This window comes from Kribbella sindirgiensis, from assembly GCF_004331435.1.
In the GTDB taxonomy this organism is placed as follows: Bacteria; Actinomycetota; Actinomycetes; order Propionibacteriales; family Kribbellaceae; genus Kribbella; species Kribbella sindirgiensis.
The window spans coordinates 1-55,470 of the sequence record NZ_SJKA01000019.1 but is presented as its reverse complement, the minus strand read 5'-3'; the positions used below and the strand labels follow the sequence as shown (position 1 = coordinate 55,470).

Below are 55,470 nucleotides of genomic sequence, written 5' to 3'. Positions count from 1 at the left end.
CGAGCTCGTCCGCCGTACGGCGGGCCCGCGCGAGCAGTTCGCTCCGCTGCGCCTCGGCACGGCGGACGACCTCGTCAGCGTCGGCGCTCGCCGCGGCGAGCAATGCTGCCCGAACCGGCGCGAGAGCCGCAGCGGCGTCAGCTGACAACGGCCTGATCATGGCGGAAGCACCACCGTCAGTACCTGAGAGATGTCGAGCGGGCCGAGCGCCTCGGCAGCCGCAGGGGTCAGCAGGACGATGCCGACGTCCGCGGGCAGCTCGCGCCACTGACGCCGTACCTCCTCGGCTGTAGTTGCCGCGAGCAACGTGATACCGGCGAGCCCGTAGCCTGCCGTACGAATCGGCTCACCCAGGACGGCGACCTTCGTCATCGTGCCTCTCCGACCAGGATGATCGCCACGATCAGGCCGTAGATCGCGATCCCTTCCGCGAGCCCGACCACCACCATCGCCCGACCGAACAGCTCCGGCCGCTCGCTCATCGCGGCCAGCGCGGCCGCACCGGTGTAGGCGACCGCGATCCCGGCCCCGATCGCCGAACCGGCCACCGCGATCGCCGCGCCGAGCAGCGCGGACCCATTCGCCTGCACCGCCTGGCCTGCCGCCGCGTCGGGCCGCCCCGCGGCGAACCCCCAGTCGGCGGTCACGATGGAGATCAGCAGAGCGACCGCCCCGGTCAGCAGCAAAAGGTTCACCACGGTCACCAGGACCGCCGCCCACGGGTGTCGACGCAGGAACTCCCTCACGATGTCACCTCCGTGTCCTCCGCCGGCAGCCGCCACGGCCGGAACGGGCGCCCGTCCGTGTCGAACACCCGCGAGAACAGTTCGTAGTACTCGAGCCGAAGCGCCTGGATCCCCGCCACCAGCGCCTCGAGCGCGAAGGCGATGCTCGTCCCCGCGATCAGCACCAGCCCGGCGCCCAGACGTCCCGGTACCGATCCGCTGTCCCACAACGCCACGGTGCCTTGCCAGACGATGGCTCCGAGCGCCGCATGCGTGAGGCCGAAGGCGGCCAGCCGCGCGAACGAGACGACGTTCGATCCCAGCCGGACGACGACGTCGAACAGCTCGACGATCGCCTGCAGTACGCCGGCACCGCCGCCACCCGTCGCGGCGAGCAGACCGAGGAAAGTGAGCACCAGACCCGCGACCCCGAGCACGACCGCACCGACGAGCAGCCAGCCACTGCCGAAGTAGACGCCCCCGGCAACGCAGCCGAGGGCGAGGAACAGCAGCGCGCCGGCGATCCCGGTGCGCGCGTAGAGCGCGAACGCCCAGCCACCTTCACGGAAGCGGTTCACGATGCCCAGCCCATAGGCGCCTCCGAGCAAGACCGCACCCACGCCGAGGGCGGTCAGCAGCAACGGGATGACGTCGTCCACCGGTGACAGCCACACGACCGGAATGAGGCCGGTCGGCCCGAACATCTCGCCGTACAGCACACCGAACGCGATGCTGGCAACGCCGGCGCCGGCGAGGAACGGCCAAGCCGGGCGGAGCTTCGCCAGCCGGGCGAAGCGCCCGCTCCGGACGATCACGGCGCCGAGCAGGAGCAGCAGTCCGTGGCCGACGTCGCCGAACATCATCCCGAACATCGCAACGTAGGCGAGTCCGGCCACGAGGGCGGGATCGATATCGGCGTACGGAACCGTGGTGTAGGTCTGCACCAGGACCTCGAACGACCGGCCACGTCCTCGCTGCCGCAAGAGAGTCGGCGGTTGGACACCAGGGGGCGGCGGAAGCGGTACGGCGGCCCCTCCGGCAGGCGTCAGCGCTTCCGTCACCTCCGACAGCGCGGCGGCCGGCGTCCAGCCCAGCAGCGCAGTCACGGGTCCATGAGGAACAGCCTGTGCCGTCCGTCGGCGGAGCTCCAGTTCGCGATCCGACCAATCGGGCTGCCGGTCCGCGACCACCGCGAGCTCGATGTCGGGCCGCACCGGATCCAGCTCGACGACGCCCGTGGAACTCAGCCGGTCCAGAAAGTCGCGCTGGTGCGTGCATGGCCCGACGAGCGCGATCCGCTGCATCCGGACCGGGCGGACCGCGTCACGCCAAGACATCGAGCACCTCACCCGGTCCGGCGCCGTACGACGCATCGCCGAGCGCAACCCGCACCCGCCAGCCGTCAACCGCCAGGATCGCCACCGCACCCAGGATCGGGTCGACTCCCGGGGTGCCCTGGCGCAGAAGGCGGAATCCGTCCGCCTCGATCCGGGCGGCCAGCCGTGCCTCGGCCAGCCAGAGATCCGCGGGAGTGCTGACTCCGACCAGAACCCAGTGGCCCGCGACCGGCGTCGAACGTTGCAGATCCGCCAGTGATCCGGCGCGCACCCAGTCGGATCCGATCAGCGGGGCAGCTGCCCGCACGAAGCTGTCGCTCGGCCCTCTGGTTGCTACCAGCAACTGTTTTGCGGCCACCAGGACCGCGGCGCCCGACACCCATCCCGTCGCCTGCGGGGCTTCGGCCGCGACCATCCGCAGCCAGCGCAACACCAGGACGTCGTGCAGCGTCCCAGCTGTCGCTTCACCGGTGTCACCCCACGGTGACGCGGCCAGCGCACGCCGCAGCTCGTCCGCCGACATCGTCGCGACGATCCTCGGCCACGACAACGCGAGGCTGCCGAGTTCGTGGTACGTCCGCCGTTGTCCCGGCGCGGCCAAAGCCCGGGCATGCGCCTCGATGTTCGCGAGCTCGTAGCGTCCACCGAGTGCCCGAGCCAGACCACTCGCCGCTCTGGGCAGCCAGCCGGACAAGACCCGCAACTGCCACACCTCCGCGGCCGCGACCTGGTGCTCCGCCTCGGGCAGCGTCGTACCTGGTGCGGCTGCGCGGGCGTACGCCGTACCGTCGAGCAGGCGGAGTGCGTCGGGTAATCCTGGGGACGACGCGAGCCGCCGTGCCGCGCCGGCCCCGATCCGGCGACGGGCCATCGCTTTCGCCCGGACGGTCGCCGCCACCCAGCCCGCGCCCATCAGACCGTCCCCCGCACATCGGCACGGAGCTGATCCAGCACCAACGCGACCAGACGGTCCATCCGCTGCCGGCCGGCCCGCTCGAGGTGGGTCGCGTCAGCCACCGCGGTCGCCAGGGTCCGATCGACCGCCGCGTCACCGCGGGCCTGGATCGCCGCCGCCACCTCCGCCCGCTCACCGGTCGCCCGGGCACGAGCATCCGCGGCCATTCCGGCGGCGTCGGCCTGCGCGGTCGCAACGAGGGCTGTGGCCCGTTCGGTCGCTTGGGAACGGATGTCCGCACAGTCGGCGATCACCGCGTCGAGTGCCGCGAAGACGGCGACGAGTTCGGTCGGCACACCGGCACGGGTGTCCACCGGTACGCCGACGGGTCCCGCGCCACCCGGCGTTCCGACGGGGCGAAAGCGCCGCAGCCGATCCAGCATGGTGCTCATCGGACACCTCCCCCCTGAGCATCACGGTCCGGGTGGCCGCCGGAGCAGGGACCAACGTCCCGACTTCGGTGACCAACGGACCTGGTCCGGGCAGAGCGAGCGTGCGAGCTTGCAGGTGAGAGAGAGGAGTTGTCATGAAGGCAGCACCCGGAAATTGGCTGATCGTCGAGAGCACCCATCTGAACGAGCACAAGCGGCACGGGCTGATCCTGGAAGTCCACGGTCCGGGCGGCGAACCGCCGTACCTCGTCCGGTGGAGCGACACCGGCACCGAGTCGTTCTTCATCCCCGGCCCCGGCACCCACATTCTCACCGCCGAGGAACTGAACCCCCTGCACGACCACGCCGGCTGACGCCGGCCCGGGGACCAAGGTCCCGCCGGACGAGGCCGATGGGCCCTGTGCGTCGGCGGGTGCGGCGAGGTCGACTGGGTACGGCGGGGAGGATCGGTGACGTCGCACCTCCGGGATCTGGGACACGAAACCGGGGCCGAGGTTCGGCTCCCGTGTGACGTCCGGGCGCGATCCTCCTCGCCACCCTGCGCGGAGAAGACCGGCATGCGGATCAGGGGGCACCAATGGATCTGTCAGCTCCGCTAGCGGTGGCGCGCGATGATCGCCTGCGGGTCAGCGGCCGGTACCGGTTGGACCGGTTGCTCGCGATCCGTCCCCGGGTCGAGATCTGGCGGGCCGTCGACGAGCGGTTGGGACGCCCGGTGGCGGTTCATCTGGTCCGGGCGGACACCGACCGTCAGCTGGACGAACTCGCCACTGTCGTCCGCCGGCTGAGCCGGCTCCAGGACGACAGGTTGACGCGCATCCTCGATCTCGATGTCGCCGGCCCGTACGTCGTCACCGAGTGGGTACCTGGCCAAACCTTGTCCATGCTGCTGGCCGCGGGCCGGCTCAGCACAGGGCTCGCGGTCGAGCTGATCGCCGAGACCGCGGATGCACTGGCCACCGCCCACGCCGGCGGGGTCCAGCACCGCCACCTCACCGCCGATTCGATCGTCTGGAGCCAGGCAGGATTGGTCAAGGTTCTCGGCACCGGCCTGGACGCCGTTCTGCAGCATCAGAACACCGACGACGACCCGGGCAACGGTGAACTCGCGGACACTCGCGCGCTGGGACGTCTGCTGCGTCGTCTGCTTCCGTCCGGATCCCCCGATCCGCGACTGCACGCCACCATCCGGCGCGCTCTTGGCGAGCCCGATCTCGGCGCGCCGATCCTGACGCCCGCGGACCTGGTCGTGGCACTCGAGCCGTGCCGCGGGGACACTGTCTCGCTCCGGCGTCACCATGTCCGGCCGGCACTTGCCGAGGCGCCGCCACGGCCGGTGCCGCACCGGGTCTGGGAAGTGATGAACACCGACGTCGTCACCGTGACCGAAGACACTCCGGTCCGCGAACTCGCGGCGGTTCTGGCCAGAACCCCGTGCAGGGCCGTTCCCGTGGTGGATGGGCACGGCCGCGTCACCGGGCTCATCTCCGCCACCGATCTCGCCCGCTGGCAACCCGAAACCGTGAAGTAGGAGGACAGATGAGTTCACCATCCGCACCGGTCGTCGCCGGGTACGACGGTTCGCCCGCCGGCCTGGCCGCCCTCGACTGGGCCACCGCCGAGGCGGTTCGGCTGCACGCGCCCTTGCGGATCGCCGAGGTGTTCGAACTGGTCATCGCGACGCGCCCGTCGCCCGGGAAGGTCGTGCCGCTCGCAGCGGTGCGCACACTCCGGGAGAGAGGTCTGAGCGCAATCGCCGAGCGCATCCGGCTTCAGCACCCCGATCTGCACGTCGAATCGGTTCTGCTGGAGGGCGTCGCGGCGAAACAGTTGGTCGAGGAGTCCGAACCGGCTCGCCTCATGGTGCTCGGATCTCGAGGTCTCGGCGGCTGGACCGGCTTGGCGCTCGGCTCCGTGGCGCTGCAGGTGGCGACACACGCGTCCTGCCCGATCGTCGTGGTGCCGTCCGACACACGGCCCACGGAGAACCCGACCGTCGTGGTCGGCGTTGACGGGTCCGAGACATCCGCCGCGGCGATCGGCTTCGCCTTCGAGCAAGCCGAAGCGTTGAAGGCTCGGGTGCTCGCCGTGCATGCCTGGACCAGCCCCTATCTCACCTACGCCGACGGCGAGTCGATGCTGCAGTTCGACGAGAACGACATCAAGGAGTCCAGTCGGTTGCTGGTCGCCGAAGCGGTCGCCGGCGTGGCCGCGGACCATCCCGACGTACCGTGGGAGACGCGCCTGATCAGTGGCCACCGGGCTCGCGCGATCCTCCGGACGGCCGAGTCCGCCGACCTGATCGTCGTCGGTTCCCGCGGTCGCGGCGGCTTCGCCGGTCTGCTTCTCGGCTCCGTCAGCCAGCACGTCTTGCACCACGCGCACTGCCCAGTCGCGATCGTCCGCTGACACCACGACGGCGCCGAGGCTCGCCGTACCTGCGCGTGGGAGGGCTCCCAGGTACTGGTCGGCTAGTGTCCTGCGCCCGAGGTTCGTGACGTCAGTCCAGGCCCGAAGCCCTCATCACGGCGGCCCGCGGCACATTCCCCAGCACGACCAGCGCCGACGGCATCTTTGTGCACCCACCAACCGTTTTCCGGGCGCTTGCGTGGTCGAGCCGTGCACAAAGAAGCGCCGCGCCGCGCCGCGACGGGGCTTTGGGGAGGTTTACCCTCCCGAAATGGGCTGTAGAGCTCCCCGGTTCCGTCCACGGACCTCCCCAAACCGGTTTGGGGAGTTGCCTGTTCGTCTTTGTGCACGGCTCGACCAGAAACCGGCCGGAAAAATGGTTGGTGGGTGCACAAAGATGCCCTCGGCGCTGGTCGTGCTGGATGAGGTGCGGCGGGCCGGCCGTGATCAGGGCTTCGGGCCTGGACTTATGTCGCGAACTTCGGGGCGCAGGACACTAGGCGGGCAGCAGGAGGTCGCGTCGGTGGAGTCGCAGCAGGCCTGGTGACGCGAGGACCGTGCTGATCAGAACCAGTGTGATCACAGGTAGGAGCGTGATCTCGGCGGCCGGTGCCTTCGGTGTGTGGGTGAACGGGGAGATGTCCTGGAGCCACTGCGGAAGTCCCAACGTCGGGCCGAACAGCGGGCCGAGCAGGATGGCACCGATCAGGGTTGCCCAGGAGATCGCGCCGCTCCAGCGCGGCTGGAACGCCACGAGGGCGACCACGACCGCGCCGACGACGAGCAACGCCGGCACCTGAACGAGCGCCGCCAGTGTCAGGTCGCCGAACAGGCCTGGGGTGTCCAGCAAGGGCCCGGCGGTGGCCGCCGTTCCGATCGCGAAGAGCAGGAGCAGTCCGGCGGCGCCGAGGGACGCGGTGAGGATGTGACTCGTTGCCCAGCGCAACCTATCGACGGCGGAGGAGAGGATCGGTTCCAAGGTCCCACCGGTCTCCTCGGAGCGCATCCGCAGCAGGAGCTGTACGACGTAGATCGCGGCTGCGATCCCGGCCATGCCGATCACCGAGGTGAGGAAGCCGTCGACGATCTCGTCGGTACCGCCCCACCTGGCGTACCACTCACGCGCGGACCCCTGCATCCGGCCGGCCTGCTCGCTGACAGCACCGAAGATCACACCGAATGCGAGCATCGCCACCGCCCACCCGAGCGTTGCGCCGCGCTGCAGGCGCCACGTGAGCCCGATCGGGCCTCGAAGCGAACGTCCAGCCGTTGCGTTTCCACGCCGGTCCGGCAGCACTCCCCTACCGATGTCCCGATGATTCGTCAGCAGGAACGCGGTGTCCACGAGAGCGAAGAACGCGGCGGCGGCAACCGCGCACGGCCACCAGTGATTTCCGTCGAACGGGCGCACCTGCTCGCCCCAGCCGATCGGCGACAGCCACGCGGGCCAGGCGCTCACCACCCGCAGACCACTCGCATCAGCACTGCCCAGCATGTTCCCGACGCCGCTCAGCAGGAACGCCACACCGAGTACGGCCCCAGCTTGACCGATGGCGCCGCGGGTCGTCGACGACAGCTGCGCTGTGACGGCGGCGACGCCGGCGAAGACGATGCCCACCGCGCCGACCGACGCACCGGCGGTAAAGGACCCGAAAGCCGGCTGCCCGTTCGCGACGAGCGCCAGCCCGAGCATCGCCGCGAGCAGCACATTCGCGGCGACGGTCACGAGGACCGCCGCCGACAGGCTCGCGTACCGGCCGACGACGGCTGCGCCGACCAGCTCCGCGCGGCCGGTCTCCTCGGCCTGCCGGGTGTGCCGTACGACCGCGAGGATGCTCATCACCGCGGCCAGGATCGCCAAGGTGAGGTAGTCACGGAGCATCGCGTAACTTCCGGCGCTCGCCCCGGACGCGAGACCGAACAGGCGCAGGCCAGGGCTGTTCACGTTCAGCTCGGTCTCCTCGCGGAGGTCCTGCGCGCTCAAACCGCTGATCAGCCCGGCCACAATCCCCGCCAGGAGGAGGGTCAAGCCGATGATCCAGCCAGGCAGGACGAAGCGGTCGCGCCGGATCGCGAGCCGGGCGAGCGCCGCCGTACCGGTGAAGCCGTTCATCGTGCGGCCGACAACTCTTCGACCGCGGCGTCCTCCCCGTAGTGCCGCAGGAACAGCTCCTCCAGAGTGGGTGGTGAACTCTTCAGCGACCGTACGCCGAACATCGTCAGTTCAGCCAGCACCGTGTTGAGCCGCTTGTTGTCGACGCTGAAGGTCGCATGCGTCGTGTTCACGTGTACGTCGTGCACGCCGTACATGCGCTGCAACGCGGTGACCGGCCGCGCCGTTTCGACCGTCACGGTCGTGCGGGTCAGATGACGCAGCTCGTCGAACGTGCCCGTCTCGGCGGCCCGGCCCGCGCGGATGATCGTGACGCGATCGCAGAGCGCCTCGACCTCGGCCAGGATGTGACTGGACAGCAGTACCGTGTGACCGGAATCCCGCAACTCACGCATGACCTGCTGGAACACCGCCTCCATCAAGGGGTCGAGTCCTGATGTCGGCTCGTCCAGCAGGTAGAGCTCGACGTCCGACGCGAGGGCGGCGACCAGCGCCACCTTCTGGCGGTTTCCCTTGGAGTACGCGCGGCACTTCGTCGTCGGGTCGAGCTGGAACCGCTCGAGCAGCGCAGCTCGGCGTGCCGGATCGAGCCCGCCGCGCAACCGGCCCAGCAGGTCGATCACCTCGCCGCCGGTGAGATTGGGCCAGAGGTTCACCTCACCCGGAACGTAGGCCAGTCGATGGTGCAGTGGTACGGCGTCGCGCCACGGATCCAGACCGAGCGCCGTCGCCGTACCACCGTCCTTGCGCAGCAGTCCCAGCAGGATCCGGATCGTGGTCGTCTTCCCCGCCCCGTTCGGACCGAGGAATCCGTGCACTTCACCAGCACGCACCGTCAGGTCGAGCCGATCGAGGGCACGGGTCGTCCCGAAGTCCTTGACCAGCCCCGAAATCGAGATCGCGGGCTCCGTCATGAGTCCAGTGCACTCAGTCCGCCGCGCCACGATCAGGGTCGAAAGTCACGTCAGTCGAGGTCTCTAGGACCTCCCGGCGATCACTCCGGGCACACCAGGCTGGTGGTCGTCGGGCGATCAGGAGGCGTCACCATGCAATCCACAGTCGGCAGTACCGCGGCGCTGCGTCCTTTCCCCGGGTTCGGCACCTGTCCGACCCGCCACTGCGTGACCGGGTCGCTCAAGCACATCTACGATTTCCACGGCTACCCGATCTCCGAGGAGTTACTGCTCGGGCTCGGCCGCGGGCTCGGCTTCGTGTACTTCCACTTCAAGGGCACCGACCCCTTCTACGGCGGCCGGGCGAATCACGCGAGCCCGCGCGAGGAGGGCCTGGAGAAGACGGCCGGCCGACGTACCGGCGTCGTCGTCCGGTCCCGCAGCACCTCCAGCGCACGGGTCGCCGAAGCCGAACTCCGCAAGCTCCTGGAGGCAGCGGAACCGGTCCTCGTGTACCTCGACATGGGCTTCCTCCCGTACTTCGATCTCCCGCCCGGGTACCACTTCGGCGGACATGTCGTCGTCGTGGCCGGCTATGACCCGGACACCGGACAGGTGCTGATCGCCGACCGGGACGCTGAGCTGCATCCGGTCGACTGGACCGTGCTCGAGAAGGCACGCGGCTCGACCTACAAGCCGTTCCCGCCGAGGCACAGCTGGTACACCTTCGACTTCTCGACGGCCCGCGAACCGCGCGAGGCCGACGTACGCGCGGCGATCGGCGAGGTCTGCGACGGCATGCTGAAACCACCCATCGCCAACCTCGGCGTCGCGGGGATCCGCAAGGCGATCCGCGAGACGCTGCAGTGGCCAGAGACACTCGACGCCGACGCGTTACGCCGTACCTGCTTCAACACCGCGATGTTCATCGACCACCGCGGCGGCACCGGCGGAGGCATCTTCCGGTACATGTACGCGCGCTTCCTGGACGAGGCCGCGGTGATCACCGGCGAGCCCCACCTCAGCGAACTCGGGAGCGAACTGACCGCGATCGGCGACCTCTGGGAGGACGTCGCCGCGACGTTCGCGACCGCAGCGGAGGCCGAAGACCCTGCCGACCTGCTGGCGCCGGCGACCGCGCCCCTGCACGAGATCGCCGACCGCGAGCAACTCCTGTGGGAACGCCTGAACGCACTCATCACCAGTTGACCGGGAGGGGCCTATGAGCGGCCAGATCGTGGTGTCGGGTTTGACGAAGATGTTCGGTCCGGTGCGGGCTGTGCACAATCTGAGCTTCACCGTCGCGCCAGGGACGGTCACCGGATTCCTCGGACCCAACGGCGCCGGCAAGACCACCACGCTGCGCTGCCTGCTCGGCCTGGTCACACCGACCGCCGGCACCGCCACGATCGGTGGCCTGCGGTACGTCGACCTGCCGCAGCCGTCCTCGACCGTCGGCGCCGTACTGGAAGCCTCCAGCTTTCACCCCGCGCGCTCGGCCCGGAACCACCTGCGGGTGATCTGCACGGTGAACGGGTATCCGGCCTCCCGGGCCGATGCGGTCCTCGACCAGGTCGGACTGCTGACAGTCGCCGACCGGAAGGTGCGCGGCTACTCGACCGGCATGCGGCAACGGCTCGGGCTCGCCGCGGCGCTGCTCGGCGATCCCGGCGTGCTCGTCCTGGACGAACCCGCCAACGGGCTCGATCCCGAGGGCATCGCCTGGTTGCGGGCGTTCCTGCGCCGGCTGGCCGCCGACGGCCGCACGGTCCTGATCTCCAGCCATGTACTGAGTGAGGTCGAGCAGACTGTCGACGACATCGTCATCATCGACAAGGGCGCACTGGTCCGCCAGGGCAACCTCGGGGACCTGGCGAGCCAGCAGGGCAGCACGGTCGTTGTCCGTACGCCGGATCCGGACCGGCTGGTGTCGGCACTCGGCCGGTACGACCACCGGCCAGGCATCCGGCGACGTGACGGCGCGGTCATGGTCGACGGTCTGCAGCCCGCCGAGATCGGCCACCTCGCCTTCCTGGAGGGGATCGAGCTCCACGAGTTGACCACCGAGCGCAGCGATCTCGAGGACATCTTCTTCGCGCTCACCGGTGAGGGGGCGGACCGATGATGACCAGGCTGCTGAGAGCCGAGTTCACCAAGCTGTTCACCACCAAGTTGTGGTTGTGGCTGCTGCTCGGCGCGATCGGGATGACCGGACTGTTCGTCGGCCTGACCATCGGGCTGGCGGACTCCGCCGGCAACCCGAGCCCACCCTTGAACACACCGGAAGGGCAGCGCAACCTGTTCGGCGTCGCCGGCGCCACGTCCGCACTGGCGATCGTCCTCGGCATCATCGCGATGACCGGCGAGTTCCGCCACGAGACGGTCACCCCGACGTTCCTGGCCACCCCGCGCCGTGGCCTGGTGGTGACCGCGAAGGTCATCGCCTACGCGATCGTGGGCGTCGGCTTCGGGGCCGTGGGCATCCTGGCCGAGCTCGCCCTCGCGCTGCCGTGGCTCGCCGCCAAGGGTGTCGCCGTCTCCCTCACCGGCAACGGGATCCCGCGGACGCTGATCGGCGTACTCCTGGGGCTCGCCGTCAACACCGTCCTCGGCGTGGGCATCGGGGCACTGATCCGCAACCAGGTCGCCGCGATCGTGGGAACCCTGGTGTATTTCTTCGTGATCGAGAGTCTGATCTCTGCCCTGCCGACGATCCGGGACTACTACAAGTTCTTCCCGGGCGGCGCGTCCAGCGGGCTCGCCAACACCTACCAACCCAATGTGGAGTTCCTCGCCGGGTGGCAGTCCGGGCTGCTGCTGATCTCGTACGGCGTCGCGTTCGCCGCGCTGGGCACCGCGCTGACCATCCGCCGGGACGTGACCTGACCATGCCGACCGCGCAGCGGACCGACCCACGCGGGCTGTCGTCCGCCGAGGCGGCCCGGAGACTCGCGCACGACGGACCGAACGAGTTGCCGACAGCGAGGCCGGTACCAGCATGGAAGCTGCTGCTCGCGCAGTTGACGCACCTCTTCGCGGTCATGCTGTGGATCGCAGCGGCACTGGCGGTGCTGGCCGGAATGACGCCGCTGGCGGTTGCCATCGTGGTCATCGTTCTCCTGAACGGCGCCTTCGCATTCGCGCAGGAGTACCGGGCGGACCGCGCCGCCGAGCGCCTCCGTGACCTGCTCCCCACCTCCGTCCAGGTGATCCGCGACGGCGAACTGAAGAGCGTCGACGCACCCGACCTGGTCGTCGGCGACCGGGTCCTGCTGGCTGCCGGCGGCAAGGTCAGCGCCGACCTCCAACTGGCGACCGTGCATGCCCTGGCCGTCGACGAGTCCACCCTCACCGGCGAGTCCGTCCCGGTCCGGCCCGCCTCCGACGACCACGTCTACGCCGGCACGTACGTCGTACAGGGCGAAGCGGAGGCCATCGTGACAGCGGTGGCCGGAGCGACCCGGCTGGCGGGGATTCAAACGCTGACCGAGAGCGCCGATCGGCCGGACAGCCCGTTGACGGTCGAGTTGCACCGGCTGATCCGGATCATCGCGTTCATCGCGGCCGCGGTCGGGATCTCGCTCTCCGCGGTGTCCCTGATCCTGGGTCTGAACTTCACCGATGCGTTCCTGTTCGGCGTCGGCGTGATGGTTGCGCTGGTACCGGAAGGCCTGTTGCCGACGGTCACGCTGGCGCTGGCCCGCGGCGCGCAACGGATGGCGCACGGCAACGCTCTGGTGCGGCGCTTGGACGCGGTCGAGACCCTGGGCGCGACGACGTACATCTGTACCGACAAGACCGGCACCCTGACGCTGAACCAGATGGAGGTCCAGGAAGTCTGGACGCCCCGAGGGATCGTCACGATGAACGGCGCCGGCTATGACCCGGCCGGCACGGCGCACGGTGACCCACGAGCGATCGAGGCCGCGGTACAGGCCGCCGCGGCGGCGATCGCCTGCATCCGCGGCCACGCCGTACGGAAGCAGGACAAGTGGGTGGCAGAGGGCGACCCGATGGAGGTTGCGCTCGATGTGCTGGCGCGGCGGCTCGGCGTACCTCCGTTCGATCAGGCGAGCATCACGCGGCGAGTGGCCTTCAGCAGCGAGACCAGATACAGCGCGGTAGTTGCCAACGGCAACACGTTGGTGATCGGTGCGCCCGATGCCCTGCTGCCGTACTGCCGGGACGGGGTGGCCGAGGATACCGCCCGCGCCGTCGACGCGCTGGCGAGCCGCGGTCACCGGGTACTCGCGGTGGCCACCGCGCCGGGCAGCCGCGTGACGGACGGACGGCTCGACCTCGGTCCAGGCAGTCTGGAACTGCGGGCGGTCGTCGGACTGGAGGACCCGCCTCGCAAGGACGTCCAGGCCGCGCTCGAGACGTGCCGGCGCGCCGGCATCCGGATCGCGATCGTGACCGGTGATCACGCCGCGACCGCCGCCGTGATCGCGCGCGAGGTCGGTCTGCTCGGACCCGGAGGGCTCGTCGTCACCGGAGCGGATCTGCCGGCCGACGACCAGCGACTCGGACGGCTCCTCGATCGCGACGAGGGCGTCGTGGTCGCGAGGGTGACACCGGCGGACAAGCTCCGGATCGCCCGTGCGCTGCGCGCCCGTGGACACGTGGTGGCAATGACCGGCGACGGCGTCAACGACGCGCCGGCGCTCCGCGAAGCCGACGTCGGCGTCGCGATGGGCGCGTCCGGCAGCGACGTGGCTCGCGCTGCCGCGGACCTCGTCTTGCTCGACGACCACTTCGCCAGCATCGTGCGGGCGGTCGAACTGGGCCGGGCCACGTTCTCCAACGTACGGCGCTTCCTCACCTATCACCTGACCGACAACGTCGCCGAACTCGCGCCGTTCGCGGTCTGGGCGCTGTCGGGCGGATCGATCCCGCTCGCGATCGGCGTGCTGCAGGTGCTCGCACTGGACATCGGCACCGACATGCTGCCCGCCATCGCACTCGGCATCGAGTCACCGAGCGAACGCACCCTCGACGGCCCGGCCCGGCATCGCCGGCTCGTCGACCGTGGCCTGCTGGCGCGGGCGTTCGGGATCCTCGGGCCGACCGAGGCGCTGGTGTCGATGGGCGTCTTCGTGGCGATCCTGATCGGCTCGGGATGGCGCTGGGGCGCCGAGCCCGCAGCCGCTGATCTCGTGGTCGCATCCGGTACGACGTTCACCGTGATCGCCCTGATGCAGCTGGCCAACGCGTTCGCCTGCCGCAGCGGACGGCGGACGGTCTTCGAACTCCCACTGCTGGGGAACCGCGCGTTGCTCGTCGCGGTCGGCGCCGAACTCGCGCTGATCATGCTCTTCGTCGGCCAACCCACCCTCGCGAACCTCCTGGGCGGCGCGTGGCCGTCGTACCAGGGCTGGCTGCTCGCGATCGCCGCCGCCGTCGTCCTCCTGCTCGTCGACACCACAGCCAAGCTGCTGCGCCGCCGGATTCTATGACTCGCTGGTGCTCAGCACGGGGACGAGGCGGAAGGGCTGGATCACCTCGGTGCAGTACCCCGCTCGGTCGCCGCTCGCGCCGTGGTACACCTCCCACGCGTCACCCACGCGGACAGCCTGCTCCGCCTTCAGCCAGTCGTCGACCGCGCGATACGCGTCCGCGACATCGTCGTACGACCCGACATGGCGGGCGACGACAACCTGACCGCCAGGCAGACTGGACGGCTGTACGTCACCGTCTCCCTCGATCTCCACTGGGACCGGGAAACCGGCCTCCACCAGGTAGGTGCCGTCGGGGAACAGATGGTCCCGCGAGAACGGGAACCCACACGCCACGAGACCGCGCCGGTACAGGTAGCCGGCGACGCGCGGGAACGCGACATCGAACCAGTCGCGGATCTCGCCCCGGCGCAAGGTAGCCCGCAGTACGGCGGTCGGCTGCTCACGAACTGTGCGGAACTCGGTCTGCATGTCTCCTCCTGGGCCCTCACCATGACCCTCGCTCCAGGAGCCCGTCCGCGGCAGGGCCCTTGGTCCCGGAGCACCAGGCCGTTCTGCCGTTCCGGCACCTGGGAGGGGGCCGTGGGAGCCGCTTGTAGGTCGCCCGACGCTGGCGCCACCCCCAGGGCTGACTCCCCCGAGACGCGCTACAGGACGCGCGACACGCCGGGGACACGGCTGATGAGGAGCCAGGCGAGCGCGAAACAGCCCGCAACGCCGACTGTCGCGACGCCGAGCGCCTTCACCTCGGCCGGCAGCGGTAACGGTCGCAGGGCGACGGCGAGTCCGAAGAGAACGACTCCCTGCAGCATGAAAGCGCCGTACGCGCTCCGGCTGATCGCCGGCCGCGCCCAGCGAAATCGCCGGTCGAGACGACGCTGCGCAACGCCGAGCACCCACACCGCGCCGAAGACGGCGAGTGCGCTCTCCGCCGCTGCGAACGCCAGCGGTCGCCAATGCCAGCCACCACCCCACACCTCCTCGAACTCTCCTTCGAGAGTTGTGCCGTAGATCGCGGCGCCGGCGAAGGCCACGGCGGCGACCAACGTCGCCGTCCGGCTCAGCCTGCGGAGCCGATCGGGTACGGCGGACAGCCAGCCCGCGCCGGATATCGCGATCCCCAGCCCGAACAGTCCGACCGACGCCGGCCACTGGTAGAAGTTGAGATCGACGTACTTGCTGTCCCCCTCGAACGGCACAGCCAGCCGAACCAGGAAGGCCGCAACAGTCACACCGGCGACCAGCAGTAACAGGTGGCGCAGGCCGATCTCCGCACCGGACCGCCGTACGCCGCGACGCGGCCCCGCGACGCGGATCCAGGCGGCATACACGAGTGAGAACGTCAGCAGGGCGCCGATGAACCACAGCACGCCGGTATCCAGGCTCCCTTCCTCGAGCAGGCCCACCGGATTACCCAGCAGCCGGAACAAGGCGTACTCGAGCAACGGCCAGATCAGCAACGCGAACAGAACGAACGGGATCCCCAGCCTCAGCAGCCGATCCCGAACGAACCGCCGCACTCCTTTGCGGTCGAGGGACAGCGGAGTGAGCAGGCCGGCGATCAGGAACAGCAGAGGCACCACCAGGAGCGCGAACGGAGCGGCTACCGCGAACAGGACGGCAACGGTCACCGACGACAGCGTGACCTCGCGAACATCCGCATACGACCACCAGTCGAGCTCGGAATACCCGATGATCGCGTGGCCCGCGATGATCACCGCGATCAGGATGACCTTGAGGTTGTCGAGAAACAGCTCCCGCGCCGCCGCCCACTGCCCGACGCCGCCACCGGGCCGGCCGGACTCACCGCCACGATCCCTGCGGGCACCCTTCGTCATACCCCCACCGTCGGCAGCACCCACGAGAGCAGCCAGTGTCGAAGGTCCCGCCCTCGGCGTGACCATCTGCCCTGCCGAGTCTCGCCGCACAGCTGGACGCTGTAGTCAGCGGCGACCAGGCGAGGTGTCGAGAATGCAGGTCCGGGACGTGATGACCATGCCGGCGGTGACGGCGACGGACGAGACGTCGATCGGCACGGCACTGCGGTTGATGCGCGACGAGCAGATCACGTCGCTGGCTGTCGTCGACGACTGCGGCACCCTGGTCGGCGTCGTCGGCCTCGCGGATCTGCTCCCGGACGAAGCTCGTCCGGACCGAGTCGGCGACGTCAGAACGCCGCACGCGGTCACCGTCCGGGTCGACGACGACATCGCAACGGCCATCGACCGGATGCAGTCGACACCGGCGACGATCCTTCCGGTCGTCGCCAGCGGTCGAGTGGTAGGGACGATCAGCCTGCACGACATCCTCGACGTCCTCGCCGACCGCAGCATCCACACCGAACTCTTCGCGGGCTCCGGCTGCGGAACCATCCACCGTGTGTGACCCTCACGGTGTGCGGTAGGACAGCGCGGTCATCATGCCGCGCTCGGCGTGGTAGATGTTGTGGCAGTGGGTGGCCCACTGACCAGGGTTGTCCGCGGTCAGGTCGACGGTGAGGGTGTCCATCGCTCGGACGATGACGGTGTCCTTGCGCGCGCCGCCGTCGGCGAGGCCGAAGGTGTGGCCGTGGACGTGCACGGGATGGAACATCATGGTCCGGTTGGCGATGCGGAGCCGGACGCGTTCACCTTCCTCGACGGACAACGGCTCGCTGTCGGGGAACGCCTTGCCGTTGATCGTCCAGCGGTTCTGCATCATCCCCCCACCGAGCACGAGGTCCAACGTGCGGTCGGGGTCCGTGGCAGGCAGCCGAACTGCGGTTGCCGCGAGCAACTGGCCGGCGAGCAGCACCTGGCGGTTCAACTCAGCCGGCTGCTGCGACGGCGCCGGCCCGCTGGACGTACGGACCACAGCACGCGCGGTGCCGGTCTTGCCCTCGGCCAGTGCGACGAGGGGGAAGACACCATCGCCCAAGGTGATCGCGAGGTCCACCCGCTCCCCCATACCGATCAGGATCGCGTCGGTCGACCGACGCCGCACCGGGAAACCGTCCGTGTGGGTGATCGTGAGCCGATGCCCGCCGAGCGCCAGCCGGAACGCGGTGTCCGCGCCGGCGTTCACGACCCGCAGCCGGACCCGCTGGCCAGGGCTGCCGGTGAACGTGACCGGCGACGACGGGACCCTGCCGTTCGCGAGGTAGTACGGATACGCCACATCCCCCGCACCCCCGAGCAGCCGTGACTGCGCCCCGTGCAGGTCGCCCATGCCCATGTGCATCCCGTCCAGGGAAGCGAGCACCTGGTCCGGCGTCCGGCCCGTACCGTCCACCCAGTCGTCGAGGACCAGGATCCATTCGGCGTCGTACTGCCCGGGATCCTCGGGGTCGTCGACGATCAGTACGCCGTACAGGCCGCGGTCCAGCTGTACGCCGACATGCGGATGGTAGAAGTACGTGCCTGGGTGCGCCACCGTGAACTCGTAGCGGAAGGATCCGTTCGGACCGACGGCTTGCTGGGTCATTCCGGGTACGCCGTCCATGTCGTTGCGTAAGGCAACACCGTGCCAGTGCACGGTAGTCTCGGCCGGCAACTGGTTCACCAGATCGACGCGCAGCAGGTCTCCGGCGCGTGCCCGGAGCACTGGTCCCGGTACGCTGTCGCCGTACGCCCAGGTGTCGACCGTCGGCCCGCCGAGGTCGAGAGTCGTTACCCGTGGCGTGAGTTTGGTGCTGATCGTGCGACCCGCTCCGGTACGGCGTGCTGCTTCGGCACGGCGTACAGCCTCGGATCCCGGCGCTACCGCCGTACCCGGCCTGCAACCACCGATGGCAAGCAATCCGGCACCGGCCGCGCCGCTCAGGAATCGGCGCCGCGACAGGGCCATGTCAGTGGTCTACCCGGTGCTCGAGTAACAGCTCGCGCCGGCGGTGGTAGTCCGTCTCGTCGATCTCACCGCGCGCGAACCGCTCGTCCAGGAGCTCGAGCGCGCTCTTGCCGGGTGCCCGCCGGGCCGGCTCGCCACGCAGCGATCGGACCAGCGCCACCACGACGACGGCGACGAGCCCCCAGAACGCGACCACGGTGATCGTCATCATCACCCAGCCGCCCCAGCCCATGCCGTTCCAGTACATCATCGAAATCACCTCCCTCGCGCCCGGAAGGTCCGCCCACACCGGGCACGGCGGTCGACAGCGAACGCTGAAGACGAGGAGGATCCGTTTCCACTCTCGCGGTTCGAAGTCTCGAGGTCCGGTGCGGTTGCCCGCTCCCGGTGTTGTCGACTTCGACGGATCCTCCTCGCCGATTTCAGTTCACCGCGACGGCGGATCGCGCCACAGGGCAGAACGTCCCGATCCACCAGGACTTCGGCCCCTGCCGCCGGTCCCGGTTCAGGCGGTGATCGCGGTCATGCTGTTCCAGCCCGAGCCGACGAGCACCGGCGGCAGGATCCACCCGCCGGTCCCGCTGCCGCGGTACATGTACAGCGAACCGCTCGCGTTGCGGACCAGCAGATCCACCTTGTCGTCGCCGGAGAAGTCCCACGGCGTCACGATCGCCGTCAGGTTCTGCCAGCTGGACCCGATGAGCGTCCGGCCCGGCAGCCAGCCACCCGTACCGTTGCCCCGGTAGAGCCACAGGTTCCCGTTCCCGTCGCGCGCCGTCACGTCGACGAAACCGTCACCGCTGAAGTCGCCCGGGCCACGCAGCGACGTCATCACGTTCCAGCCGTACCCGTACCCGACCCGAGGCAGGAAGCCGCCTGCGCCGTTGCCCGGGTAGAGCCACAACTGCCCCGTGCTCTGCCGCGCCAGCACGTCCATGAAACCGTCGCCGTTGAAGTCACCCGGACCGAAGACGGACGTCATGGCGTTCCAGCCACCGCCGAACCGCTTCCAGCTCAGCCAGCCACCCGCGCCGTTGCTCGAGTAGAGGCGCAGGTACCCCGTACTGTCGACCGACATCAGGTCCGCGTTACCGTCACCGTCGAAATCACCGGGCGCCAGGATGGCAGTCATCGCGTCCCAGCCGTAGCTGTACCCGATGCGCGGAAGCCACCCCGCCGCACCGTTGCCCGGGTAGAGCCACAACCGGCCGGCCGAGTCGACGGACAACACATCCGAGTTGCCGTCACCGTTGAAGTCGTTGTCCTTGATCACCAGCGCCGCCGACGTGGCCACACTCGTCGACGCCGCTGTCCCCGTGGTCGTCTGCTGAGCTGCGGAGGACACCGACGTCCCGGCCAGCAGCAGGCCGATGCCCGCCAGCAGAACCAGTCCGCTCCGTCCTCCAAGGCGCAAATTCCCGCGCATGTGTCTCCCCCTCGTTCCTCGAATCGACGGCATACCGCGACGGAGGCCGATCTGGGCCCCCGTTCAGCCTCCGCTCACCCGGCAGCCCTACCCGTCCAACAAACCGGACTAGCGCGCTCTGCTCTAGGGCCAAAGGTCCCGAGTACGTCGCATCTCGTGATCGAGGCCTCACAACGCGGTGCGAACGGTCCGGGGTGTTCGTGAACCTGAGCCGAACGGCCCCCTCGTTCGGGACCCTTGCCGCTGGGACGCGGGCCGTCGCCGGCGCAGTCTGGGGGGATCAGAGCGGTACGGGCCGAGGAGGTTGTGATGCCGGCCGAACAGCTGACCATGCCCGGCGACGGCGGCGGGCGGACGAACGCGGCGTTGACCGAGGACGAGGTCGAGATCCTGCTGACCGCCGCGGTCCACGCGCCGTCGCAGCACAACACCCAGCCGTGGCGTTTCGAGGTGCACGGCCCGGTGATCGACGTACTGATCGACGAGGAACGAGTGCTCCCGATCGAGGATCCGGCCGGTCGCGCCGCGCGCATCGGCATCGGCGCGGCTGCCTTCAACATCCGTGTCGCGGCCGCGATGCTCGGCCACGAGACGCGGATCGCAGTGGACCCGGACCCGGCGCGCCCCGGGGTCGCGGCCCGGATCTTCCTCGCCGACCGCAGCGCCCCGGTGCCTGAGCTCGGCAGCCTGTACGGCGAACTCCGCCGGAGGCACACGTACCGCGGCCCGCTCCTCAGCCACCCGATCGCACCGAAGATCCTGCACCGGCTCGACGACGCGGCAGACGCCGAAGGCGCGCACCTGCACTGGCTCGACCCGGCCACCTCGGCGCGACTCCACCGGCTCCTCGAGCGTACCGACACCGAGGAGTTGCGAGACGAGGACCGGATCCACGAACGCCGGCGCTGGATCGGCTCGGACCGTTCCGACGACGGCGTCCAGGAAAGCGCGCTCGGGTCCTTGCCCGACCTACCGGCGTTCGTACGCGACCTGTCCGCAGGCTTCGACACCAGGCGCGACCGTGTCCAGTACGAGACGTTCCCGATGATCGCCGTACTCAGCACACCGGAAGAAGACGCCGCCGGGTGGACGCGGGCCGGCCTGGCACTCGAGCGAGTTCTGCTGGTGGCGACGTCGTACAACCTGGCCACCTCGTTCCTGAACCAGGTGCTCGAACACTCGTCATCACGCCACGAGGTCCGCGACCTGATCGGCGGCCACGCCTGGCCCCAGATGATCCTCCGCATCGGCTACCCCGCGACCTCCACCGGCCGAACCCCGCGCCGCGACTGGCACGACACCTTCGACCACTGGTTCTGAGGGCCGCCGCAGCGCTACTGGCTCCTGAGGAATCTGGCGGGGTCGCCGGCGGCGCTCGCTGCGGAGGCAAGCCAGGCCTGGAGGCCCTCCGGGTCGCGCCGGCCGAGCTCGTCGAGGCACCGCTGGCGCTCCATGACGATCCGGAGCCGCTGATTGTCGGTCCTCGCGTCCCGCAGTGCGTCGTAGCTGTCTCTCCATTGCTTGCAGAGCGCTGCCGTACTGTGTTTCGGGCCGTCCACGGGGCCTGCCGCCGGACCGAACCCGACTCTCACGCAGCACCATTGCACGACGGGAGGCGAGGTGACGGCCAAGAGCGCTGCCAGCCAGAAGACACTCGCGCCGAGAACGGCGGTCAGGCCGAGAACGAGGGTAGTCACTGCAGCCCCCGCTGCGGCGGCGGCAATGAGCTGCCTTCTTGTCCAGCCGGCAAAGCCGTCGCTACTGCACAGGCTGAAGGCCGTCGCGCCTGCCACCGGAGCGGCCAAGAGCGCGATCCCCAGGATGTCCACGGGCAGCAACAGCCCCGCCGCGACGATGCCGAGCACGACGGACACGCCACCGAAAACCCTCCAGACGGCACGGTAGAGCGCCAGGTGCGGGTCTACCGCCGCCTTGCCCCCGAGCGAGAAGCCACGTCGTTCCATGGCCAAGCCTCCTGATCCCGTTGATCCCTGCGCTGACAACCTCGTTCACCGCGAATGGGCCGGCTGCTGCTGGTGGACGATCGCGGCCGGGCAAGTGGCGTGCTGGAGGATGCCGCGGGCCGTCCCGCCGAGGAGCGTGGACATGATCCGGCCGTGGGCACGGCCACCGACTACCAGCAGTTGACCGTCTGCCTCGACGGTTGCGTCGGTCAGACCGGCTACCGGATGACCGCGTCTGAGCTCAGCCGCGAAGGTGGCCTCGGGGTACTTGCCACGGCACTGACGGATGATCGCGTCCACCCGCTGGTTGTGGTAATGGCGCGCGAGGTCCACCGTGTTCACGGCCGCCGCCTCGTCGCCGGTGAACATTCGCGGCACGTCCCAGATGTGCACCAGCCGGATCGGGGCACCGCGCTCGGTGGCGAACCTGACGGCGAAGTCCACGGCCGCCTCGCATCGTTCGAGGTCGTCGACGCCGACGACGACCGGAGCCTGCGGATCCCCCGGCTTCCATTTCGGCGGTACGACGACCACCGCCGTGTCGGACTCGTGAACCACGGCCTCGGCCGTGGACCCGATGAGCAGCCGGCCGAACACGCCGCGCCCGCGCCTTCCGACCACGAGCATCCGGTCGCCGGCAGTCGAACCGGCCAGCGTGTGGGCCGGTGGACCGGACAGCACAGCGCCCGTGTGCTGTGCTGCGCTGTCGTGCTGGTCGAGGTACTCGCGAACATCATCGATCAGCTGCTTCGCCGCGGCGTTGGCACCAGGGAAGTTGAAGTACGGTCCAATCGGTGGCCGGTCGTCGAGCACGTGCAGTACCCGGATCGGGGCGGCACTCACCTCCGACTCGTGAAGCGCCCAGTCCACTGCCCCGTTGTCGGCCCAGCTCCCGTCCACGCCGACGGCAATTGCGGTCCGTTCTCTCATCACGAGCTCCTCGTCCCCAGAACTCCGGCCATCGGTACAGCAGGCGAATTCGCCGCCCAGGCCCGGATTCACTGCGCCGTGATGCTGGGTGCCGCGCGACCGGCGCGGTCACGGACGCACGGCACCCGCCAGCTGGAGCAGCAAGCCCCTCAACGAGCGCTCCAACAGATCGCCCGGCGCCCGTCAGGGCGCCAACGCCTGACGAGGAGGATCCGGTTCCACTGTCGCGGTCCGCGGTTCCGGTGTCCGTTGCGGTCTCCCGCTCGCGGTACCGGAACTTCGGCGGGTCCTCCTCGCCATCTCCAGTGCACCGCGAACCCCGCGGCCGGCCGCAGGGCCGAAGGTCCCGTCCACCGGGGCCTTTCGTCCCCGGCGACCAGCCACAGAAGGGCTGCGCCGGCTACCCCCAGTACCGGGCCGGGTGGCGTCCCTCGGACAGGGCGGCTGGATCGCCGGGGAACTCGTCGCGTGGGTGCACGAAGCCGTCCGACCGTTCCGCTTCGGCGACGTTCGTCTTGACCGCGAAGAAGCTGTCCGGGGTCACCGAGACGGAGTCGATACCGGCATGGACGAGGAAGGTCGCGAAGCCGGGATCGTCGCTCGGCCGTTGTCCGCACAGACCGACCTTGCGGCCCTCCCGGTGGGCGGTCCGGATCAGGTGCTCGATGCTCCGGGCGACCGCGGGGTCGCGCTCGTTGAAGAGTGCGGCGAGGGTTTCCGAGTCGCGGTCGACCCCCAGGGTCAGCTGGGTCAGGTCGTTGCTGCCGATCGAGAACCCGTCGAACCGTTCGGCGAACTCGTCCGCGAGGATGATGTTCGCCGGAATCTCCGCCATCACGTACACCTGCAGGCCGTTGTCGCCCCGGCGGAGACCCTCGTCCGCCATCACGCCGAGGACCCGGTGGGCCTCGCCGAGCGTCCGGCAGAACGGAATCATCACCACGACGTTCGTCAGGCCCAGCTCGTCGCGGACCTTGCGCAACGCCCGGCACTCCAGCGCGAATCCCTCCCGGTACCCCGGGCTGTAGTACCGCGAAGCGCCGCGCCACCCGATCATCGGGTTCTCCTCGGCCGGCTCGAACCGCGAGCCGCCGATCAGCCGCGCGTACTCGTTGGTCTTGAAGTCGCTCGTTCGCACGATCACCGGATCCGGCCAGCGCGATGCCGCGATCCGCGCGATGCCCTCGGTGAGCCGGTCGACCAGGTACGCCTCCCGATCAACCGCTCCGCCGGTCGCGGCGTCGACCTCGCGCTGCTCGTCGGCGTCCAGCGTGTCGTAGTGGATCAACGCCATCGGATGCACCTTGATGTGATTGCTCACCACGAACTCGATCCGGACCAGCCCGACCCCGTCCGCGGGCAGCCGCCACCACCGGAACGCGGCCGCCGGATCCGCGAGGTTGAGCATCACCTTCGTCCTCGTCTGCGGCAAACTGCCCAGATCGAGGTCGGTCACGTCGTACTCGAGCTCGCCCTCGTACACGATGCCGCGCTCGCCCTGCGCGCACGACACCGTGATGTGCTGTCCGTCGCGCAGGTCCGTGGTCGCCGATGCGGTACCGACGATCGCGGGTACGCCGAGTTCGCGGCTGACGATCGCCGCATGCGAGGTTCGGCCGCCGTGGTCGGTGACGATCGCGGCCGCGCGGCGCATGATCGGCTCCCAGTCCGGGTCCGTGATCCGGGTGACCAGGATCGAGCCGTCCACGAACCGCCCGATGTCCGCCGGCGAGTCCAGGAGGCACACCCGGCCGTCGGCGATCGCCTCACCCACCGCGAGGCCGGTCACCAACTCACGCCCGGTCTCCTTCAGCCGGTACGAACGCAGCGCGGCAGCCTCCCGGCGGGTCTGCACGGTCTCGGGACGGGCCTGCACCAAGAACAGCTCACCGGTCCGGCCGTCCTTGGCCCATTCGATGTCCATCGGACGGCCGTAATGGTTCTCGACCGCGAGCCCCCACCGAGCGAGACGCAGTACGTCGTCATCGTCCAACGCCGGCCGGCCGCGTTCGTCCGGGCTCGTCGCGACCGTGGTCGTGCCACCGCCCGAGCCGTACACGACCTTGATCTCCTTGGAACCCAGGCGACGCGACAAGATCGGGCGCAGGTCGTCCCAGAGAATCTTCGGCTTGAACACCAGGTACTCGTCCGGGTCCACCTGGCCGCTCACGACGGACTCGCCGAGACCCCACGCGGCGCTGATCTGGACGACACCCGGGAAGCCGCTGTCGCTGTCGAGCGTGAACATCACGCCGGAGCTGCCGAGATCCGACCGCACCATCCGCTGCACGCCGATCGACAACGCGACCGCCGCGTGGTCGAATCCGCGCTCCTCCCGGTAGCTGATCGCCCGATCGGTGAACAGCGACGCATAGCACCGTCTGCACGCGTCGAGGAGTTCGGCGAGGTTCCTGACGTTGAGGAACGTCTCCTGCTGCCCCGCGAAGCTCGCATCCGGCAGGTCCTCCGCGGTCGCGCTACTTCGGACGGCGACCTCGGTGCCGTCGCCGCCGAGTTGCTGGTACGCCGTGGTCAGCTCGGCCACCAGGCCGGCGGGCAGCTCGGCTGCGCCGAAGGCGTCCCGGATCGCCGTACCGACCGACGCCAGCTCCGCGCGGCCGCGATACCGGCGGATCTGCCGCGCGATCACCGGTCCCAGACCGGCCGCGTCGAGGTACTCCCGGTACGCCGCAGATGTGGTGGCGAACCCCTCCGGCACCTTGATGCCCGCGGCGGTCAGCTCGCGGAGCATCACGCCCAACGAGGCGTTCTTCCCACCCACCGCCGCAAGATCGGTTCCCGCCGCATCCGTCAGCCACACGATCCTGGACTGCGTCATAGCACTCTCCTCACCATCTCGCTCGCCGTCTCGCTCGCCGTCTTGCCTTCGAAGGTCCTCGCCGACTCAGCCGATGGGCAGCGAGCAGGCCGGCCAGAGCCAGCGCTCCCCCGGCGACACCGTCGAGGATGTAGTGATTGGCGGTCAGAACGATCGCCGCGAACATCAGCACCGGCATCAGCCAGCCGAACAGCCGGATCAGCCAGTGCGCGCCGAGGCCGGCGACCGCGATCCCCATCAGCAGGTTCCAGCCGAAATGCAGGCTCGGCACCGCCGCGTACTGGTTGACGAACGCCGGCGGCTGCAGAACCCGGTACGCCGAGGTCCGCTCGGTCACCGTGTCCACGAACCCGTACGCCGCCAGGAACCGCGGCGGCGCCACCGGGAACAGCGTGAAGATCACCAACCCGGCCCCGCCCGACAGCAGCATCGCGTTGCGGAACTTGCGGTACGCCTCACGATGGCGGATCAGCAACCAGAGCAACGTGGTCAGCAGCACCGGCCAATGGCCGTAGATGTAGATGTAGCCGACGGTCTCGGCGAGCCACCCGTGGTCGATCACCACCTGTTGCAGTTGCGGCTCGACGAAGATACCGGTCGAGCGTTCCAGGTCGACGACGTACTCGGCGTTCCGGTAGGCGACGTCGACTCTCGTCGCGATCAGTCCGCGAACCCCGAAGTACAGCACGATCGCCACGACGATGATGCCCACTTCGCGAATCATCCCGCGGGCACGCCTGGACAACCCGGCCACCGATTCCTGGCCCTCGGCGACCATAGGTCACCCCTCTCAGCGATGTGTCCGTGCAGATGAACGTGTTTGTGGGTGATCGCCTCGATGTCGGATGCCGCGGTGTCGAGCAGCCCGTGCGCCAGATCCGACAACGCCCGCGCCACCGCTCGGAGCATTACCGTCCCTGTCATCGTCGGCGGCCCGAGCACCTCCCAACCAGGGCCGAACGACCATCGGAACCGGGACTCCTGCCAACAGCGCGCTCCGGCGACAGTGGCGTCGCCGGAGCGCGGCTCCCTTGGATTGACTGCTCCTCCTCACGCCATGTGGTGCTGGTGGCGGGACACGGACCGGCTGGCGGGCAGCGCCGCGATCGCAGCGATCGCAGCCACGGCTCCCACGATCCACGACGTCCACGCCGCGGCGTTGTAGTCGGTGTAGGTGAAGACCCACGGAGCGATGAACGCGGCCACGCCACCTACCGCGGTCATCCCCTCGTCGATGTACGCACCCGGAGCAGCGAGCGCCACCAGTGCCAGCAGACCGATCGCCGCACCGATGATCACCATCACCCAGGTGCCGGTGGTGTCGATGTCGACCCACAGCGGCGACAGTGCCAGGTATCCGCCTGCGAGCAGGCTCACCCAGTCCTGCGGGCGGGTCCAGGCAGTCGACTGGATGTCTGCCATGTCCCTCATCTCCCTTCGTGGTCCTGGCCGAACAGCCAGGCCTCCTACTTCCGATGCTGCTCTCCACGGGGAAAACGACCAGGGATGAAAGGCCCGGATTCACGTGACCTCCAGCCCGTTGCGCGCGCTCGGACGCGTGATCCGGTACACGAGTTCGACCAGTCCGATACCGGCGAAGGCCATCGTGAGCGCACCGAGCACCCGGTACGGCGTGACGTCGAGGAGGAACACACTGTGCCCGATCGGGGGGACCAGCACGGCGGTCGCGCCGAGCACCACCATCGCGACCAGCAGCACAACTTTCCAGGGCCGCAACGGCCACGCCAGGATCGACAGCGTCCACAGCGAGACGACGAGTACGACGACGGTCGTGACGGTGCGGGCACCGGCCACCCCGGCGCCGGGATCGAGCACGCGCACCAGGCGGTATCCAGCGAAGGCACAGACCGCGGTCACGAGACCCACGGGAACCGCGAAACGCAGAACTCGCCCCAGGAACCCGGGGAGGTAGCGACGCGTGTTGGGGCCGAGGGCGAGGAAGAACGCCGGAATCCCGATCGTGAGGGCCGAGATCAACGTGAGCTGGATCGGCTCCAACGGGTAGGCGACCATCGTGGTCGCGGTGATCAGCGACAGGACGAGCGAGTAGACGTTCTTGACCAGGAACAGGTTCGCCGCCCGCTCGATGTTGGCGATCACCCGGCGTCCCTCGGCGACCACGTCGGGCAGGTGCGCGAACTTCCCGTCGAGCAGGACCAGTTGCGCGACCGCCCGGGTCGCCGGCGATCCGTTGCCCATGGCAACGCCGATGTCGGCGTCCTTGAGCGCCAGCGCGTCGTTCACGCCGTCACCGGTCATCGCGACGACGTGACCGCGACGCTGCAGGGCGGCGACGAACGCCCGCTTCTGGTGCGGGCTGACCCGCCCGAACGCCGACGAGCGATCGAGTACGTCGGCCAACGCGTCGAGCTCGGCAGGACCTTGCGGGTCGTCCGGCAGGGTCCGTGCGTCCACGGCGTCACCGGCACCGGCGACACCTGGTACGCCGACCGCCGCGGCCACCGCCCCGACCGTGCGCGGGTTGTCCCCCGACAACACCTTGAGCGCAACTCCCTGGGCCGTGAAGTACTCCATCGTGGCCGCCGCGTCATCACGAATGTTCTCCGCCAGCACCACCAACGCAACCGGCACCAACCCCGCCGGCAACACCCGCGCACCGTCCGCCTGCCCACCACGGAGCACGCCGCGGGCCAGCACGAGCACTCGTTCCCCGTCGGCTGCCGACTTGTTCGCACGGTCCCGCGCGGCGGTCGCGGCAGCGTCGTCCTCGTCGAGGAGCACCATCTCGGGCGCACCCAGTACCCAGGTCGTGCCGTCGACGGTCACCGACTGCCACTTGCGAGCCGACGAGAACGGCACCCTCGCAGAAGCCGTCAACGTCGCGGCGCCGACCGCCGCGCGCAACGCGTCCGAGGTGGCGTTCGAGTCACCACCGTCAGCGATCAGCGCAAGCACTTCGTCGACCGGTTCGTCCGTCAGCGGCTCGATGCGGTCGAAGACGATGTCGCCGTGGGTCAACGTACCCGTCTTGTCCAGGCACACGACGTCGACGCGGGCCAGGCCCTCGACCGCCGGCAGCTCCTGCACGAGCGTCTGACGTCGCGCCAGTGTGACGATCGCGAGCATGAACGCCAGCGAAGTCAGCAGCACCAGCCCCTCGGGAATCATCCCCACGACCGCCGCGACCGTACCGGTGACCGCGTCCCGCCAGTTCTTGTTGTCCGCGCTCCTGAACTGCGACCACAGCAGCACCGGCGCGACGACGAGCAGCACCAGCGAGATCCACCGCAGCAACCTCGTCGTACCCGCGACCAGTTCGGAACGCGTGATCTGGAACCGCCGCGCCTCCGCGGCGAGCTTGGCGGCGTACGTCGCGGCGCCCACCGCCCGCGCCACGAACTCCCCCGTCCCGGCGACGACGATCGACCCCGAGCGCACCTCGTCGCCCGCTGCCTTGTTGACCGGCTCGGACTCCCCGGTCAGCAACGACTCGTCGATCTCCAAACCGTCCGCAGCGGTCACCACCCCGTCAGCCAGCACCTGGTCGCCGGCACGCAGCCGCACCAGATCGTCCTGCACGACATCACCCGCGTCGATCTCGGTCGGCGTACCGTCCCGCACCACCCACGCACGCGTGACGTTCAGCAGCGCGAGACGGTCCAGCGTCCGCTTCGCACGCACCTCCTGGACGATGCCGATGCCCGCGTTGGTGATGATCACCAGCCCGAACAGCGCGTTCACCCACTTCCCGGTCGCGAGCACAGCGACGAACAGGACACCCAGCAGTCCGTTGAAGAAGGTGAACACGTTGGCCCGGACGATCTGCCCGTACGTGCGACTCGTCCGGACCTGCACCGCATTGGTCCGCCCGTCCGCGACCCGCTCGGCGACCTCAGCCGCACTCAGACCGTTCCTGGACGCGGGTGCGATCGTGCCGGAGTCAGCAGACATGCCGCCAGAATCCCCTGGGCGTTGAAGCGTTTGCCAGGGTCCAAAGTCCCGCACGAAGGGCCCGATCGGAGGTGTCGCGGGACGGCGCCCGCAAACAAGGGCCGAAGGTCCTGGCGACAGGTGACCGCCGACCCGGTGATCCGCGGCGTCATCCGCCCGACGATCGACTCATGGTCGACGTCAGCGGGCCGTTGCTGTTCGCGCAGTACGCCTATCCGCCGAACGCGCTCGGGTATTGCGGTCCCGACGACTCGCAGGAACTTCTGGAGTACGTCGGCACCGGGACAACCGACCGCGGACTCGTCGCGCTGGCCCGCCAGTTCCACGGCGCATGGCCGTACCTGAGCCTGATCGCCGCCGCCTCGGGACGCGACCCACTGGACGCCCGGGTCGTCGAGGCGTATTGGATCGGCAATCGCCTGCTGGACTGTGTCAACGGCAAGCTACTGGCCGCGCATCTCACCGACCGATTCACACCAGCACACCTCAGAGATCCGGCCACGCTGGCCGTGCTCGGCGGCCGGCCGCACCACAACTTCCACGTGTTCGCCGTCTATCCGTGGGTCGGCCTGCTCCGCAACCGCGCCGACGAGCCGTTGCGCGTCCTCGACAGCTGCCGGATCTCCTGGGGAACGGTACTCGCGGCGGCCGGCGACACCGCCGTTGTACGGATCCGCCCCCTGCGGTACGACTCCGGCAGGCTACGGCTCGGCGAACCTGTCGCACGGCACCTGAAACTCCACCAGCCGGTCGATCTCGGCAGTCAGGTATCGGTGCACTGGAACTGGATCTGCGGCGTGCTGACACCGGCTCAACGCGAGAACCTGCGAAGGATCACCGACGAGCAGCTCTCGCTCGTCAACAACGCCCTCGGCCGTCCCTCAACCGGCGACGCACTCGAGCCCGCGCATCACCGAGCCATCATCTGACCTCGGCCAGCACCGCCTCGACAAGCTCGGGAAACGCGAGCTGGACCGGATCCGACAGCCCGGTCCCGAAACCGACGTCCGCGGCCTCCACCGCGTACACCACGAGCCGATCGGGCACCCGATCGAGCGCCTGAGCCAGCCGCAGCGCGTCCGGTACGCCGAGCGCGTGTGTACTGGCCGACCCCGGATGTCCCGGTACCTCACCCGTCTCGTACCGGTGGATCGTGCCGGGACTGGACGGCTCGCACTGCACGGCATCGACCACGATCGCCAGCGGAACACCGGCCCAGGTGTCGAGCAGCGCCGCCGGCTCACCGTCACACAGCACCGCTCGAACGCCGTCCGGCAGGCACGGCTCGATGGCCGCCACGAGCGCCGGCCCGACACCGTCGTCGCGCCGGTACTCGTTGCCGATGCCAATGATGACCGCTGTCATCGACCCTCCACGGTCAGATCGAGGAAGTGCGCCGAGCAGGAGATGCACGGGTCGTAGTTGCGAATGGTCTGCTCACACAGCGCGGTCAGCCGACCGTCGTCGAGGTCCAGGTTCGCGCCGACCACGCGGCGCAGATCGTCCTCGATCGCCGCCTGGTTCTGCGACGTCGGTGGCACGATCACCGCCGACCGGATCAGGCCGTCCTCGTCGAGCTCGTACCGGTGATACAGCAGCCCACGCGGCGCCTCACTCACCCCGTGGCCCACCCCGGGCCGAGGTACGACGTCGGCGTACGGGCGATCCGGCACGACGTACGCATCGAGCAGCCGCAGCGCCTCCTCCAGGGCGTAGACGACCTCGACGGCGCGGACGACGATGCTCCGGAACGGGTTGCGGCACTCGACGCCGAGGCCTGCCTCAACTGCAGCGGCGCGGGCCAGCGGTAGCAGCCTGGCGCGGTTCAGGGTGTACCGGGCCAGCGGACCGGTCAGGTACAGGTGATTGTCCAAGGCAGCGTGCAGCGCGGTCGAGTGTTCCACCTGACGCTCGACGACGTGTTCGCTGAAGTTGCCGACGGCAAACGACAGGCCGCTGGTGGAGTGCAGGTCACCGCTTTCGATCGCGTACCGGTCCGGGACCCGCACCGCGAGCAGGTCGTGATCGAGCTCCAGGTCCGGGAAGGTGAAGCCGGACACCATCCGCACGGTGGCCAGTGCGTCCCGGAGCGCCTGGCTCAGCTGAGGCCGAAGACCCTGCAGCTCGGCCCGTGCGGGAGCGCGGTAGAAGCCGCCGACCCGGACATTGATCGGGTGAATCGCCCGGGCGCCGATCAATTCCATCAACGCGTTGCCGGCCTTCTTCAGCCGCAACCCCCGCTCCACCACGTCACGATGGTCCTTGGCCAGTTCGATCGCGTCCGGATAGCCGAGAAAGTCGGGCGCGTGCAAGAGATAGATGTGCAGCGCGTGGCTCTGGATCCACTCGCCGCAGTACAGCAGCCGCCGCAGGTCGGCGACCGCCGGATCGAGCTCGACCCCGCACGCGTCCTCGATCGCGAGGCAGGCGCTGGTCTGGTAGGCGACCGGGCAGATGCCACAGATCCGCGCGGTGATGTCCGGCGGTTCGGTGTACTTACGCCCCCGCAGGAACGCCTCGAAGAACCGCGGCGGCTCGTAGATCTGCAGCTCGGCACGCTCCACCGTGCCGTCATTGACCACCACGCGCAGCGCGCCCTCCCCCTCGACCCTGGCGAGCGAACTGACCTTCAGCTGCCGACTCCGGTGACTCATCGTTCCCTCTCGAAGCTGCTCACGGTGAAAGTCCGGAACACCCGATCGACCTCGTCCTCGGCCATGCCCAGCACCCGCAACTGCGCCGTCAGGGCCGGCACATTGGGGTTCGTCATCGGCCCGAAGCAGCCGAAGCAGCCGCGCCCGTACGCCGGGCACAACGCACCGCAGCCGGCATGCGTCACCGGCCCGAGGCAAGGTGTGCCGTGGGCAACCATCACGCAGGTGAGCCCTCGGCGCTTGCACTCGGTACACACGCTGGTATCCGGCAGGTCCGGCTTGCGCCCAGCCAGGTACGCCGTCAGCACCTCGAGCAACTGATGCCGATCGATCGGGCACCCGCGCAGCTCGAAGTCGACGTCCACATGCTCGGAGATCGCCGTCGACGTGGCCAGCGTGTCGATGTACTGCGGAGCGGCGTACACCACCGACCGGAACTCGTCGACATCGGCGAAGTTCCGCAACGCCTGGATCCCGCCGGCGGTCGCACAGGCGCCGATCGCCACCAGTACCCGCGACTCGGCCCGGATCCGCTGGATCCGCTCGGCCTCGTCCGGTGTGCTGATCGAGCCCTCGACGAGCGACACGTCGTACGGGCCGCCAACGACAGCGCTCGACGCCTCGAGGAACTGGGCGATCCGCACCTGGCCGGCGAGGGCGAGCAACTCGTCCTCGCAGTCGAGCAGGGTCAGCTGACAGCCGTCGCAGGACGTGAACTTCCAGACCCCCAACGTCGGTGTGCTCATCACAGCTCCTTCACGCTCAGCAGCGGTTCGGCGTACGCGTAGTCGACGACGGGGCCGTCCCGGCAGAGCAAGGCCGGGCCGAGCTGACAATGCCCGCACAGCCCCACTCCGCACTTCATGTTCCGTTCGAGCGAGACCAGGATGCGACAGGCCGGAACACCCTTGCGCAGCAGGAGATTCGCGCTGAACCGCATCATCGGCTCCGGCCCACACAGGAACGCGACGGTTCGCAGCGGATCCACCGCGACCTCGGCGAGCGGCTCGGTGACGAAGCCGACCGGCCCGTCCCACCCGGGCGCCGGCTTGTCGATGGTGAGCCGCAGCTCGAGGTCGTCCCGCTTCGCCCAGTCGTCGAGCTCGTCACGGAACAGGAACTCCTCCGGGGCCCGCGCACCGGCGACCACGGTCACACCGGCGAACGACGGCCGCAGGTCCAGCGCCGCCACGACCACCGGACGGAGCGGCGCAAGGCCGATGCCGCCGGCAACGACGACGAGGTCACGGCCGATCGCGTCGGCCACCCGCCAGGTGGTTCCGAAGGGGCCACGGGCACCGATCACGGTGCCCGGCCGCGCAGCGTGCAAAGCACGGCTCACCGCGCCGACCGCCCGGATCGTGTGCACGAGGGTGTCGTCCTCGATACCGCTGACCGAGATCGGAACCTCGCCGACGCCGTACGCGTACAGCATGGTGAACTGCCCGGGCTCGATGGCCGGAAGCGGCTCGTCGACCGGTTCGAGCCACAAGGTGGCCGAGTCGGCGGTCTCGGCGCGCCGGTCGGTCACCCGGTACCGGACCGGGAGCATCGGCTCAGCGGTCCACATCGACGCTCCCCTTCGCGGCGGCGGAGAGGCGGGCCGCCTCCGCGGTCAGATCGATCCCCACCGGACACCACGCGATGCAACGACCGCAGCCGACGCAGCCCGACCCGCCGAACTGGTCGTACCAGGTGCCGAGTTTGTGGCTCAGCCACTGCCGGTACCGGCTCGCGCCCGACGTCCGGACCTCGCCACCGTGCAGATAGGAGAAGTCGAGTTCGAAGCAGGACGACCACCGTTGCCAGCGTTCGGCGTGTTCCCCGGTCAGATCGGTGACGTCCTCGGTCGTCGTACAGAAGCAGGTCGGGCAGACCAGCGTGCAGTTCGCACAGTTGAGACAGCGTGCTGCGATGTCGTCCCACAGCGGCGACTCCCGGCTGTCCCGCACGACCTCGGCCAGGTCGGTGGCGGGCATCTCGCGCCCCATCCGGCCCGCGGCGGACGCCACAGCTTCCTGCGCCAGGCCGACCTCGTCGGCCGGCGCCTCGCGCGACGGCACCCGGTCGAAGATCCTGCGCCCCTGCGCGCTGCCGACGTCGACCACGAAACGGTGCCCGTCGTCGTCCACGAGTTCGGTGAGCACCAAGTCGTACCCGGGACCCACGGCCGGGCCGGTGCCCATGGACGCGCAGAAGCAGACTCCGCCCGGTTCGGTGCAGTTCACCCCGACCACGAACAACGGGCGCCGGCGCACGTACGAGCCGTCCGGATGCCGGCCACCTGCCAGCACACCTCCGAGTACGCCGATCGCCGCCAGGTCGCAGCCGCGGACACCGAGGAACGCGTACTTCGGCACCTCCTCCACGGCCGGGACGAACCCGTTGCCCTCGGCATCGGTCGACCACAGCTTGCGATGCGCCGGGTGCAGGAACTGCTTCCACGACTGCGGCCCGGCCGAGTGCGCGAACATCGCGGTGTCGGCACGCTTGCGCAGGCGGTACTCCCCAGGTCCGACCTCGACCCCCCACCCGGACGGCAGCTGGTCGACGCTGTCGAGCTCCGCCAGCACGATCGCGCCGTCCCGCACGGTCGGGCCGATCACCTGGTAGCCGTCGGCAGCCAGCACGTCGATCAGTCGCCCGAGGCCGTCTACGTCGATCGTCGCGGTACTCATTCGCCGACCCTCCCGTTGATCAGATCCAGCGTTACCAGCGCATCCGTCTCGTCGAGCCGCGCGACGGCGTACCCCGAGTGCAGAACGACGTACTCACCGACCACGACGTCCGGCAGGAAGGCGAAGGACGCCGTACGTCGCTGTCCGTCGACCTCGACAGCTCCGGTCAGCACCCCGTCCGCGGAGACGATCTCCAAGACCAGCCCCGGAATCGCGACGCACACGAGTCTCACCTTCCTTCCACTGATCCGAGTCTCTGCTCGGGTGCCGGGGACCGACAGAGGCCGTACGACCGCGGCCGTGGGACGTCCGGCCTCTGCCGATGGGACCTCAGACCCTGGTCAGCGCTCCGCCCGGCACCGTTGGCTTGAGGGACCAGCCGACCGAGGAGGGCCATGGCCGACCGATCTCGTCGTTCGTTCCTTCGAACCATGGGCCTCGGGTTGGGCGGCGTTCTGGTGCTCGACGGCTGTGGAGACGCTGCCCCTTCCGCCGCGGCCGGTCTCGAGGTGACGGACCAACGGGGCACGACGCTCCGACTCGACCACCCCGCACGCCGGGTCGTGACGATCCCGATGCCGGCAGCGTCGTTGCTGATCGCGGTCGACCAAGGCGTGCAGCGGATCGCCGGCATGCACCAGGCGTCCTGGACCGCGATCCAGAAGGGAATCCTGGGCGAGATCTTTCCCGCGGCGAAGGAGATTCCGCACGCCGTCGCCGGGCAGGACTTCTCCCCCAACGTCGAAAGCGTCCTCGCGCTCGATCCCGATCTGATCGTCCAGTGGGCGGACGAGGGAACCGGCGTCATCGCTCCGCTGGAGAACGCCGGGCTCACGGTGCTCGGACTCAAGTACGGCACCCAGCGGGACCTCGAATCCTGGATCGCCCTCTTCGCCGCCGCTCTCGGCAAGCCGGGCCGGGGCCAGGAGATGCTCGCGCGGATGCACCAGAACCTCGCCCAGTGGTCATCGGACGTGCGAAGGGCCGCCAAGCCGTCGATGCTCTACCTGAACCGTTTCACCGAGGGACTGAAGGTCGCCACCCACAACACCTACAACGACTACTGCATCAAACTCATCGGTGCGGTGAACCCGGCAACCGGCGCGAACGGTCTCCAGGGCGAGGGCATGGCCGCGGTCGACATCGAGCAGGTGCTGGCCTGGGACCCCGACGTCGTCCTGCTGGGCAACTTCGACGACGCCGTACCGGATGACGTGTACCGCTCGAGAGCCTGGAAGGACACCCGTGCCGTCAGGGATCGCCGCGTGTACAAGGTCCCGCTCGGCGGCTACCGCTGGGACCCGCCGAGCCACGAGTCCCCGCTGATGTGGCGCTGGTTGTCGATGGTGGCCGCTCCCGGCGAGGAACGGTTCGATCTTCGGGCGGAGATCAAGGACTCCTATCGCTTCTTCTACAACCACGAGACCACCGGCGCCCAGCTCGATCGGATCCTTTGGTCGGACATCAACAACGGCTCGGCCGGCTATGAGCAGTTCCATGGCGCGTGATGACGCAGTCGCTCCGGAGCGGTCCCTGCGGCTCGCTGTCCCGCCGGTGGCGGCGATGGCCGTCGTACTGGCCGGTGTGGTGATCGGCGCGGTCGCGGTCGGCCGGTTCGGGGTGCCGCTGCCGGATGTCGTGCGGATCCTGACGTCCCGCGGCGAGGGCCTGAGCGCTGCGGATCAGAACGTCGTGTTGTACGTGCGATTGCCACGCGTGCTGCTCGCGCTGCTGGTCGGCGGCGGGCTGGCGATCGCCGGTGCCGCGTTGCAGGCCGCCTTCCGCAACCCGCTCGTCAGCCCCGAGATCATCGGTGTCTCGTCCGGAGCCTCGTTCGGCGGCGCGCTCGCACTCCTGCTCGGGCTCGGCACCACAGTCCTGGTCGGCGCGGCCTTCGGCTTCGGCCTGGTCGCGCTGGTCCTGGTGTTCGCCGTGACGATCACCCGCGGTATCACCCCCGTTCTGATGATCGTGCTGGCCGGAGTCGTCACCGGCTCGTTCTTCTCCGCGCTGGTGTCGCTGACCACGTACGTCGCCGATCCGTACGACCAGTTGCCGACGATCGTCTTCTGGTTGCTCGGCAGCGTGGCGAGTGCGTCGTACGGCAAGGTTCTGATCGCCGTCGGTCCGGTGCTCGCGGGCACGCTCGTCCTGCTGCTGCTGCGCTGGCGGGTCAACGTCTTGTCGCTCGGCGACGAGGAGGCCGCCGCGCTCGGGATGCGGCCGGGCCGGACGCGGTGGCTGCTGCTGACCGCGGTAGCGCTGATCGTCGCGGGAGCCGTTGCCGTGAGCGGAGTCGTCAGCTGGGTCGGCCTGGTCGTGCCGCATTTCGCGCGGATGTGGGTCGGTCCAGATCATCGGGTCCTGCTCCCCGTCACGTTCCTGATGGGATCGGCGTACCTCATCCTGATCGACACTCTCGCCCGAACGGTCACCGCCGGCGAAATACCGCTCGGCGTCCTCACCGCCCTCCTCGGTGCGCCGGCGTTCTTCGTCGTGCTGCGGCGGCACCGGAACAGGATCTGGGACGATGCTTGAACTCGCCGGAGTCGGCTACCGCTACACCCGGTGGCTGTTCCGTGACGTCACATTCTCGGTGCCCGCCGGCACCGTGACCGCCGTACTCGGCCCGAACGGCTCAGGCAAGACCACGCTACTGCGGTGCGCAGCGGGTCTGCTGTCGCCACAAGCGGGAGCGGTACGGCGAAGCACACCGGCGGCCTTCGTCCCACAGGCACACCAGTCGACGTTCGCGTACCGGGTCGTGGACATGGTCCTGATGGGACGCGTGCGGAACGTGCCTACGTTCGCCACTCCCGGCCGACGCGACCACGCCGCTGCCAGGGATGCGATGGAACGCGTCGGCATACTCGACTTGGCCGGCACGCCGTTCAGTTCACTCAGCGGCGGCCAGCAACAACTCGTCCGCATCGCGCGCGCCGTCGCCTCCGGCACCCGCATCCTGGTCCTCGACGAGCCGGCCACGGGGCTCGACCTCCGTAACCAAGGCCGTCTGTTGACCCTGCTACGGGAACTGGCCGACGCGCAGATGGCTGTGCTGCTGACGACGCATCAACCCGACCACGCGCGATACCTCGCGGACACCGTTGTCCTCCTGCTCGGCCCCGACGACGTTCGCGTAGGACCGGCAACCAGGCTGCTGCAGGACGACACCTTGAACGAGCTGTACGGCATCGACATCGGTGCCTGGCCGGGCTCCGCGCACCGCACGGCCGAACGGCCTCTGAGCTAGGGACTGTTGCCTGCAGCGCCGCCACCTCCCGTCGGGCCAATCTGAAGACGGAGAGCCATCGGGAGGAGTAGCGATGAGCACGTTGCGCCAGGAGATCGACCGCTGGGAGGCCGACCTCGCGAACATCACCGACACCAGCAGCACCGACAACTGGTTCCTCGAGGAGCGCCGGCTGGCCGAGGCCCAGCACACCATCCTCGCCTTCCGCGGACGCATCCTGCCGATGCTCACCGCGACCCAGTCGCACAACGGGGTCGTCGCCGACGAGATCGAGCATCTGCTCGGTCGTCTGGAAAAGCTGCGCGACGACCTGTTCGGAACCGTTCACCCCACGGAGTCCCACCGCGAGATCGCTGAGACGGTCGCCGCGCTGCGCGCCCTCAGCCGGGTTGCCCTCCGCTTCGAGCGAACCCCTGAAGACGTCTGATGAGCACCCTCACGTTCCTCGGCGCGGCCGGGACGGTAACCGGTAGCAAGTTCCTGCTCGAGCAGGACCGGCGCCGGATCCTGCTCGACTGCGGCCTGTTCCAGGGCGAGGCCCGGTGGCGCCGGCGGAACTGGGACCCGTTCCCGGTCGACCCGGCGTCGCTCGACGCCGTCGTCCTCACGCACGCACACCTCGACCACTGCGGCTACCTGCCGAGCCTGGTCCGGGAAGGATTCCGCGGTCCTGTGATCTGCACCCCCGGTACGGCGGACGTCGCGGCGATCGTCCTGCGCGACGCCGCCCACCTGCAGATGGAGGACGCTCAGCACGCCCGCGCCGGCGGCTACTCCCGGCACGACCCGCCGCAGCCGCTGTTCGACACCGAGGACGCGGAACGGGCCATCAGGCTGTTCCGCCCCGCCGACGGCCGCACCGACCTCGGCGCGGCAACGGTGACTCTGCACCGCGCCGGCCACATCCTCGGCTCGGCCTTCGCCGAACTCGAGGTCGACGGCCGGCGGCTCCTGGTCAGCGGCGATCTCGGCCGCCGGCAGCATCCACTCCTGCGCCCACCGGAGCCTCCGCCGGCCGTCGACACGGTCCTGGTCGAGGCGACGTACGGCGATCGGCGCCACCAGCCCCTCGACCACGCCCAGCTCGGCCGCCTGATCAGCACGACCGCGGCGCGAGGCGGCGTCGTACTGATGCCGGCGTTCGCGATCGACCGTACGGCGGTCCTCCTGCACGAGCTCGCCGGCCTGATGCGGGCCGACCTCATCCCTCGGCTCCCCGTCTACGTCAACAGCCCGATGGCGCTGGCCGCCCTGAACGTCTACCGCGCGGCCGTCACGAACAAGTCACCCGAGCTCCGCCCCGAGATCCTCGGCGGACCGGACCCGTTCGACCCCGGCACCCTGCGCCTGGTCCATTCGGTCGAGGAGTCGATGCGCATCAGCGATCCGGGCCGGCCGTCGATCGTCATCTCCGCCTCCGGGATGGCAACCGGCGGGCGGGTCCTGTACCACCTGGCCCGGCTCCTGCCCAGCAAGCGAAACACCGTGATCCTCCCGGGCTTCCAAGTCCCCGGCACCCGCGGCCGCGCCCTGCTCGACGGCGCCCGCTCGATCAAGATCCACGGCCGCTACATACCGGTCCGCGCACAGGTCGTCGGGCTGTCCGAGTTCTCCGCGCACGCCGACTCCGACGAACTGATCAGCTGGCTGTCGGCAGCGCCGAGCGCGCCGGAGACCGTGTACGTCGTCCATGGCGAGGACCACGCCCGCGCCGAGCTGGCCCGCCGCATCCAGGACGAGCTCGACTGGACCACAGCCACACCCGGCCACCTCGAGCGGGTCAGGATCTGATCAGGAATCCCCGGCCAGTGTCGTTGGGTCCCGTCCACCGGGACCTTTGCCTCTAGGACGTCAGGGGCGCGGACCGCGACGCTGAGGTCCATGGATGCGATCGACCTGGCACGGTGGCAGTTCGGGATCACCACCGTCTACCACTTCTTGTTCGTGCCGATCACCATCGGCCTGTCGGCCCTCGTGGCCGGCCTGCACACGGCCTGGTACCGGACCGGGAAGGTGAAGTACCGGCAGCTCACCCAGTTCTGGGGCAAGTTGTTCCTGATCAACTTCGCGATCGGCGTCGTCACCGGCATCGTCCAGGAGTTCCAGTTCGGGATGAACTGGAGCGACTACTCGAAGTTCGTCGGCGACATCTTCGGCGCCCCGCTGGCGATCGAGGGCCTGCTCGCCTTCTTCCTCGAGTCCACCTTCCTCGGGCTCTGGATCTTCGGCTGGGACCGGCTGCCCAAGAAGGTGCACCTGGCCTCGATCTGGCTCGTTGCCATCGGCACCCAGCTGTCGGCGTACTTCATCCTGGCCGCCAACTCCTGGATGCAGTGGCCGGTCGGCTACACCTACAACCGAGCGACCGGACGGGCCGAGCTGCAGGACTTCGGCGCGGTGCTGACCAACAAAGTCGCACTGGTGACGTTTCCGCACACGATTTCCGCCAGTTTCCTGACCGCCGGCGCCTTCATGCTGGGGATCGCGCTGTGGCACGTGCTGCGCGGCGGAAAGGAACGGAAAGAGCTGTTCCGTCCCGCCGTCAAGCTCGGCTCCGTGACGGTCCTGGTCGCCGCCCTCGCCGTCCTCGTGACCGGCGACATCCAGGGCAAGATCATGACCGAGACCCAGCCGATGAAGATGGCCGCGGCCGAAGCCCTGTACGAGACCTCCGAGCCGGCGGGCTTCTCCCTGCTCACGATCGGGTCGCTCGACGGCCAGCGCGAGGTCTGGTCGGTGACCGTGCCGCACGGGCTGTCGTTCCTCGCCACCGGCACATGGAACGGCAAGGTCGAAGGAATCAACGACCTGCAGAAGGCCTACGAGGAACGTTTCGGCCCAGGCAGCTACAAACCGAACATCCCGGTCACGTACTGGACGTTCCGGCTGATGATCCTCTTCGGCGCACTGTCCGCGCTGATCGCGCTGATCGCCTTGTGGTACATCCGCCGGCCGGACAGATCACCATCACGATGGCTGGTGAGGTCCGCGATCGCCCTGCCGGTGCTCCCGCTCGCCGCGAACAGCTTCGGCTGGATCTTCACCGAGATGGGCCGGCAACCGTGGATCGTGTTCGGCCTGATGCAGACCCGCGACGGCGTCTCGCCGACCGTCGGCGCCGGAACGGTGCTCACCTCGATGATCACCTTCACGGTCCTGTACGGCGTCCTCGCGGTGATCGAGGTGCTCCTGCTGCTCCGCTTCGCCCGGACCGCACCCGCCGAACCCGATGCGGAAGCGGCCGAGCCCGACGCCGCCTTCCTGTACTGAGGAGTCTCCATGGAACTCACCGACATCTGGTTCCTGCTGATCGCGGTCCTGTGGACCGGCTACCTCGTGCTCGAGGGCTTCGACTTCGGCGTCGGCATGCTGCTGCCCGTTGTCGCCAAGGACGATCCCGTCGACCGTCAGGTCACGCTGCGCACCATCGGCCCGGTCTGGGACGGCAACGAGGTCTGGCTGCTGGTCGCCGGCGGCGCGACGTTCGCCGCCTTCCCGTTCTGGTACGCGAGCCTGTTCTCCGGCTTCTACCTGGCCCTACTCGTGATCCTGGTCGCCCTGATCGTGCGGGGACTTGCCCTGGAGTACCGCAACAAGCTGCAGCACGCCGCCTGGCACCGGCGCTGGGACCTCGCGATCGTCATCGGCAGCGCCGTACCGGCCCTGCTCTGGGGCGTCGCGCTGGCCAACATCGTTCGCGGCGTACCGCTGAACGCCAACCACGACTACACCGGCAACTTCTTCACCCTCTTGAACCCGTACGCCCTGCTCGGCGGCCTGACCACGCTCGTCCTGTTCGCGCTGCACGGCGCGATCTTCCTCGCACTGAAGACACACGGCGCGGTCCGTGACCAGGCCCGTGCGCTGGTCCTGCCCCTGGGCGCGGCGGCCGTCCCGTTGGCGGCCGCGTTCCTGATCTGGACCCAGTCGTACGACGGATCGTGGCTCACCTGGGTCCTTGCACTGCTGGCGGCCGTGTGCCTGCTCGGCGGCATTCTCGCCTCGCGAGCCGGCCGTGACGGTCTCGGCTTCCTCGGTACGGCGGCCACGATCGCGCTCGCCGCCGCGACCCTGTTCGTCACGCTCTACCCGAACGTCCTGCCGTCCACGACCGACCCGGCGTTCAGCCTCACCACGACGAACGCCGCATCGACGCCGTACACGCTGAAGATCATGACCTGGGTCGCGGTGATCTTCACGCCGATCGTGCTGGCCTACCAGGGCTACACCTACTGGGTCTTCCGCCGGCGGCTCACCCGCGACGACATCCCCCAGGTCACGGTGGCCTGATGCCGGCTGTCGACGGCAGGCTGCTTCGCCACACCCGCGGCACCAGGATCTTCCTGGTGCTGTCGGCTGTGACCGGTGCCGCGCAGGCCGTGCTCATCCTGCTTCAGGCCTGGCTGCTGGCCGGCATCATCGCCGACGCATTCCTCGGCGGGCTCGACCTCGACCGCCTCCGCGGCCGGGTGATCGCCTTGGCAGCCACCTTGATCGGCCGAGCCGCACTTTCCTGGATCGCCGAGGTCGTGGCGCAACGGTGCTCCGCCGCGGTCAAGTCCGAGCTACGGTTGCGGTTCCTCGACAAGATCGTCGCCCTGGGCCCGCGCTGGCTGACCGGGGAACGCAGCGGCGAACTCACCACCCTCGCGACCCGCGGCATCGACACCCTGGACGACTACTTCTCGCGGTACCTGCCGCAGCTCGTGCTCGTCGGCGTCGTCCCGCTCGTGGTCGCCGCCCGGATGCTGACCGCCGACTGGCTCAGCGCGGTGATCGTCATCGTGACGCTGCCGTTGATCCCGATCTTCATGGTCCTGGTCGGGCTCACCACCAAAGCGGCGACCGCGCGTCAGTGGGCGACCCTGCAGACACTCGCCCACCACTTCCTCGACGTCCTCGCGGGGATCGGGACCCTCAAGGTGTTCGGCCGCTCCCGCGCCCAGGTCGAGACGATCCGCCGGCTCGCCGACCGGCAGCGCCGTACGACGCTCGCCACGCTGCGGATCGCCTTCCTCTCGTCCCTCGTCCTGGAACTCGTCGCGACCCTTTCCGTCGCACTCGTCGCCGTCTCCGTCGGCCTGCGGCTCGTCGACGGGCGACTCCCCTTGGAGACCGCCCTCCTGGTCCTGATCCTCGCGCCCGAGGCCTACCTGCCCCTGCGCCTGCTCGGTGCCCACTACCACGCCAGCGCCGAGGGCCTCGCCGCCGCCGACGAGCTGTTCGAGGTCATCGAACAGGTGATTCCAGAGCCCGGCCACGAGCTCGCGGACCCGGCCGCCCCGATTGTCCTGCAGGACGTCACCGTGCACAGCCGGGATGCGGGCGAGCCGGCGATCGACAACCTGACGCTCACGATCCCGCCCGGCGTGGTCACGGGCATCGTCGGCCCGAGCGGTGGCGGGAAGTCAACGCTGCTCGGCCTGCTGCTCGGCACGATCCGACCCGACCGGGGCCAGGTCCTTGCCGGCGGCATCGATCTCGCGGAGGCCGACCTGCTCCGCTGGCGGCAGAACGTCGCCTGGCTGAGCCAGGACCCGTCCCTGTTCGCTGGAACCGTCGCCGACAACATCAAGCTCGGCACGACGTCGACCGGCAGACTCAGCGGTGAGCTCGGCAGCGACTTCGCCGTACGGCGGGCGGCCCGCTCGGCGCGGGTCGACGTACCGCTGGACCTGATGCTCGGCGAGCGGGGCGGCGGGGTGTCGGCCGGTCAGCGACGCCGGATCGCGCTCGCGCGGGCGATCCTCCGCGACGCTCCCCTGCTGCTCCTCGACGAACCGACCGAGAGCGTCGATCCCGCCACCGAGCAGGCACTCCTCGAGTCCCTTCCGCACGCCTTCGCCGGCCGGACCGTCGTCCTCGTCACGCACCGCCCCGCTCTCCTCGAGCTCTGCGACCACGTGATCCGGCTCGACCTTACGGCGGTGACCGCATGACGCCGACCGGCTCCGTCACCACCTTTCGCTGGCTGAGTGACGTCGTACGGCCAGAGCTCAAGCGGCTGGTTGCCGCCGCTCTGCTCGGTGTGCTCGCGATGGCCTGCTCGATCGGGCTGATGGCCACCTCCGCCTGGCTGATCTCACGCGCGGCCGAGCATCCGCCCGTGCTGTACCTCACGGTGGCGATCGTCGCGGTCCGCGCGTTCGGCATCGGACGCGGAGTCCTTCGGTACGCCGAACGCCTCGTCGGCCACGATGCCGCGTTCCGGGTCCTCGGCCGCACGCGGGTCCAAGCGTGGATCGACCTCGATCGAGCCGCACCCGCCGGGCTCGGCGGCACGCGCGCCGGAGACCTGCTCACCCGCGTCACGCGCGACGTCGACGCCATCCAGGACCTGCTCGTCCGTGCGTTGCTCCCGATCGCAGTCAGCCTGATCACCGGTGCCGCAACAGTCGCGCTGCTCACGACGCTCCTGCCGGCCGCCGGGGCCGTCCTGCTGATCGGGCTGGCCGCCGCGGGGCTCGGCGCACCAGTGGCTTCACTCCTCCTGTCCGCCCGGACCGAACGTCGATTCGCACCAGTCCGGTCACAGCTCACCACCAGCGTCCACGAACTGCTGACCGGCCTCGCAGACCTGACCGCCTACGGGGCCACCGATCAGCGGCTGCAGGAGATCCGGCGCCAGGACGGCCGGTTGACCAGGATCCTTCAGCGCTCGGCGTTCTCCAACGGGGTCGGCGCGGCGGTGGCGAACACGGCACTCGCGTGCACCGTGGTCGGCGAGATCCTGGTCGGTGTCCCCGCGGTCCGCGACGGACGGATCGCCGGCGTCGTACTCGCCGTTCTGGTCCTCACACCGCTGGCCGCGTTCGAGCTCGTCACCCCGCTGCCGGCCGCGGCACGCCACCTGGTCCGCGGCCGGCAGGCCGCCGAACGACTCCGGGCCCTGGCCGACCTCCCCAATCCGTCGGTTGCCTGGAGCCCCCAACTCGACCGCGACGCGGAGGCAGGCACGCTGTCTGCACGGCAGCTGACAGTCCGCTGGCCGGGTGCCGGCACCCCGGCCTTGGCCGGAGTCGACCTTGACCTCCACCCCGGGCGTCGGGTGGGGCTCATCGGGCCCAGCGGTTCAGGGAAGAGCACGCTGGCGGCCGCGCTCATGGGGTTTCTCGCGCCGGAGGCCGGCCGGGTGACGTTCGCCGGAACTGACCTGGCCGAGCTCGACGAAGCGTCGTACCGTCGGCTTGTCGTGTTGTGCGGGCAGGACGACCACGTCTTCGACGCCACCATCCGCGAGAACCTCCTGATCGGCGAACCCGCCGCCACCGACGAGGAACTGCTCGACGTGCTCGACCGGGTCCGTCTCGGCGCCTGGGTACGGCGGCAACCAAGCGGCCTGGGCACCACCGTGGGCGAACGCGGGGCACGCATCTCCGGCGGAGAACGCCAGCGCCTGGTCCTCGCCCGGGCACTGCTGGCGGACCCCGCCGTACTCATCCTCGACGAACCCACCGCACACCTCGACGCCCCGACCGCCGACGAACTGATCCGCGACATCACCCGGGCCACCGAGGGGCGGGCCACCCTCCTGATCACCCACCGCCACCGAGACCTCGAGTCCGTCGACGACATCCTCGATCTCGCAGAGCCTTTCTCGCCGCTTCTGAGAGCCGAACGGCCCGCCCGTCCCGGGACGTAGGTCGCTGTCCGCAGCACGGCACCGAGCAGATCCTGGAATCGGAGGAACTGCACGCCAGGGAGGTGGCCGATGCTGACCGACCAACTGACGCCCACTGCGCTCGGTGTTCTGCTGCACGCAGCCGAGGCCGCGCCGGGCCTGCATGTCCCGCGCCCCTGGCGCGTCGAAGTCAACGGTCATCTGATCGACGTCTACCTCGACGAGGCCACAGCTGACGCGGTCGCAAGGATCCAGCGGGTCGCAACCGGCGCCGCGGTCTTCAACCTGCGGTGCGCCGCCGCCTCACTCAGCTTCGACAGCTGGGTCAGCCTCTACCCGTACCCGCACGAGCCTGGGCTCGCGGCCCGGATCGTCGTCGAGCCCACCGGCCTGCCCGACCTGGAACTGCAGGAACTGTACGCCGCGATCCTGTCGCGGCACCTCGCCCGGCCGCCGAGGCCACCGGACCAGCAGGACCGGCGAATGCTCGAGCGGGCCGCGGCGATCGAGGACGCCAACCTCACCTGGCTGCCGGTCGACTCGCTGGCAGTCGTCGTCACGCACGGCGCCGAACCCGCGGACCAGCTCCAGGCCGGCATCGCACTCCAGCGGGTCCTGCTCACCGCCACGTCGCGCGACGTCCGCGCCGACTGCCTGAACCACACACTGATCCGCTTCGGTGAGCGCACCGAACGAACTGGACGAGGGAGATCCTCATGAACACGCAGACCGCCCCGATCGTCGTCGGGTACGACGGTTCCACCGGCAGCCAGAGCGCACTCCACTGGGCGACCACCGAGGCCGTCCGGACGATGGCCCCGCTGCGACTCGTCGGAGCCTTCGAGCTCGTCATCGTCACCCGCCCGTCGCCCGGGACCGTCGTACCGCTCGATGCGGTCCGCGCCGCGCGCCAGAAAGGGCTCGACGCGGTGGCCGAGGGCATCCGCCTGCACCACCCGGACCTCGTGGTCGAGACCAGCCTCGTCGGAGGCTCCGCGGCGCACGTCCTGATCGAGGCTGCCGAAGACGCCCGTATGGTCGTGCTCGGGTCCCGCGGCCTCGGCGGTTGGAGCGGTCTTCTGGTCGGATCGGTCGCGGTCCAGGTCACCACCCATGCGCAGTGCCCGGTCGTCGTGATCCCCCACGACCTGCGCGCCCACGCGCACGAACGCCCCACCGTCGTCGTCGGCGTGGACGGTTCGAAGACCTCGGCCAAGGCCATCGACTTCGCCTTCGACCAGGCCGATGCCCGGCACGCCCGGGTCGTCGCCGTCCACGCGTGGACAAGTCCCTTCCTCACGTACGCCGACGGCGCGTCGATGCTGCAGTTCGACGAGGAGAAGGTCCGCGAGGAGTCCCGGCTGCTGATCGCGGAATCCGTGGCCGGCGCGGCCGCCGACCACCCTGACGTCGAGTGGACAGCCGAACTCGTCACCGGCTCGGCAGCGCAGGCACTGGTCCGTCGCTCCGAATCCGCCGACCTGCTGGTCGTCGGGTCACGCGGCCGGGGCGGCTTCACCGGTCTGCTGCTCGGATCGGTCGGTCAGAGCGCGCTGCACCACACCCACTGCCCGATCGCCATCGTCCGCTGACCGCGACGCACAGGCCCCTCAGGAGGCGCCATGGCTGCCGAACTGCCGGTACTGGTGGGAATCGACGGATCCCGCGACGGCCTCATCGCGCTGACCTGGGCAGCCGGGTACGCCGCCGTACGTCGGGCGCCCCTGCACGCGGTCTACGTCGTCGACGACCAACCGCAGGTCGCTGCCGGCTACCTGCCCGATGGGCCCGACGACGGCAGCGAGGTACTGGACGACTCTCTCCAGGAACTCGACCGGATCGGCTTCCGCGCCGGCACACTCGAGGTCCGGCACGGTCATCCCGCACAGGTCCTGCTCGACCTGTCCGAACACTCGCAGGCGCTGGTCGTCGGCCGGCGCGGCATGGGCGGTTTCGCCGAACTCGTGCTCGGCTCGACGTCGCAGGTCTGTACGGCGCTCGCGACGCACGTCCCGCTGATCGTCGTCCCGGACGTCTGGCAACCCGCGGCACCCGCACACCAGCGGATCGTCGTCGGCGTCGACGGCTCCGTCGAAGGTCAGGACGCGCTCCGCTTCGCCTTCGAACTGGCGCACGTGACCGGCGCGGAGATCCTCGGCGTCCACGCGATCGAGCTCCGGGAGACCTACCCGGACCCCAACAACTGGTTCGACCCGACGCGGCGACCGTGGGTCGACGCGGCCGACGAGTTGCTGATGGAGACGCTCGCCGGCTGGACCGCCAAGTACCCCGACGTCTCCGTCCAGCATCGCGGCGTCACCGACCACCCGGTGCTCGTCCTGGCGCGCGAGTCGCACGACGCCGACCTCGTGGTGGTCGGTGGCGTCGGCCGTACGGCGTTCTCCGAACTCCGCATGGGTTCCGTCGCGCGAGGTCTTCTCTACCACTCGCACTGCCCGGTCGCCGTCGTCCACCACCCCGAAACACCTCGCTTTCCGGCCACGTCAGGAGGCACGCAGTGACCATCTCGATCCCGCAACCACTCCACGCCGGTCAGGAGATGACCCGACTCGCCCGCTTCCACCGCGACGTCCGCTGGACCGGCACGATCCGGGCCGGCGCCGTGGGACCCGGCAGCCCGGCGATGACGGCGACCGGTGAAGGCCGGCACCACACCATCCAGAACGGGCTCTGGATCGTCGGCGAGTATCAGCAGGACCAATATCTTCCCGACGGCTCCTTCGTCCTCCGCTGGCAGTTGCACTGGGTCGCCGGCTGGGACCCTCAGGCCGGGGAGTACCGCGCATCGGTGGCGGACAACTACGGACACCTCGAGTTGCTGGCCGGCCACATCGAGGGCCATCTGCTCACCTTCCGCAGCATCGGCCGCCCACGCCTCCGCACTCAGCTGCTCTGGCACATCGTCGACGACGAGACGATGATCTGGCGCAACGAGGTCTCCGTCGACGGCGGCTCGTTCGAACTGGTCGAACGGTATGTGTGCACGACGATCAGCTGACGACGTCAGGGCCGGGCGGCCCAGTTGTTCCAGCTGGCCTTGGCGCCGGAGTCGCCGATCCTGACGACGTCGTAGACCGCGACAGCCGAGACCACGACAGCGGCCACGGTCACCACCACGGTGACGGCGTTCGAGGCCGGCGCGAGGAACGTACGCTTCGTCGCGGTCCCCGCAGTGCTCTCCCGTTGCCGCCACCAGACCACGACCGCCAGTGCCGCGACTCCGACAGCTACGTAGATGGCCGTGTCACCCAGCTCGGCGTGCCGGCGGATCAGCGGGTTCGGTGCGACACGGTGCTCGAGCCACTCGCCCGCGCTGGTGGTGATCGGTACGAGTGCGACGACGAGCGCGGCGAGGATCGCGTTCGGACCCGCGAGCCGGCGCCTGGCGGCCGGCCAGCTCGCGGTCAGAGCGAGGATCGCCGCCGACAGCGGGAGGAGAACGACTACGGCGTGCACGAGGAGAACGTGGGCCGGGAGGCCGTTGACAGTCTGCATTCAGGTTCCTTCTGTTCGAGTGTCCGGAGGTTCCGGCTCGTCGGGTAGAGCAACAGCAGAACGAGAAGTACGGCGGTGATCCCGCCGACCAGGAGGTTGCGCCGCAACCGCTTCGTATGCGTTGTCATCTCGCACCGGCCTGGTGCGCGGCGTCGAGTGCGGACTGCAAGGACTGGCGATATCCCTCCGAGGTGAAGGTCGCTCCGGAGACCGTGTCGATCCGCGCGCTCTGCACCGTCACCGTCTCGTGGTCGAGTTGTGGGACCGCGAAGCTGTTGATCTGGTCGGTCCGCCCGTCGCCGCTCGGGTGCTGCACCGCGTGCGACCTGGTGATCCGCCCGCCGCGCACGGTGATCTCGACCTGGACCGGCCCGTACTGCGTGTCCACGACCCCGCCCGTCACCACGACCGCCGACGCCTGCCCGGTGCCGGCGCCCGCAGTAGGCGGCCTCGGCGTCCGGTGCCCCGGCGACGATGGCCGCGGGGACGGCCGCGCCACCGGCGACGCCGAGCTGACGACCGCGGCGCCTCCGACGGTCAGGTGCGTCTGCATGCTCGCCCGGAACGCGACGGCGACCACCGCCGCGGAGGCGACCGTCATCCACAGTCTGATCCCGCGCCTCACGCACGCTCTCCTCTCACCACGAGAACCGTTCCTGATGCAACTGGTTCGCCGGCAACCCAGCAGCGCACACAGCCGCGCACATCGCGTCCATCCACCGATCGGGCCCACAGACGTACACGTCGTACTGCTCGATCCCGGGCACCACCTGGCGTACGGCGTCCTCGTCGGACCACGATGCGGCGCTCTCCGGGAGCCACGACGATCGCGTGCCCGGCCGGCCGCCGAGGAGCCAGTGCAGAGTGATGCCGCGAACGCGCGCCAACTGCTCGAGCTCCGAGCGGAACACCAGGTCGGCCCGGCTGTGCGCGCGGTAGACGAGGATCGCGTGGCCCGGCCGGTAGTCGAGCTCCTCCAGAAGCGCCCGCAACGGGGTGATGCCGATGCCGCAGGCAAACAACGCGACCCGGTCGGTGACCCGCCGCTCCGCGGTCAGCCGGCCGTACGGCCCCTCGACGGCAACCCGCGTTCCGGGCCGCAACCCGGCCAGCCGGCTGCTGCCCTCACCCGCGGCCTTCACGGTCACGCGGAGCCGGTCCGGCGCAGGCGAAGCGGACAGCGAGTACGGGTTGCCCCGTGACCAGCCCGGACCGTCGAGGAACCGGAACACGAAGTACTGCCCGGCCCGGACCGGCATCCGGTGCAGTCTGCGCCCGCCGATCAGCACGGTCACCACACCGGGCGTCTCGTGGATCACCTCACGCACGGTGAGCCCGTGCCGCAGTGTGCGCCAGACCGGCAGCGCCAGCCGGTACAGCGCGGTCGCGCCGAGAGCGAGGCCGTACGCAGACCACCAGTACAGACGCGCCACCTGAGACGTCGCGAAGTCAGCACCCGTCCAGATCTCGTGCGGGACGGACAGCCCGACTCCGAGGTAAGCGTAGAGGTGCAGCAAGTGCCACGACTCGTACCGCAGTGCCTTCCGCGCGGCCTTGACCGAGGTCAGCACCACCAGCGTCAGCGCGACAGCCGCCGCAGTCGCCAGCAGCATGCCGCCGTACGTCGTGGCAACGGTCCACGTCTCACGCAACACGGTGCTGTGATCGCGCAGCGTGTAGCCGACGAGGATCAAGGCGATGTGGACCAGCAGGAGGTTGAACGACCAAAACCCGGCGAGCCGGTGGCGGCGCGCCAGATCGTCCTGTCCGTAGCTCCGCTCGATCATCGGCACCCGCGCCATCAGGAACACCTGCACCAGCAGCAGATCCGCGGACACCAGGCCGGACAACCGCCCGAGAGACGTGAGCAGATCGGCCGGACCGTTCAGCAGCGTCTGCACACCCCGCCCGGACACCCACAGCCAGACCACTACCAGCACGGTCGCCCAGCACAGGATGCCGACCACGTCACGCCACCACACCGGCGTCCGGGGTGCCCGTCTCCGGACATGCGTGGTCCGCGGCCGGATGACCTCTTCTGCTGGACCGCGGTACGTCATGCTCCGACAATGGCCGCGGATTCTTAGACCTTCCTTGGACCGCCTTCCGCGACCGCGGGCAGCACGAGTTCGAACGTCGCGCCGATGTCGCCGGGCACCAGGCGGAGCTGCCCGCCGAGCCGGTTCGCGACGTCGTGGGCGAGTGCCAGACCGAGGCCGTAATGCTTCCGCCCGGCCCGATGACCACCGGAGTCGAACCGCCGCAAGACCCGCCCGCCGGCCTCCGGACCGATCCCGGGACCGGTGTCGCTGACCGCGAGGATCACGTCAGCGCGCTGCCGCCGTACGGTGATTCGCACCTCACCGTCGCGTGGCGTGTGGTCGATCGCGTTGTCGACCAGCGCCATCGTTGCCCGTCGGATCGCACTCGCCGACCCGAGCGCCGGCGCGGTGCCGGAGTCCGCCGTCCACCGCAGCCGTACGCCGGTCTGCTCGGCATGAGCCTCCACCGCCGCGGCAACGTCCTGTGCGATCCGCACCAGGTCGACCAGCTCCTGGCTCTCGGCACCCCGCGGATCGGCCGCGGCCAGCAGGTCGTCGACGATCTCGGCGAGTCTGCGAGAGTCACCGACCACACCACCCGCGTCGCGCAGCAGCTCGTCGCCGGCACCGCTGCGGCGCAGGGCCCTCTCGAGAACCTGTGCTCGCGTACTCAGCAGCGTCAGCGGTGTCCGCAGCTCATGCCCGGCGTCTGCCACAAAGGCCCGCTGCAAGGTCAGCGCCTCCGCCAGTGGCCGTACGGCGCGCCGCCCGATCAGCACGCCCAGCAGGCCGGCCAGCAACAGCCCGAGCACGGCCGCGAGCCCCATCGCCTGCAGGAGACGGGCACGCTCCTTGTGGGCGGTCTCCAGGTCCAGCACCGCTTGCACCGGCCCGTCCTTGGTCAGACCGCTGGCAATGCGGTACTCGCCGCCATCGTTCTCCACCGTCGTCAAGCGGATCTGTCCAGTTGCACGGACCCGCAGTGCGTCCAGCTCAGGCAGAAGTTCGCCGGGCAGACCTGGTGAAGTGGTCGTGCCGGTCGGGCCCACCATGACCAGCCAGGTCCCAGCCGGCGGATCGCCCACGTCGTCGGCCGTCGCGACAGCCGACCGAAGAAGATCGTCCGCTGCGCCTGCCTGACCGCGGACAACGACCGCAGTGACCAGGGCGATCAGCGCCAGCATGGCCAGCGCGACCAGAGCCGCAGCCTGTACGGCCACCCCGCGGGAGGCTCGCCGTACCAGCACCTCGTCACCGATCAGCCGGCCGCTCACAACTTCCCCAACCGGTATCCGAGCCCGCGCACTGTCTTGATGACGTCGCGCCCGACCTTCCGGCGGCAGTAGTGGACGTAGGTGTCGACAACGGACTCCGACTCGGCGTCATCGAAGACGCGGCCGAGCAGCTCAGCCCGGCTGAACACGGCCCCCGGCCGCGCCGCCAGCAGTCCGAGCAGCGCCGCCTCCCGCTCGGACAACTCCACCGTCCCGCCGTCGGACCGTCGCACCATCCGGCCGGCCAGGTCCAGTGATCCACCAGGTACCGCAAGCTCGACGGCGTGATCCAGGTGACGGCGGAGCAGCGCGCGGACCCGAGCCAGCAGCTCGGCGAGCTCGAACGGCTTGGTCAAGTAGTCTTCGGCGCCGGCGTCGAGCCCCTCGACCCGATCCGCGGTGCTGTTCCGTGCGGAGAGCACCAGGATCGGCGTGCCGACCCCGCGACTGCGCAGCCGGGCGATCAGGTCCAGGCCCTCCACGGCAGGCAGGCGACGATCCACGATCATCGCGTCCACCGGTTGCGTCAGGGCGAGGTGCAGGCCTCTGTGCCCGTCGGCAGCCAGCGTCACCGCGTACCCCTCGTCGGTGAGTACCCGCTCGAGAAGCCGGGCGAGGTCGGCATCGTCCTCGACGAGCAGGATCCCGGCCGTCATCCCACCGACCACCCGGAGGTCGCGAACAGGTTGCCGTCAGCAAGAATCCCGAGGCCCTCGTAGCCCGGCAGCGAACCGACGACCCGGGGCCAGTCGTCCGCCGCGACGAACGCGGCGGTCGCGAGCACGTCGGCGTACTCCAGCGACGGACCGCTGACCGACACCGACATCCATCGCGTCCGCACCGCGCGCCCGGTGCGTGGGTCGTAGAGGTGCGCACCGCGAGCCGCTGTCCCGCTCGTCGCCACGGATCCCCCGGTCCGCGGCAGGACCGCGGCCACGCCGCTGGGGTCCCGGGGATCCTGGATGCCTACCATGAACGGTGCACCGCTCGGACACACCACGAGCACGTCGCCGCCGGCGTTCAGGCACCAATCCACGTCGCTGATCTTCCGCAGCCGCTCGCCGGCCCGCTCGACCGCCCACCCCTTCACCAGTCCAGAGGGGTCCCACCGGCCACGAGGGACGTCCGCGTCGAACAACCCACCGGTCAGCTCCCGCGCGGCAACGCATCGGTCGGCAACCTCCCGGACCACCGGATCAACACGATCCCAACTCACCTCGCCCCGCGCCAGCAGACTCACCGCACTGGCGTCCCGGAACGGGGAGAACGCCCGATCGACCTCGACCATCTCGGCGAACACCTCCCGCACTGCCGTGTCCGCCCCGCTGGACCCAGCACCCTCGCCACGGGCGAGCACGCTGACCGGCAGCCCCATGATCTGCTCGACCCAAGTCCGCCGCGACGTCATGCGGCAACGGTACGCCGCCCGCCGCGACGCACCATCTCGACACCAAGGGGTGGGTGAGCTGCCGCATCAGCTCACCCACCGGACTTCTTCGGCCTAGTAGAACGTTGCGCCGGTGGGGCGGGTCGTGTCGTCGACTCTCCAGGACAGCTCGTTCTGTACGCCGACGACTCCGTCGACACCGGCAACCAAGTGCTCGGCGAACGCGACTGTACTGCGCTTGTCCACCTGTCCGCTCAGTGTCACGACGCCTTCCCGGACGGAGACCTCGACGGCCAGCGGGTCGTCCCAGAGGTGGCGGTCGACGACGTCGCGCCGTACCCGGGCCAGGAGTTCCTCGTCCGTGCCGAGGAAGGCCCGCAGCAGGTCCGACCGGGCCACGATCCCCACCAGCTCGTCGCCGTCGGTCACAACCAGCCGGGTCAGTTCACGGGCCGCCATCAGCCGGGCAGCCTCATCCAGAGTGCAGCCACCTTCGATGGTCACCGCAGGGCTGGTCATCAAGCTCCCCGCGGTCAGCGCCGCTGCCTTCGAGCGGGCCTTGCGGTGCGTCCACGGCAGGACACGTCGCGGCGTCCGCTGGAACTCCTCCTTGTGCAGCAGGTCCGTCTCCGACACCACGCCGGCTACCTCGCCGTACGCACCACGCACAGGCACGGCGCTGATCTGGTGCTCGGCCAGGACGGCGGCGACCGCCTTGAAAGACGTGTCCTCAGCGACGGTGACGACGTTCTTGGTCATCACGTCGGAGACAGTCAGGAAGTGACGCATCATGACTCCTTGGACCGGCGGACGATCGCCACCGGCGAGTCCGCGTGATGAAGAAGGCTCTGACTGACCGATCCCAGCAGCAAGCCGGTAACGCCGCCCCGGCCACGGGAGCCGACAACGACGAGCGAAGCCTTCTTCGACAACTTGATGAGCCGGGTGCTCGCCCGTCCGTCCAAGACGGACGCGCGTACCGCCACCGTGGGGAACTTGTCCCGGTACGACGCGAGACTCTCCGCGAGCCAGTTCTGCAGCAGTTCCTCGGTGCTGTCGATCGACGCGGCATGTTCCGCCTGCGGCTGCCAGCAGTACACGACCCGCAGCGGCTGACCGGTGCGAGCCGCCTCCTCGAACGCGAACGTCACGGCGTCCTCGGAATCCGGCGACCCGTCGGTGCCCACGACAACAGGTCCCGTACGGCGTTCACCGCGCACCACAACCACCGGACACGGCGCCTTCGCGGACACCGCGGTCGCCACCGAGCCGAGAACGGCCGCCGACACCTTGTTCCGCGATCTGGTCCCGACCACGATCATCTCCGCATCGCCGGCCTCGGTCAGGATCGCGGTCGACGGATCCTCACTCGCAAGCCAGCCCGAGCCGCCCTCGTACCCGAGCCGGTCGCGCGCGTACTGCACCGCGGCGTCGAGCTCGTGCTGGTACTTGTCGAGCGGCATCGGCGGCGGCACATAACCCTCGACCCCGAGCGCCGGCCACCGGCTGACCTCGTTCAGGTACGCACGAATCACCCGCACCGGCAGATCGCGCGCCTCGGCCGCATCGACGGCCCACCGCAGCGCGACCTGGCTCTCGGGCGTCTCGTCCACACCGACGAGGACGTACTTCTTCATCGCAGTCATTCCTGGGGATTCCTTTCAGTCGCTGGGGTGCTGGACGAGGATTTCCTTCAGGCCGTCGACGAACGCCAGCGACTCGTCATACCCCCGCTGCCACACATTCCGCCCGAAAATGCACCCGAGCCCGCCCGCATCCATCGCCTGCTCAGCCTTGCGATACATCGCGTCGTCACCAGCACGCTCCCCACCCGAAACCAGCACCAAC

Annotated in this window: 57 protein-coding genes and 1 pseudogene (1 of these 58 only partly in view); 23 read left to right on the top strand and 35 right to left on the bottom strand. The window is 69.5% G+C overall.

The features are described 5' to 3' along the window. The 6 genes in view from E0H50_RS35560 to E0H50_RS35535 are tightly spaced (each overlapping or abutting the next) and all read right to left on the bottom strand, a layout consistent with a single transcriptional unit that may run on beyond the window. Positions 1-160, bottom strand: the 5' end (the start) of a protein-coding gene (locus E0H50_RS35560; RefSeq protein ID WP_131295404.1) for a V-type ATP synthase subunit E family protein. Its footprint begins 368 nt before the window's first position; 160 of the gene's 528 nt are visible here — the first part of the coding sequence; the start codon lies at positions 158-160; the stop codon falls past the left edge of the window. Then, entirely contained in the window at positions 157-372 is a 216-nt protein-coding gene (locus E0H50_RS35555; protein WP_131295403.1) for a V-type proton ATPase subunit F family protein, read from the bottom strand. The genes E0H50_RS35560 and E0H50_RS35555 overlap by 4 nt, the downstream gene beginning before the upstream one ends. After that, the gene (locus E0H50_RS35550; RefSeq protein ID WP_202868480.1) at positions 369-746 is read right to left on the bottom strand and encodes an ATP synthase subunit C; all 378 of its coding nucleotides are present in this window, start codon (positions 744-746) and stop codon (positions 369-371) included. The genes E0H50_RS35555 and E0H50_RS35550 overlap by 4 nt, the downstream gene beginning before the upstream one ends. Next, positions 743-2,062, bottom strand: a complete 1,320-nt coding sequence (locus tag E0H50_RS35545; protein WP_202868479.1) for a V-type ATPase 116kDa subunit family protein — start codon at positions 2,060-2,062, stop codon at positions 743-745. Before E0H50_RS35545 ends, E0H50_RS35550 begins: the two co-directional genes overlap by 4 nt. Further along, on the bottom strand, positions 2,049-2,975 hold the full coding sequence (locus E0H50_RS35540) for a V-type ATPase subunit (RefSeq protein ID WP_131295401.1): 927 nt from the start codon (positions 2,973-2,975) through the stop codon (positions 2,049-2,051). The genes E0H50_RS35545 and E0H50_RS35540 overlap by 14 nt, the downstream gene beginning before the upstream one ends. Beyond that, the gene (locus E0H50_RS35535) at positions 2,975-3,409 is read right to left on the bottom strand and encodes a hypothetical protein (protein WP_131295400.1); all 435 of its coding nucleotides are present in this window, start codon (positions 3,407-3,409) and stop codon (positions 2,975-2,977) included. The genes E0H50_RS35540 and E0H50_RS35535 overlap by 1 nt, the downstream gene beginning before the upstream one ends. Before the next feature lie 134 nt (positions 3,410-3,543). Here E0H50_RS35535 and E0H50_RS35530 point away from each other — a divergent pair, with 134 nt between their 5' ends. The 3 genes from E0H50_RS35530 (at position 3,544) to E0H50_RS35520 (ending at position 5,818) form a co-directional block, all read left to right on the top strand. Then, positions 3,544-3,762, top strand: coding sequence for a DUF1918 domain-containing protein (locus tag E0H50_RS35530; RefSeq protein WP_131295399.1), 219 nt, complete (start codon positions 3,544-3,546; stop codon positions 3,760-3,762). Positions 3,763-3,986: 224 nt separating this feature from the next. Further along, entirely contained in the window at positions 3,987-4,940 is a 954-nt protein-coding gene (locus E0H50_RS35525; protein ID WP_131295398.1) for a CBS domain-containing protein, read from the top strand. A gap of 8 nt (positions 4,941-4,948) precedes the next feature. Then, positions 4,949-5,818 carry a universal stress protein gene (locus E0H50_RS35520; protein WP_131295397.1) on the top strand — a complete coding sequence of 290 codons (870 nt, stop codon included), beginning with the start codon at positions 4,949-4,951 and terminating at the stop codon, positions 5,816-5,818. Between the two features lie 496 nt (positions 5,819-6,314). Here the strand turns inward: E0H50_RS35520 and E0H50_RS35515 are convergent, their stop codons facing one another. Together E0H50_RS35515 and E0H50_RS35510 are read right to left on the bottom strand one after the other, a co-directional pair. Next, positions 6,315-7,931: an ABC transporter permease gene (locus tag E0H50_RS35515; protein ID WP_131295396.1), complete on the bottom strand. Its 1,617-nt coding sequence runs from the start codon at positions 7,929-7,931 to the stop codon at positions 6,315-6,317. Beyond that, the gene (locus E0H50_RS35510) at positions 7,928-8,845 is read right to left on the bottom strand and encodes an ABC transporter ATP-binding protein (RefSeq protein ID WP_131295395.1); all 918 of its coding nucleotides are present in this window, start codon (positions 8,843-8,845) and stop codon (positions 7,928-7,930) included. Before E0H50_RS35510 ends, E0H50_RS35515 begins: the two co-directional genes overlap by 4 nt. A 132-nt stretch (positions 8,846-8,977) precedes the next feature. Between E0H50_RS35510 and E0H50_RS35505 the strand changes: the two genes are divergently transcribed. From E0H50_RS35505 to E0H50_RS35490, 4 genes are read left to right on the top strand one after another with little or no spacing between them, the layout of a single operon-like run. Next, positions 8,978-10,033, top strand: coding sequence for a BtrH N-terminal domain-containing protein (locus E0H50_RS35505; RefSeq protein ID WP_131295394.1), 1,056 nt, complete (start codon positions 8,978-8,980; stop codon positions 10,031-10,033). Between the two features lie 13 nt (positions 10,034-10,046). Then, a complete protein-coding gene (locus E0H50_RS35500) occupies positions 10,047-10,949 on the top strand; it encodes an ABC transporter ATP-binding protein (protein WP_131295393.1) in 903 nt (300 codons plus the stop codon). Beyond that, positions 10,946-11,710 carry an ABC transporter permease gene (locus E0H50_RS35495; protein WP_131295392.1) on the top strand — a complete coding sequence of 255 codons (765 nt, stop codon included), beginning with the start codon at positions 10,946-10,948 and terminating at the stop codon, positions 11,708-11,710. Before E0H50_RS35500 ends, E0H50_RS35495 begins: the two co-directional genes overlap by 4 nt. Positions 11,711-11,712: 2 nt before the next feature. Next, positions 11,713-14,280, top strand: coding sequence for a cation-translocating P-type ATPase (locus tag E0H50_RS35490; protein WP_131295391.1), 2,568 nt, complete (start codon positions 11,713-11,715; stop codon positions 14,278-14,280). Here the strand turns inward: E0H50_RS35490 and E0H50_RS35485 are convergent. Together E0H50_RS35485 and E0H50_RS35480 are read right to left on the bottom strand one after the other, a co-directional pair. Beyond that, complete coding sequence (locus E0H50_RS35485; protein ID WP_131295390.1) at positions 14,275-14,751, bottom strand: GyrI-like domain-containing protein; 477 nt, start codon at positions 14,749-14,751, stop codon at positions 14,275-14,277. The two genes, E0H50_RS35490 and E0H50_RS35485, sit on opposite strands and share 6 nt — an antisense overlap. 176 nt (positions 14,752-14,927) lie before the next feature. Further along, complete coding sequence (locus E0H50_RS35480) at positions 14,928-16,118, bottom strand: acyltransferase family protein (protein ID WP_165547413.1); 1,191 nt, start codon at positions 16,116-16,118, stop codon at positions 14,928-14,930. Between the two features lie 133 nt (positions 16,119-16,251). Between E0H50_RS35480 and E0H50_RS43240 the strand changes: the two genes are divergently transcribed. Next, positions 16,252-16,665 carry a CBS domain-containing protein gene (locus tag E0H50_RS43240; protein WP_165547412.1) on the top strand — a complete coding sequence of 138 codons (414 nt, stop codon included), beginning with the start codon at positions 16,252-16,254 and terminating at the stop codon, positions 16,663-16,665. Between the two features lie 3 nt (positions 16,666-16,668). Here the strand turns inward: E0H50_RS43240 and E0H50_RS35470 are convergent, their stop codons facing one another. The 3 genes from E0H50_RS35470 to E0H50_RS35460 all read right to left on the bottom strand — a co-directional run bounded on the left by E0H50_RS35470 (position 16,669) and on the right by E0H50_RS35460 (position 19,531). Beyond that, entirely contained in the window at positions 16,669-18,105 is a 1,437-nt protein-coding gene (locus tag E0H50_RS35470) for a multicopper oxidase family protein (protein ID WP_131295387.1), read from the bottom strand. 1 nt (position 18,106) lies between these two features. Further along, positions 18,107-18,355, bottom strand: a complete 249-nt coding sequence (locus E0H50_RS35465; RefSeq protein ID WP_202868478.1) for an SHOCT domain-containing protein — start codon at positions 18,353-18,355, stop codon at positions 18,107-18,109. A gap of 255 nt (positions 18,356-18,610) precedes the next feature. Continuing rightward, the gene (locus E0H50_RS35460) at positions 18,611-19,531 is read right to left on the bottom strand and encodes an FG-GAP repeat domain-containing protein (RefSeq protein WP_165547411.1); all 921 of its coding nucleotides are present in this window, start codon (positions 19,529-19,531) and stop codon (positions 18,611-18,613) included. 309 nt (positions 19,532-19,840) lie between these two features. Between E0H50_RS35460 and E0H50_RS35455 the strand changes: the two genes are divergently transcribed. After that, on the top strand, positions 19,841-20,851 hold the full coding sequence (locus E0H50_RS35455) for an Acg family FMN-binding oxidoreductase (protein WP_131295385.1): 1,011 nt from the start codon (positions 19,841-19,843) through the stop codon (positions 20,849-20,851). Between the two features lie 14 nt (positions 20,852-20,865). On the opposite strand, the gene E0H50_RS35450 is transcribed toward E0H50_RS35455, so the two are convergent. From E0H50_RS35450 to E0H50_RS35420, 7 genes are all read right to left on the bottom strand, one after another. Continuing rightward, positions 20,866-21,495, bottom strand: a complete 630-nt coding sequence (locus E0H50_RS35450) for a hypothetical protein (protein WP_131295384.1) — start codon at positions 21,493-21,495, stop codon at positions 20,866-20,868. Positions 21,496-21,540: 45 nt separating this feature from the next. Continuing rightward, entirely contained in the window at positions 21,541-22,425 is an 885-nt protein-coding gene (locus tag E0H50_RS35445) for a universal stress protein (protein WP_131295383.1), read from the bottom strand. Positions 22,426-22,825: 400 nt separating this feature from the next. After that, positions 22,826-25,264 carry a phosphoenolpyruvate synthase gene (gene ppsA, locus E0H50_RS35440; protein WP_131295382.1) on the bottom strand — a complete coding sequence of 813 codons (2,439 nt, stop codon included), beginning with the start codon at positions 25,262-25,264 and terminating at the stop codon, positions 22,826-22,828. 10 nt (positions 25,265-25,274) lie between these two features. Then, the gene (locus E0H50_RS35435; protein WP_165547410.1) at positions 25,275-25,988 is read right to left on the bottom strand and encodes a phosphatase PAP2 family protein; all 714 of its coding nucleotides are present in this window, start codon (positions 25,986-25,988) and stop codon (positions 25,275-25,277) included. After that, the gene (locus E0H50_RS35430; RefSeq protein ID WP_238151591.1) at positions 25,985-26,173 is read right to left on the bottom strand and encodes a dsRBD fold-containing protein; all 189 of its coding nucleotides are present in this window, start codon (positions 26,171-26,173) and stop codon (positions 25,985-25,987) included. The genes E0H50_RS35435 and E0H50_RS35430 overlap by 4 nt, the downstream gene beginning before the upstream one ends. A 141-nt stretch (positions 26,174-26,314) precedes the next feature. Next, positions 26,315-26,686 (bottom strand): SPW repeat domain-containing protein, encoded by a 372-nt coding sequence (locus E0H50_RS35425; RefSeq protein WP_131295379.1) that lies wholly within the window; start codon positions 26,684-26,686, stop codon positions 26,315-26,317. 99 nt (positions 26,687-26,785) lie between these two features. Continuing rightward, positions 26,786-29,197, bottom strand: coding sequence for an HAD-IC family P-type ATPase (locus tag E0H50_RS35420; protein WP_131295378.1), 2,412 nt, complete (start codon positions 29,195-29,197; stop codon positions 26,786-26,788). Positions 29,198-29,367: 170 nt separating this feature from the next. Here E0H50_RS35420 and E0H50_RS35415 point away from each other — a divergent pair, with 170 nt between their 5' ends. Continuing rightward, positions 29,368-30,126 carry a DUF6390 family protein gene (locus E0H50_RS35415; protein WP_202868477.1) on the top strand — a complete coding sequence of 253 codons (759 nt, stop codon included), beginning with the start codon at positions 29,368-29,370 and terminating at the stop codon, positions 30,124-30,126. Here E0H50_RS35415 and E0H50_RS35410 read toward each other — a convergent pair. From E0H50_RS35410 to E0H50_RS35385, 6 genes are read right to left on the bottom strand one after another with little or no spacing between them, the layout of a single operon-like run. Further along, the gene (locus E0H50_RS35410) at positions 30,119-30,562 is read right to left on the bottom strand and encodes a hydrogenase maturation protease (RefSeq protein WP_131295377.1); all 444 of its coding nucleotides are present in this window, start codon (positions 30,560-30,562) and stop codon (positions 30,119-30,121) included. The genes E0H50_RS35415 and E0H50_RS35410 overlap by 8 nt on opposite strands. Next, on the bottom strand, positions 30,559-31,851 hold the full coding sequence (locus E0H50_RS35405) for a Ni/Fe hydrogenase subunit alpha (protein WP_131295376.1): 1,293 nt from the start codon (positions 31,849-31,851) through the stop codon (positions 30,559-30,561). Before E0H50_RS35405 ends, E0H50_RS35410 begins: the two co-directional genes overlap by 4 nt. Beyond that, positions 31,848-32,597 (bottom strand): NADH-quinone oxidoreductase subunit B family protein, encoded by a 750-nt coding sequence (locus tag E0H50_RS35400; RefSeq protein WP_131295375.1) that lies wholly within the window; start codon positions 32,595-32,597, stop codon positions 31,848-31,850. Before E0H50_RS35400 ends, E0H50_RS35405 begins: the two co-directional genes overlap by 4 nt. Beyond that, positions 32,597-33,421 carry an FAD/NAD(P)-binding protein gene (locus E0H50_RS35395; protein ID WP_202868476.1) on the bottom strand — a complete coding sequence of 275 codons (825 nt, stop codon included), beginning with the start codon at positions 33,419-33,421 and terminating at the stop codon, positions 32,597-32,599. Before E0H50_RS35395 ends, E0H50_RS35400 begins: the two co-directional genes overlap by 1 nt. Next, complete coding sequence (locus tag E0H50_RS35390) at positions 33,408-34,529, bottom strand: 4Fe-4S dicluster domain-containing protein (protein WP_131295374.1); 1,122 nt, start codon at positions 34,527-34,529, stop codon at positions 33,408-33,410. Before E0H50_RS35390 ends, E0H50_RS35395 begins: the two co-directional genes overlap by 14 nt. Continuing rightward, on the bottom strand, positions 34,526-34,762 hold the full coding sequence (locus E0H50_RS35385) for a HypC/HybG/HupF family hydrogenase formation chaperone (protein ID WP_165547409.1): 237 nt from the start codon (positions 34,760-34,762) through the stop codon (positions 34,526-34,528). Before E0H50_RS35385 ends, E0H50_RS35390 begins: the two co-directional genes overlap by 4 nt. Positions 34,763-34,960: 198 nt before the next feature. Between E0H50_RS35385 and E0H50_RS35380 the strand changes: the two genes are divergently transcribed. From E0H50_RS35380 to E0H50_RS35320, 13 genes are all read left to right on the top strand, one after another. Continuing rightward, positions 34,961-36,037, top strand: coding sequence for an ABC transporter substrate-binding protein (locus E0H50_RS35380; RefSeq protein WP_202868475.1), 1,077 nt, complete (start codon positions 34,961-34,963; stop codon positions 36,035-36,037). Continuing rightward, positions 36,027-37,067, top strand: a complete 1,041-nt coding sequence (locus E0H50_RS35375) for a FecCD family ABC transporter permease (protein ID WP_202868474.1) — start codon at positions 36,027-36,029, stop codon at positions 37,065-37,067. Before E0H50_RS35380 ends, E0H50_RS35375 begins: the two co-directional genes overlap by 11 nt. Further along, the gene (locus tag E0H50_RS35370) at positions 37,060-37,782 is read left to right on the top strand and encodes an ABC transporter ATP-binding protein (RefSeq protein WP_131295370.1); all 723 of its coding nucleotides are present in this window, start codon (positions 37,060-37,062) and stop codon (positions 37,780-37,782) included. Before E0H50_RS35375 ends, E0H50_RS35370 begins: the two co-directional genes overlap by 8 nt. Positions 37,783-37,855: 73 nt before the next feature. Further along, entirely contained in the window at positions 37,856-38,209 is a 354-nt protein-coding gene (locus tag E0H50_RS35365) for a hypothetical protein (protein ID WP_131295369.1), read from the top strand. After that, entirely contained in the window at positions 38,209-39,573 is a 1,365-nt protein-coding gene (locus E0H50_RS35360) for an MBL fold metallo-hydrolase RNA specificity domain-containing protein (protein WP_131295368.1), read from the top strand. The genes E0H50_RS35365 and E0H50_RS35360 overlap by 1 nt, the downstream gene beginning before the upstream one ends. Positions 39,574-39,663: 90 nt before the next feature. Further along, entirely contained in the window at positions 39,664-41,052 is a 1,389-nt protein-coding gene (locus E0H50_RS35355; protein WP_131295367.1) for a cytochrome ubiquinol oxidase subunit I, read from the top strand. A gap of 9 nt (positions 41,053-41,061) precedes the next feature. Next, positions 41,062-42,072 carry a cytochrome d ubiquinol oxidase subunit II gene (gene cydB / locus E0H50_RS35350; protein WP_131295366.1) on the top strand — a complete coding sequence of 337 codons (1,011 nt, stop codon included), beginning with the start codon at positions 41,062-41,064 and terminating at the stop codon, positions 42,070-42,072. Further along, positions 42,072-43,721, top strand: coding sequence for a thiol reductant ABC exporter subunit CydD (cydD, locus tag E0H50_RS35345; RefSeq protein ID WP_131295365.1), 1,650 nt, complete (start codon positions 42,072-42,074; stop codon positions 43,719-43,721). The genes cydB and cydD overlap by 1 nt, the downstream gene beginning before the upstream one ends. Continuing rightward, a complete protein-coding gene (cydC, locus tag E0H50_RS35340; protein WP_131295364.1) occupies positions 43,718-45,424 on the top strand; it encodes a thiol reductant ABC exporter subunit CydC in 1,707 nt (568 codons plus the stop codon). The genes cydD and cydC overlap by 4 nt, the downstream gene beginning before the upstream one ends. 69 nt (positions 45,425-45,493) lie before the next feature. Next, the gene (locus E0H50_RS35335) at positions 45,494-46,123 is read left to right on the top strand and encodes a hypothetical protein (protein ID WP_131295363.1); all 630 of its coding nucleotides are present in this window, start codon (positions 45,494-45,496) and stop codon (positions 46,121-46,123) included. Then, entirely contained in the window at positions 46,120-46,995 is an 876-nt protein-coding gene (locus E0H50_RS35330; RefSeq protein WP_131295362.1) for a universal stress protein, read from the top strand. Before E0H50_RS35335 ends, E0H50_RS35330 begins: the two co-directional genes overlap by 4 nt. A 30-nt stretch (positions 46,996-47,025) precedes the next feature. Then, positions 47,026-47,925 carry a universal stress protein gene (locus E0H50_RS35325; RefSeq protein ID WP_131295361.1) on the top strand — a complete coding sequence of 300 codons (900 nt, stop codon included), beginning with the start codon at positions 47,026-47,028 and terminating at the stop codon, positions 47,923-47,925. Further along, positions 47,922-48,422 (top strand): DUF1579 family protein, encoded by a 501-nt coding sequence (locus tag E0H50_RS35320; RefSeq protein ID WP_131295360.1) that lies wholly within the window; start codon positions 47,922-47,924, stop codon positions 48,420-48,422. The genes E0H50_RS35325 and E0H50_RS35320 overlap by 4 nt, the downstream gene beginning before the upstream one ends. Positions 48,423-48,427: 5 nt before the next feature. On the opposite strand, the gene E0H50_RS35315 is transcribed toward E0H50_RS35320, so the two are convergent. From E0H50_RS35315 to E0H50_RS35275, 9 genes and pseudogenes are all read right to left on the bottom strand, one after another. Beyond that, a complete protein-coding gene (locus tag E0H50_RS35315; protein ID WP_131295359.1) occupies positions 48,428-48,919 on the bottom strand; it encodes a DUF2231 domain-containing protein in 492 nt (163 codons plus the stop codon). Positions 48,920-49,043: 124 nt separating this feature from the next. Further along, the gene (locus E0H50_RS35310; protein ID WP_238151589.1) at positions 49,044-49,544 is read right to left on the bottom strand and encodes an FMN-binding protein; all 501 of its coding nucleotides are present in this window, start codon (positions 49,542-49,544) and stop codon (positions 49,044-49,046) included. A gap of 13 nt (positions 49,545-49,557) precedes the next feature. Then, on the bottom strand, positions 49,558-50,979 hold the full coding sequence (locus tag E0H50_RS35305) for a ferredoxin reductase family protein (protein WP_131295358.1): 1,422 nt from the start codon (positions 50,977-50,979) through the stop codon (positions 49,558-49,560). 23 nt (positions 50,980-51,002) lie between these two features. Next, positions 51,003-52,235, bottom strand: a complete 1,233-nt coding sequence (locus tag E0H50_RS35300) for a sensor histidine kinase (RefSeq protein WP_131295357.1) — start codon at positions 52,233-52,235, stop codon at positions 51,003-51,005. Beyond that, positions 52,232-52,891 carry a response regulator transcription factor gene (locus tag E0H50_RS35295; protein ID WP_131295356.1) on the bottom strand — a complete coding sequence of 220 codons (660 nt, stop codon included), beginning with the start codon at positions 52,889-52,891 and terminating at the stop codon, positions 52,232-52,234. Before E0H50_RS35295 ends, E0H50_RS35300 begins: the two co-directional genes overlap by 4 nt. After that, positions 52,888-53,643 (bottom strand): FAD:protein FMN transferase, encoded by a 756-nt coding sequence (locus tag E0H50_RS35290; RefSeq protein WP_131295355.1) that lies wholly within the window; start codon positions 53,641-53,643, stop codon positions 52,888-52,890. Before E0H50_RS35290 ends, E0H50_RS35295 begins: the two co-directional genes overlap by 4 nt. Before the next feature lie 93 nt (positions 53,644-53,736). Beyond that, positions 53,737-54,414: a CBS domain-containing protein gene (locus E0H50_RS35285; protein WP_202868473.1), complete on the bottom strand. Its 678-nt coding sequence runs from the start codon at positions 54,412-54,414 to the stop codon at positions 53,737-53,739. Further along, positions 54,411-55,268: a universal stress protein gene (locus tag E0H50_RS35280; RefSeq protein ID WP_131295354.1), complete on the bottom strand. Its 858-nt coding sequence runs from the start codon at positions 55,266-55,268 to the stop codon at positions 54,411-54,413. The genes E0H50_RS35285 and E0H50_RS35280 overlap by 4 nt, the downstream gene beginning before the upstream one ends. A 15-nt stretch (positions 55,269-55,283) precedes the next feature. Further along, positions 55,284-55,470 (bottom strand): annotated as a pseudogene (locus E0H50_RS35275) (fructose-bisphosphate aldolase); the annotation flags it as partial.

Coding starts and splice junctions, on each gene's coding strand:
- E0H50_RS35400 (WP_131295375.1), bottom strand. CDS start 32,597: ATGAGCACACCGACGTTGGGGGTCTGGAAGTTCACGTCCTGCGACGGC.
- E0H50_RS35540 (WP_131295401.1), bottom strand. CDS start 2,975: ATGGGCGCGGGCTGGGTGGCGGCGACCGTCCGGGCGAAAGCGATGGCC.
- E0H50_RS35390 (WP_131295374.1), bottom strand. CDS start 34,529: ATGAGTACCGCGACGATCGACGTAGACGGCCTCGGGCGACTGATCGAC.
- E0H50_RS35500 (WP_131295393.1), top strand. CDS start 10,047: ATGAGCGGCCAGATCGTGGTGTCGGGTTTGACGAAGATGTTCGGTCCG.
- E0H50_RS35470 (WP_131295387.1), bottom strand. CDS start 18,105: ATGGCCCTGTCGCGGCGCCGATTCCTGAGCGGCGCGGCCGGTGCCGGA.
- cydD (WP_131295365.1), top strand. CDS start 42,072: ATGCCGGCTGTCGACGGCAGGCTGCTTCGCCACACCCGCGGCACCAGG.
- E0H50_RS35370 (WP_131295370.1), top strand. CDS start 37,060: ATGCTTGAACTCGCCGGAGTCGGCTACCGCTACACCCGGTGGCTGTTC.
- E0H50_RS35545 (WP_202868479.1), bottom strand. CDS start 2,062: ATGTCTTGGCGTGACGCGGTCCGCCCGGTCCGGATGCAGCGGATCGCG.
- E0H50_RS35465 (WP_202868478.1), bottom strand. CDS start 18,355: ATGATGTACTGGAACGGCATGGGCTGGGGCGGCTGGGTGATGATGACG.
- E0H50_RS35280 (WP_131295354.1), bottom strand. CDS start 55,268: ATGACTGCGATGAAGAAGTACGTCCTCGTCGGTGTGGACGAGACGCCC.
- E0H50_RS35295 (WP_131295356.1), bottom strand. CDS start 52,891: ATGACGGCCGGGATCCTGCTCGTCGAGGACGATGCCGACCTCGCCCGG.
- cydC (WP_131295364.1), top strand. CDS start 43,718: ATGACGCCGACCGGCTCCGTCACCACCTTTCGCTGGCTGAGTGACGTC.
- E0H50_RS35480 (WP_165547413.1), bottom strand. CDS start 16,118: ATGACGAAGGGTGCCCGCAGGGATCGTGGCGGTGAGTCCGGCCGGCCC.
- E0H50_RS35515 (WP_131295396.1), bottom strand. CDS start 7,931: ATGAACGGCTTCACCGGTACGGCGGCGCTCGCCCGGCTCGCGATCCGG.
- E0H50_RS35420 (WP_131295378.1), bottom strand. CDS start 29,197: ATGTCTGCTGACTCCGGCACGATCGCACCCGCGTCCAGGAACGGTCTG.
- E0H50_RS35380 (WP_202868475.1), top strand. CDS start 34,961: ATGGGCCTCGGGTTGGGCGGCGTTCTGGTGCTCGACGGCTGTGGAGAC.
- E0H50_RS35435 (WP_165547410.1), bottom strand. CDS start 25,988: ATGATTCGCGAAGTGGGCATCATCGTCGTGGCGATCGTGCTGTACTTC.
- E0H50_RS35330 (WP_131295362.1), top strand. CDS start 46,120: ATGAACACGCAGACCGCCCCGATCGTCGTCGGGTACGACGGTTCCACC.
- E0H50_RS35530 (WP_131295399.1), top strand. CDS start 3,544: ATGAAGGCAGCACCCGGAAATTGGCTGATCGTCGAGAGCACCCATCTG.
- E0H50_RS35325 (WP_131295361.1), top strand. CDS start 47,026: ATGGCTGCCGAACTGCCGGTACTGGTGGGAATCGACGGATCCCGCGAC.
- E0H50_RS35415 (WP_202868477.1), top strand. CDS start 29,368: ATGGTCGACGTCAGCGGGCCGTTGCTGTTCGCGCAGTACGCCTATCCG.
- E0H50_RS35335 (WP_131295363.1), top strand. CDS start 45,494: ATGCTGACCGACCAACTGACGCCCACTGCGCTCGGTGTTCTGCTGCAC.
- E0H50_RS35355 (WP_131295367.1), top strand. CDS start 39,664: ATGGATGCGATCGACCTGGCACGGTGGCAGTTCGGGATCACCACCGTC.
- E0H50_RS35450 (WP_131295384.1), bottom strand. CDS start 21,495: ATGGAACGACGTGGCTTCTCGCTCGGGGGCAAGGCGGCGGTAGACCCG.
- E0H50_RS35460 (WP_165547411.1), bottom strand. CDS start 19,531: ATGCGCGGGAATTTGCGCCTTGGAGGACGGAGCGGACTGGTTCTGCTG.
- E0H50_RS35495 (WP_131295392.1), top strand. CDS start 10,946: ATGATGACCAGGCTGCTGAGAGCCGAGTTCACCAAGCTGTTCACCACC.
- E0H50_RS35305 (WP_131295358.1), bottom strand. CDS start 50,979: ATGACGTACCGCGGTCCAGCAGAAGAGGTCATCCGGCCGCGGACCACG.
- E0H50_RS35555 (WP_131295403.1), bottom strand. CDS start 372: ATGACGAAGGTCGCCGTCCTGGGTGAGCCGATTCGTACGGCAGGCTAC.
- E0H50_RS35375 (WP_202868474.1), top strand. CDS start 36,027: ATGGCGCGTGATGACGCAGTCGCTCCGGAGCGGTCCCTGCGGCTCGCT.
- E0H50_RS35525 (WP_131295398.1), top strand. CDS start 3,987: ATGGATCTGTCAGCTCCGCTAGCGGTGGCGCGCGATGATCGCCTGCGG.
- E0H50_RS35520 (WP_131295397.1), top strand. CDS start 4,949: ATGAGTTCACCATCCGCACCGGTCGTCGCCGGGTACGACGGTTCGCCC.
- E0H50_RS35445 (WP_131295383.1), bottom strand. CDS start 22,425: ATGAGAGAACGGACCGCAATTGCCGTCGGCGTGGACGGGAGCTGGGCC.
- E0H50_RS35490 (WP_131295391.1), top strand. CDS start 11,713: ATGCCGACCGCGCAGCGGACCGACCCACGCGGGCTGTCGTCCGCCGAG.
- E0H50_RS35365 (WP_131295369.1), top strand. CDS start 37,856: ATGAGCACGTTGCGCCAGGAGATCGACCGCTGGGAGGCCGACCTCGCG.
- E0H50_RS35410 (WP_131295377.1), bottom strand. CDS start 30,562: ATGACAGCGGTCATCATTGGCATCGGCAACGAGTACCGGCGCGACGAC.
- E0H50_RS35285 (WP_202868473.1), bottom strand. CDS start 54,414: ATGATGCGTCACTTCCTGACTGTCTCCGACGTGATGACCAAGAACGTC.
- E0H50_RS35510 (WP_131295395.1), bottom strand. CDS start 8,845: ATGACGGAGCCCGCGATCTCGATTTCGGGGCTGGTCAAGGACTTCGGG.
- E0H50_RS35535 (WP_131295400.1), bottom strand. CDS start 3,409: ATGAGCACCATGCTGGATCGGCTGCGGCGCTTTCGCCCCGTCGGAACG.
- cydB (WP_131295366.1), top strand. CDS start 41,062: ATGGAACTCACCGACATCTGGTTCCTGCTGATCGCGGTCCTGTGGACC.
- E0H50_RS35485 (WP_131295390.1), bottom strand. CDS start 14,751: ATGCAGACCGAGTTCCGCACAGTTCGTGAGCAGCCGACCGCCGTACTG.
- E0H50_RS35425 (WP_131295379.1), bottom strand. CDS start 26,686: ATGGCAGACATCCAGTCGACTGCCTGGACCCGCCCGCAGGACTGGGTG.
- E0H50_RS43240 (WP_165547412.1), top strand. CDS start 16,252: ATGCAGGTCCGGGACGTGATGACCATGCCGGCGGTGACGGCGACGGAC.
- E0H50_RS35360 (WP_131295368.1), top strand. CDS start 38,209: ATGAGCACCCTCACGTTCCTCGGCGCGGCCGGGACGGTAACCGGTAGC.
- ppsA (WP_131295382.1), bottom strand. CDS start 25,264: ATGACGCAGTCCAGGATCGTGTGGCTGACGGATGCGGCGGGAACCGAT.
- E0H50_RS35505 (WP_131295394.1), top strand. CDS start 8,978: ATGCAATCCACAGTCGGCAGTACCGCGGCGCTGCGTCCTTTCCCCGGG.
- E0H50_RS35395 (WP_202868476.1), bottom strand. CDS start 33,421: ATGTGGACCGCTGAGCCGATGCTCCCGGTCCGGTACCGGGTGACCGAC.
- E0H50_RS35430 (WP_238151591.1), bottom strand. CDS start 26,173: ATGCTCCGAGCGGTGGCGCGGGCGTTGTCGGATCTGGCGCACGGGCTG.
- E0H50_RS35315 (WP_131295359.1), bottom strand. CDS start 48,919: ATGCAGACTGTCAACGGCCTCCCGGCCCACGTTCTCCTCGTGCACGCC.
- E0H50_RS35290 (WP_131295355.1), bottom strand. CDS start 53,643: ATGACGTCGCGGCGGACTTGGGTCGAGCAGATCATGGGGCTGCCGGTC.
- E0H50_RS35405 (WP_131295376.1), bottom strand. CDS start 31,851: ATGAGTCACCGGAGTCGGCAGCTGAAGGTCAGTTCGCTCGCCAGGGTC.
- E0H50_RS35455 (WP_131295385.1), top strand. CDS start 19,841: ATGCCGGCCGAACAGCTGACCATGCCCGGCGACGGCGGCGGGCGGACG.